The organism is Oceanobacillus sp. NCCP-135 (genome assembly GCF_059698015.1).
The window spans coordinates 57,672-115,342 of record NZ_BAAKSZ010000008.1 but is presented as its reverse complement, the minus strand read 5'-3'; the positions used below and the strand labels follow the sequence as shown (position 1 = coordinate 115,342).

Sequence of the window (57,671 nt, the reverse complement as noted above, 5' to 3'; positions counted from 1 at the left end):
TCATAGGATTCTAATTGGTAAAGTGTAAGCCTTCTTTCTTTCGGATCACATTTTGGAACTGCTATCGTTTTATTTTGCTCCCAGGCTGCTTCTATAATTGCTTTTGTATCCCATTCAAAGCCCCTGGCAATCGTAATTCCAATAATTTCGGCATTTATCCATAATTTAGATGTTAAGAGGTTTCTCGTTAATTGTTGTTCAATATGTTGTTTTTCAGTTTCCGAAAAGTTTTTCAGAATCTTAATTGTAGATTTACGTAATTGCTGTTTATCCAATCCATTTCCCCCTTTAACCAAAAATCCCACTATTATTAAAAGTATAACGCAAATTTTGATAAAACAAAAAATAAAACTCTTATCAAGGATGATAAGAGTTTCGTTAATTTCAATTATTTTGTTTCACGATGTAATGTGTGTTTTTTAAGACGTGGACAATATTTCATAAGCTCAATACGCTCAGGATTTGTACGTTTGTTTTTTGTAGTAATGTAATTACGTTCTCCTGTTTCAGTACAAGCTAAAGTGATGTTAACGCGCATGGTTTTCCCTCCAAACTTTTAAAAACTTACACTATAGAGATCTATCATTTCATTTCAGACTCAATTATAATAGCAGATTTTTAAAGAACTAGCAAGAATCTAATGGAAAAAATTTATCTTTTCTCCTGTCCCATTCTATGTTATAACTAAGAGTGAACATGAATTGGAGGGAATCAGATTGATTTTTGTAATATTTTCCATCATTGCTGTTGCGATTGTCTTATTTGTATTATCCTATTTTATGAATGATAAGTTTGAAGAATTGGAAAGTCAATTAGAACAATTATCCATAACAACAATGCAGGATACCTATCAAATGAAGAAAAAAATTAAAATATTGGAAGAAGAATTACTCCCTCAGGATCTGAATTCAAAAGAGAACTAAGAACCTGACAGGAAACTTATCACGAAAAGGAGAAGAATATGAAAAAACCAGTACGCTCATTCGCAATTGGTCTGCTTACAGCAGGGGTAATCTTGCTGGTCACTTTTTACTTAGTTGATAAACCAGAGGCCGAGGGAAAAACGGTTGAGGACATGATCCCTTTAGTTGAAAAAGAGGGGTATCGGGTTATAACTGAAGAGGAGTATATTTCATTATCAGTTAACAATGATAATAACACAGAAGAGGAAAATACAGCTGCTGATGAAGAAGATGAAGTAGCTAATGAAGATAATACTTCAGAAAAGGATACTTCTACAGATGAAGATGCCTCCAAAGAAGATACTGCTGAAGAAAATGATGTTATCACATACACGTTAACCATCGAATCTGGAATGACTTCTACTGCTATTAGCTCCGTATTGGAAGATAAGCAAATTATTGAGGATTCCAATGAATTCAATAAGTATCTTGACGATCAGGACTACAGTTTAAAAATACAAATTGGCGAATATCAATTATCAAATGAGATGAGTTTCTATGAACTAGCTGAAGCAATAACAAAATAAGCTATATGGCAGCAATGAATCATGCTGCCATATAGCTTTTTAATTTAAATTATAGTTTTCTCCTTTTACTAAAAACAAAATACTTTCTCCAATGTTTGTTATATGATCTGCAAATCGTTCAAGATATCTTGCTGAAAAAGCTATTTGCATAACGTATTGAATTTTATCAGGATTGGTTGCCGTTTCTCCGAGCATTTCACTAATAATAAGCTTATATAGTTTATCCACTTTATCATCCATCTGAGATAGTTTTCTTGCAATCGTGATGTCCTCATATTTAAAAGCATTCGTGGCTGTCTGTAACATCTCCATGCAAAGATCATGCATTGTTTTAAGTCCCTCTGGAATAAGAGATTTATCGTTCTTTCCTAAATGGATCGTTGATTTTGCAATGTTTTTTGCATTGTCAGCCATCCGTTCTATATCTGTAGTAATTCTTACTGCAATAATAAGTCTGCGTAAATCTGTTGCAACAGGCTGCTGTTTTGCTATAAGTAGAATTGTTTTATCATTAATCTCCATTTCTATTCTGTCTATATCTTTGTCTTTTGCGATAATTCGATTTGCTAATTCAATATCCTGGCTGTAGAGTGCTTCAATTGATTCACTTAAAGCTTTACCTGATAAGTTTGCAAGTGCAATAATATCTTCATTAATTTCTTCCATTTCATTTTGAAATTGGTTACGTGTCGTCATTTTCCCACCTCAGTCTTCTTATTATCATAATATAATATGTTTGTTTATATTAATCATAGTGGAATCATGTTAATCACCTATTAACCGATTGTAAAATTCATGTAAATAATTGCCTATAAAAAATCCCCTTATATCCTTCAGGGGATTCATATCATTCCTCGTTATCATCTTTTTCCTCTTCATCTCTGACTTCTTTCATATCGAAATACGTATCCAGAATCCTTTCACCAATCGCATGGTTGATCGGATGCTGCTGTGATTGATTACCCAGCTTGGGAACAATTACAGCAAACGCAATCTCCGGTTCATCAAAGGGAGCATACCCTATGAGCGAAAGATTTTCCGTATCTATTTGAATTCCATCTCTAAAAAATTCATGTTCTGCTGTACCTGTTTTACCTGCCGGGTTATATTCCTTATCTGCAAAGTATCTGTAACCAGTACCACCAGGTGTTTGAAAAGCCCGGCGGAACCCTTCTTGAACTCTTGCTATATTGCTATCACTCATTTGGATTCGATTCAATACTTCTGTATTTATACTTTCACGAACAGGACCTAAAGCCTTCTCAGAATTACTCGGTTCCCTGATTTCCTTTAAAAAATGTGGACGAACACGGTATCCATCATTTGCAATCGTAGCCGTATATTGCGCTACTTGCATTGTTGTAAATGTGTCATACTGACCTATTGCATTGTCGAGAAACTTTCCAGCCCGCAATTCGCCAACGACGCCAGTTGCTTCGTATGGGAAATCTATTCCTGTTTTAATACCAAGTCCAAATTGTCTGAAATAATTACGCATTTCCTGAAAATAGTTATCTTCTGTGAATACTAAAGGATCATTTTGCTGAAAGTTATATTGCCCTCCCATTCGCATAGCAATATAAAACATGTATACGTTTGAGGACATCCTTAAGGCATCCAGATCGTTTACAGTTCCCAGGTTCCTCCAGGATCCTTTTGGGTCTGAACCTTTGATTCTCAATGGTCTATCATAAAAAGTCTGTCCTGGGACGATCACACCTGATTCATATCCTGCAAGTACTGTTGCACCTTTTACAACCGATCCAGCGAGGTGTGCGTCATATAAAGTTCTATATGCTGCATTTTCATATTCGTTTTTTTCCCTATTATAATGCTGTCCTGATACCGCCAATAATTCACCCGTTTGAGGATCAATCACTACGGCAAGTGCATCTTCCAGTTCAGGATTTGAATACTTGGTAAGAGCTGTTTGCAATTCCTCTCTTACAATTTTATCAACTTCCTTTTGGAATTCCATATCAAGTGTCAGAACTAAATCTTTCCCGCGTTGACCTTGTACGACCGTTTTTGCATCGATCACTTTCCCACTTTTATCAGTAGTATATTGAATTTGCTCTTTTCTTCCTCGTAATACTTCTTCATATTGGTCTTCTAAACCGCTTTTCCCAACCCGATCATTCCGACTATATCCCCTTGTTAAGTAATATTCTAGCTTTTCGGCAGGAATCCCCTCTTCTTGTGTCGATATGGAACCGAGCAGGTTTTTGAAAGTATCTCCATATGGATGTTCCCTATCCCAATCTGTAGTTGCATTAATACCAGGCAATTCATCAAGATGTTCAGCAACCCTTGCATACTCTTGTGATGTTACATCTTTATTTTTTACAATCTGTGGTGTTAGTGAGTATGCTTTGTCCAATTCCTTTTTAATTGCTATTATTTCTAATTCCTCTTTTGAAAAATTTTCAATTTCCTCATCCGTTATTAGCTTTAATGTTTCATCATACTCTTTCGCATTATCCAGTTTTTCTTTTGCTTCATCGGATAATCTATCAACTGCTTCCTCTTTATTTTCCAGATACCAGTACTCTCTTCTGTTTCGATCAGTTATACCGTCTAAGTACTCTTCGCTATCCATGGAAATATACTTAGCTAAATCTTTAGCTACATCCAATCTATCTTTTGCCTGAGTTCCTTTTGCTGGTGTATACGTAATCGAATATAATGGTTTATTATCGACAATGACATTATGATTTCGATCATATATTTTTCCTCTTGGAACAGGGATCTTAGTTGTATCCTGAATTGTCCGGTCAATTTCTTTTTGAAAGTCTTCCCCATTTAAAATCTGTACAACCCCCAACTGAAGAATTAGAACAGAAAATAATAAAAATACAACAAAAAATAAAATATTTAAGCGGAAGGGAAGCTGTGCTTTTTTTTGTTTCTTTTTTTTCATCTTTTCTCCCCCATTGAATACATTTTCTTTATATCATTACTATTATAGCATGTATTTAATAAGATTCTAAGGGGTTTACCTATTTTTTTCATCTGGTATCTGTTCTTTGATCAAAACTTCTTTTTTCGGCTGGGTTCCAAGATGAACATTTCTTATACAAAAGTAAATGAATAGATGACCAGAACCAAATACAACTAATAAAACAGGAATTATTTTTTCTGGATTAACGACAGAAACTGCTAATAGAAAAACAAGTATGGAAATTACTCGTCCTATATTAACAAACAACTCCCGCACCACAATATATTCCACACGCATATCCTTTGCCTTCCACGCTTTTCCAATGACATCATAAGTCATAGAAACATAAGGTACACTTATAATTGGATATGCAATCCCAATAACAACTGCATAGATCATCAGCAGCATGTAACTTATATTGAATAAAATGATAAAGATGGAGAAAAAGAGAATTAATCCCCCAAGCAATATAGCCTTTTTTCTTAATGGCGGTTTAATAAATTTTGTAGCTATAAAATAAAAGACGATTGAAAGTCCAGATAAAAATACATTAAACATGCCTAAAGCAAATTCGCTTTTAGTTACGAGAAAGACCCATATAGATATTACAAATAAAAATATTCCTTCTCTCAGACCTTGAAAAACATGTGCATATAATATTCTGCCCCAGTTTTTATTATGCTGTCTTTCCTCAAGTATTCTTTTAAAATAAAAATCCCCTTCTGCCTGCCGTCGTTTTAAAAAGAAACTGAATACAACAGCGCTGATAAACAAGATAAAAGATATCGTAAAAATGGTTGTATAGCCTATATTTGCTTCCATTTTAGCTATTAAGATACCAGCCAATAATGGACCAATCATTCCGCCAAACGACTGCAATACACCTAAAAACCCATTAAAGAAATCTCTTGTTTCCGGTTCAGTAATCTCAAATGTCAATACATTAAATGCAAGCCAGTAAAATCCGTATCCAATACCTAGTAGACTGCCCAACATGAAATTATAAGTAGATGATTTATCTCCAATAATTAACACACTTAAAAAAAATAGAGATAAAAAAATTACCCCTAGTCTTAACACAATTACCCGGTCTATTTTTTTTGCAAGTTTACCTGCTATGATAAAGGTAATTGGCTGAAATAAGCATACTGCCAAATTGTACATCGCAATTGTAATATAGTCACCGGACTGCTTCCATAAATAAATATTTACAAATGTATTAGATAAAAAAATCCCTAATGAATAGAGACCTCCGATTACTAATAAAAATAATAAATCCCGACTAACATCTATCTGTTCATGAAAATACCGCAAACTTTTTCTCATATACAAATACTCCTTTTGTGTCATTTATAGTGTGAACATTTGAGTATCAGATATACAAAAATGCGGCATGAAAAAACACACACTGAATTTTATCAGTGTGTGTTATGATCGATTTTATTTTGCTGCATTATAGTTTTTTGTAACTTCATCCCAGTTTACTACGTTCCAGAATGCTGAAGCGTAATCAGGACGTTTATTTTGATATTTCAGGTAATAAGCATGCTCCCAAACGTCAAGACCAAGAATGGGTGATTTACCTTCCATTAATGGGCTGTCCTGGTTTGGTGTGCTTGTTACCTCAAGCTCGCCATTGTTGGATACAAGCCATGCCCAACCGGATCCAAAACGAGCTGCTGCTGCATTTTGAAATTCTTCTTTAAATTTTTCAAAGCTACCAAATTTCGCATTAATTTTATCAGCTAATTCCCCGGATGGTTCTCCACCACCATTTGGTGACATTACTTTCCAAAAAAGACTGTGGTTAGCATGTCCACCACCATTGTTACGTACTGCTGTACGAGCGCTTTCTGGAACTGCATCTAAATTACTGATTAAATCTTCAATCGATTTTACTTGAAGATCTGCATGTCCTTCCAAAGCACCATTCAATTTAGTAACATACGTGTTATGATGCTTCGTATGGTGAATGTTCATCGTTTCTTTATCGATTGTTGGTTCTAGCGCATCGTATGCATATGGTAATTCTGGTAATTCAAATTTTGCCATAACTAAAATTCCTCCTCTAATAATATTATTATTAAAAGGGACCTGAATATTCACCCTTTAAATATAAGGTTAGCAGAGCTTTACCCCGCTTGCAAATCATATGCACTTATACAAAAGCTAAATAATACGATATACGTATTATTCCATTCTTACTTTTTAAAGAAAGCTACTTTCTAAGCAGAATATAAAAAAAACAAGCTAACCGCTTGTTATTAGTAAATAGTGGTGGCTCGGGACGGAATCGAACCGCCGACACAGGGATTTTCAGTCCCTTGCTCTACCGACTGAGCTACCGAGCCTTAAATTAGTATTAAATTCTGTTCTCGCATCTTAAATAACTTCGATGTTAATTCAAAGATGTTTTGTGCTCGTCGTGTTGCAAGTTTATTCAGTGGTGATACAATCCTCGCAAGCCTGCACATGAATGTTAATCGAGAAAATTTGTGGCTCTTCCAGCTGACTGAGTTTGCCAAACCCAATTTTGATTCTGACTTCTGTATATGTATGGAGGAGGTAGAGGGATTCGAACCCCCGCGCGGTTTGACCCGCCTGTCGGTTTTCAAGACCGATCCCTTCAGCCGGACTTGGGTATACCTCCGAGAAGTTTAATGATTATTTATGGTGGACCCTGCAGGATTCGAACCTGCGACCGATCGGTTATGAGCCGATAGCTCTAACCAACTGAGCTAAGGGTCCTTCATTTTATTTAGCTTTATGGGGCGACCGGTGGGGATCGAACCCACGTATGCCGGAGCCACAATCCGGTGCGTTAACCACTTCGCCACGACCGCCGTAATATTATTTTTTGGTAGCGGCGGAGGGGATCGAACCCCCGACCTCACGGGTATGAACCGTACGCTCTCGCCAGCTGAGCTACACCGCCATATTGGCTCCACAGGTAGGATTCGAACCTACGACCGATCGGTTAACAGCCGATAGCTCTACCACTGAGCTACTGTGGAATAATCTACAAATATCTATTATTTAAATTAGAATGATCTATCATGTTTTATTTTCATTTAAAATAACAGCGACGAAATATAATTTACCATGTTCGACAAGATCTGTCAATATCTTTTTTTCGTTTCAAAACATGTGATATGTAAGGTCTTAAAGCGACAATATATATAATAGCATTTTAAAAATTAGATTTCAATACTTTTATTAAAAATTTGTATAAACATGTAAAATAATAAACAAAGAGAAGGGAGAAGACCCCTTCTCTTTGTTTATTTATTCACCTAAAACTTCTTCAGCAATATTTACAGCATGATCTCCTATCCGTTCAAGGTTACTAATAATATCAACAAATACTATACCTGCAGAACCACTGCAAAGACCTTCGTTCATGCGGATAATATGTTTTTTGCGATAAGTACGTTCCATTTTATCGATTTGATCTTCTTTTTGTACGACGGCAAGCGCTTCTTCCCTATCCGTATTCTCCAGAGCTTTTATAGCTTGCTTAACCGTTAAAATAGTTAATTCAAACATATCATTAAGATCTTGCTGTGCTTGTTCAGTCAAATGAACTTTATTAGAAATTTTATAATCATTAAGTTCAATAATATTTTCAAAATGATCTCCAATACGTTCGATGTCGCGTACAGTATCCATTAATTCTGTATGCTTGGCACTCTCTAATTCCGATAGTGAACCTGCAGATACATTGATAAGGTATTCCGTTATTTCACGATCAAGGTTATTTAAGGCACCTTCAATTTGCATTGCCATTTCAGAATGCTTTTGATTATGTGTGGTTAAATAAAGATTTGTCTCTTCAAGCCCCTGTGTTGCATAATCACCCATTCTAATAACTTCCGCTTTTGCCTGGTCCAAAGCCAAGGTAGAGGATTGCTGAATGAATATTGGATCTAAATGCTGTGGTTTATATTCTACGATAACATCCTTACCAGGAATTAGTTTTGTAACCAACCATGCTAGGGCACCAATGAATGGAAATTGTATAATCGTATTCACAACGTTGAAGCTACCGTGCGCAAAAGCAATAGTCATTTCCGGATTTAAATTTAACTGACTTTGTAGGTATAGAACATAATGTGTAAATGGTATCAGTAATAGTATAATAAAAGTCGTACCTACAATGTTAAATACAACATGAGTAAGAGCTGCTCTTTTAGCTGCTACGCTTGCACCTAGAGATGCTAAAATAGCTGTTATCGTTGTGCCAATATTATCACCAAATAGTACTGGAAGTGCAGCTTTTAATTCTACTGTTCCTTCTGCAAATAATGTCTGCAAGATACCAATTGTAGCACTCGAGCTCTGTACAATTACCGTAAATACTGTACCTATCACCACTCCAAGTAATGGGTTTGAACTCATCTCAATTGTTAAGTCCTGAAAAGCTTCCAAGCTGCGTAGTGGTTTCAATCCTCCACCCATTAATTCCAATCCAAAAAATAATGCACCAAATCCAAATACAGTTTGTCCAATATTATTAACTTTTGGATTTTTAAAGAAAAATAACAAGAAACATCCGAGAGCAACGATAGGTAGTGCATATGCTCCAATATCTATACCTATTATAAATGCTGTAACAGTTGTACCAATATTTGCACCCATAATAACTCCGATAGCTTGTCTGAGTGTCATAAACCCCGCATTAACAAGACCAATTGTCAATACAGTTGTACCAGTACTTGTTTGTAATAAAATCGTAACGATTATCCCAGCCAAAACACCTAAAAAGGGATTACTGGTAAATTTATCAAGAATGTCACGTAAACGGTCACCAGCTGATTTCTGAAGTCCTTCTCCCATATATTTTATTCCTAACAGGAAAATACCCAGACCGCCGATAAACTCAAAAAGAAGTGTCTGTATATCGATATCCAATGCTACTACCATCCCTTCATTCATGTTGAAACGTGTCACATACCTTTACCATTATTAAATGATTATTAATCATTTGTAAAGGATTTTAGAGATAATTTACATAAAATTTACATAGCTAACTATACTCTCTATTATTAACTACCCTATATGTCCAAAACTCATTCTTATAAATAAAAAAAGATAATCCTCTTGAACTTCTTTTTAAGTTCGGCAGAGAATTATCTTTTCAATTTTATTTTGTTATTTTTTCAACAAGAATTTTGGTTCCGTCCACTTCAGTAATTCGAACAGTACTATTTTTAGCAATCCATTGTCCATTGGAGACAGCGCTATAATCTTTATTATTGATTCTAATGGTACCAACAGGCCTTAAATCGTTTAAAGTTACTGCTTCCTGATTAATTAACTTTTCATATTCCTGATTCATTGAATTATAGCCCGCTTCTTTTGTTAGTTGGTCTTTTAATGTTATTTTTGACCACATATCTCTTCTTTTAAATACCTTTAAGAAAAAGAAAGAAGCTGCTCCTCCAAGTAAAACACCAATCACAGCATACATTCCTGCAGTTAAATTCGGGGCTGCCAGTGCAACTGCTGTTAACATTGCTGCTGTTCCCAGTGTAGCAAGGGTGCCATCATTTATTATTTTTCCATCAATGATAATAAGTAATAATCCCACAAAATAGATAATAAGCATAAGAATAAAAGAGCCTGTTCCAACATAAACACCAAAGTATACTGTTATAAATCCAATCCCTAATAATCCAAAGACCCCGCGCGCATTAACCAGGACTTCTCCAATTAAAAATAATGTAGCAAATCCGGTGACCACAAACCCTATCCAGTCGTTATTAAATATATCCATCTCATTTTCTCCTTCCCACTTACTTAATGTACGTATTACTAGTATAAATTGTTTCATTTAAAAAAGGAGTGAATAATATGAATTTCGTAAAAAGAATATTTCTTTATACTTTGATCCTTCTATTTATTCTAAGTATATATCAAGATTTGACATCCGAAAATCATAATGATATAAATAATAATAATAATAATGAAATAAAATTTTCTGTTCTCCAATTAAAAGTCGAACCAGGAGAAACAGTTCTTTCTATTGTTGAAAAAATAAATCAAGATAATGTACATCTACTGGATATGAACCAAATTTTATCTGATTTTAAAACAGCAAATCCGCAAATAAAAGATCCACTTAACCTCAAGCCTGACACCTTCTATTATTTTCCTGTTTATAACTTGAAATAAAAAGAAGAGGCTGAAATGACAGCCTCCCACATTCTAAACAAACGGTAATATAAACAGTGTAATGATAATAGAGATTGCCCCTGCAGCAATAGCGATATTACCTAAGGTATCCGCACCACGACTTCTGGAAACAAAACCAAGGATAATCCCTGCTGCTCCAAGGATGATTGGCATCATGAAAAATGAAACAATCGATAAAGCTAAACCAATCCAGCCAAACGTGCTATTAACATCTCTGTCTTGATGGTTTACTACTTCATCATAATCATCTGCCGTTAACTCGGCAGCAAACTCCTCATTCCTAGAGCTATCTGGCTCAATACCAACAAAATCTTGGTTTTTTTTTCGTTCTCCATGATTTGGTGGTTTCTCTGTTTCATTATTTTTATACTTTTGAAATTCATCCATAAACAAGACCTCCCTTTCTTCTAATTGAGGTGCGGTTATAGTTTATGGATTAATCACTTATATAATTATGTTAATTTCTGGTAAATATTAAATGGTACTGTTCCATATTTAATTTGTCCTGCATATATTAACCAGAGTATCTATTCCAAAGGAGTATGAGATTATGTCTATTTTTATTAAAGAAATGATCAAAAACAAACTAAAACAGCTTTCACCTGAGGAAATAATTTATTATGGGAAGCAATACGATTTTTCAATTTCACAGACGGAGGCAGAAAATATTTCAAATTATATAAAAAGAAATCCAGTTGACCCATTTAATAAAAAGAATCGGGAAAAAATGTTTCATCAACTATCCATACTTACAAATGCTGAAACTGCAAAAAAAGCACAGAAGTTATTTTATCAGTTAATAAAAACTTACGACTTAGAGCATTTATTTAACTAAAAAGAGGAAAGAGGCAATCTCTTAAAGTGCCTCTTCCTAATTTAACCATTAACAATTTTTTCTTTTAAATCTGAAATAAATGAACCATCTTTTATCATTTCTATTTCAAACTTGTATGGAGGTTTCTTATTTTTCTTATCTTCACCAACATAAGGTGTTTCTAATATCTTTGGTAAATGATTTAACTGCGGATGATGAATAACATAATGTAAGGCTTCAAATCCTATATGACCAAAGCCTATATTCTCATGACGATCCTTATGGGCACCACGTTCATTTTTACTATCATTTATATGAATTACTTTCAAGCGATCCAAACCAATTATTTTATCAAAATCATTTAATACATGATCGAAATCATTTACAATATCATATCCACCATCATGAACGTGACATGTATCCATGCAAACAGATAATTTTTCGTTATGTGTTACGCCATCAATAATTTGAGCCAATTCATCAAAGGTTCTTCCTATTTCCGTACCTTTTCCAGCCATTGTTTCCAATGCAATCTGAACATCTTTATCTTGTTCCAGTACCTCATTTAAACCTTCAATAATCTTTTTTATCCCTTCTTCGGTCCCTGCTCCAACATGTGCTCCAGGATGAAGGACAATTTGCTTTGCACCTAATGCCTCGGTTCGATTTATTTCATTACGTAAAAATGTAACACCTAAATCAAACGTTTCCGGCTTAACAGTATTGCCGATATTAATTATATATGGTGCATGTACCACAATATCTGCAATGCCATGTTCATCCATATGTTTCTTTCCTTCAATGATATTTAATTCTTCAATAGCTTTCCTTCTTGTATTCTGTGGTGCTCCTGTATAAATCATGAAAGTGTTTGCTCCATAAGATACTGCTTCTTCACTGGAACCCAAGAGCATTTTCTTTCCACTCATCGAAACATGTGACCCAATTTTTAACATTAAATATATCTCTCCCTCATTATCCCACTATAATATATTTTATTTATATTTATTTTTCTTTGATAACTGCCTTTTAATGGATTCTTGTTGTTTTTTCATTTTCTTCTTATAGCCGGGTTTTACTTTATTTGTTTTTCGAACTCGTTTCCAGGCTTCTTTTTCAATAGTTGTATCTGTTTTTGTTCGTAAGCTTCGTTCATTCCAAGGTTTTGCGTCATGCCATTCACCATTTTTAATATCAGCATAAGTAAAGCTTAATCCTTTTTGTTCAAGTTTTTCAATTAGTTTAATATCATTTTCCTGATAAATACTTATAGCTGTACCTTCCATTCCAGCTCTTGCTGTTCTGCCAACACGATGAATATAGAAATCTTCTTCTTTTGGCAGCTGGGCATTAATGATATGGCTGACACCTTTTATATCAATACCTCTTGCCGCTAAATCAGTTGCAACAATATATTGATAACGGAGATTTTGAATTTCTTTTAAAACACGTTTGCGCTCTCTGGGAGTTAAACCACCATGTATCAAACCAACGTCCATGCCCTTCTCCTGCAAAGAAGCAGCAAGCTTATTTGCTATCTCTTTTCCATTAGTAAATATAATCGCCAAATAAGGCTGAATTGTTTTTGATATTTCTATGATAATGTTTGCTTCATCTCGATATTTTAGATCAATTAATCTGTGTTCCATTGTTTCCGGTGAAAAATGATCATCAACTTTCACATATAATGGATTTTCTAAATATTTTTTAAAAAAATGTTGTAATCGTTGTGGAATAGTAGCTGAAAATACAAGTAATTGGATCTCCTTATTACAACGAAGCAATAGTTGGTCCACATCATTAATAAATCCTAAATCAAGCATAAGGTCAGCTTCATCTATCACGAAGGAAGTAGCCGAATAGATTGATACTGCTTCCGCTTTCACAAGATCCAGAATTCTTCCTGGTGTACCCACAATTATATGTGGAGGTGCTTTAAGCTTTTCCATCATTTTTTGTTTATCAGTGCCACCAACGAGCAATTTTGAAATCCATTGTTGATCTTTACCTGCATAATGAATGATCTTTTTTACTTCATCATGTAATTGCGTAGCCAATTCCCTTGTAGGTGCAGTTATAATAAATTGAACTTGACGTTTGTTTATATTGATTTGGCTAAATAATGGCAATAAAAATGCATGCGTCTTACCGGATCCTGTTCGTGATTGCCCGACCACACTTTTTCCTTGCAAAATTTCTGGAATCACCTGTTTTTGAATTTCTGTAGGTTCCCGAAAGTTCAGCTGAGTTATGACATCCTTGATATCCTGTTTCAAAGAAAAATCATTGAAGCTGTTTATTTTCATATAATAGTACTCCTTTTTCGGATAGATAATAAATAGTAAATACATTTAAATAAATAGAAATGGCTCTGTATTTATTTCTGATAAAATTACTTCAATATTATCTTTCTCAAGACTTTTATCCAAATACTGTTTTGTTGCTCCTTTCATTACTTTTTCGATGTAGTGCCCTGGATCAATTACAGATAATCCCATTTGCCAGGCATCTTGCGCCATATGAAAGGTCATATCCCCGGTTATATAAACGTCTGCCCCCTGTTGCTTTGCAGTGTGAATATATTTTTCGCCACTGCCGCCCAATATTGCAACGTTTTTTACTTTTTTAGTTAAATCACCTGTAAAACGAATAGTTGACACGTCTAAAACCTTTTTTACATGCTGACAAAATTCCTTCATCTGCATCGGCGAACTTAACTTCCCAACTCGACCAATACCGAATTCTTCGCCTTTCATGTGAAGTGGAAATATATCGTAAGCAACTTCTTCATATGGATGGGCTTCTATCATAGTATGAATGACATCTGAAAGTTTTTTCTCTTGTACAATGGTTTCGATTTTTACTTCATCCACAATTGCTAATTCATCCTGAGTTCCAATGTATGGCATTGTCCCTTCAAGAGGTTTAAACGTCCCTTTTCCCTCCGTTTGAAACGTACAGTGACTATAGTTCCCAATATGTCCAGCACCACCTTCACTTAACGCTTCTTGAACATTATTCGTATGTGATTTAGGAACAAAAACAGCAATTTTATAAAGTCTATCTGTTTCTTTATGCACAAGAATCTTTCTGTTTTTTATTCCCAGCAAATCACATAATATATCATTTAAACCACCATTAGCAGCATCTAAATTTGTATGGGATGCATATACAGATATATTATTCTGAATTAATTTGTGGATAATCCGGCCATGAGTGGTGTCAATGTTTACCTGTTTCATTGGTTTAAATAATAGTGGGTGATGGGCAATAATTAGGTCAACCCTTTTTTCAATTGCTTCATCAACAACTGACTCCAAAATATCCAATGTTATCATAATTTTATTGACTTGTTTAGTATATGAACCTATCTGTAATCCAACATTATCCCAGTCATACGCAAGACACCTTGGTGCCCATTCTTCCAAAAGATTAAACACATCCGAATTATTTAGGGTTTTCTTCATCTAATAAAACCTCCTGCATCCAGAGTAATTCTTTTTCGAATCGAATTTTTTTTTCTTCGTTTATCACTTTAGCCCTTTTCATTTCATCAATTACACGCTGTAATTTTTCATATTCATTTTTCCATTTATGATAAAATGCTGCTGGTTTACTCTTTAGCAGCAAAGGACCAAATAATAACTGTTTTTCTATCATTTCTTCCTTATAAGGATTTTGGGTCGCATCTCTATCTGCAACAATGATTTCATAAATATGGTCATTTTCTTCTAAGATAGTTTCGTTCGTAACTGTAAATCTATTTTCATAGAACCACTTTCGAACATCTCTGGCACCAACATTTGGCTGGGCAATGATCCGTTCAACCCTATCCAGCTTTTGACTTCCTTCATCTAAGATAGCACTGATTAAAGTTCCTCCCATTCCTGCAATTATGAGCTGACGAACTTCTCCCTTGTTTAAGACCTGAAGCCCATCCCCCAATCGAACATCAATTGCTTTAGATAGTCCATATAAATTTACCGTGTTAACAGCACTTTTATAAGGCCCCTCATTAATCTCTACTGCAATTGCTCTAACAGTATTATCACGCAAGCATACATAGCTCGGCAAATAGGCATGGTCTGAACCGATATCAGCAAATATTGCTCCTTTAGGGAGGTATGAAGCTACTTTACTTAATCTTTTAGATAATTTTATTGAATTCGTCATAAAAATCTCTACTTTCCTATACATTTAACCTGAAACTTTGTTGGTAAAAAGAAAAGCTTTCTGTTCATAGCAGAAAGCTTAACTTTTTAGTATATTTCATTATACATTACTGTTTTTCAGATAACCAGTTTGCTAGCACTTCTGCCTCAGCATCAGTAGCCATTCCAGCAGGCATTGATCCTTGACCATTTATGATAATAGCCTGAATATCTTCTTTTGAAAGGTCACTACCTATCTGCGTTAAATCAGGACCTGCTCCTCCAGAAAGATCAGCACCGTGACAGCTTGCACAATTGGAAGAGAAAATCGCTTCAGGATCATCTGAAGTTTCTCCTTCTTGTGACTCTTCCGTTTGTTCACCGCCACCTTCTTCAGCTTGCTGAATTTCTTCACGCTGATTTAAACCAACAAATGAAATTACGATTACTGTAAGTATCCCAAGAATGGCTATAATTGCATATGGAATAGCTGCGTTCCTTTTCACCTTAATTTTCCTCCTTATGTAATCTCCATATTCTTATTCGTATAAAAGACTATATTTATTTTACTCGAAAAACACAATAGTTTAAAGTGTTTAGCTGTGAATTCTTATAAAACAATAGAAGAAACTGTAAGTATTATACCTAAAATACTAGTTATCATAAGATATTTCAACTTATTTTTATAGCTTAGAAAAAGCCAAAAGATAAAGTTTATCATGATAACCATAGATATTATAATTTGTAAATCATTAAATAACTTACAAATATAGACAGTTGAAAATAAAATTAAAATTAAACTTGTAATTAAGGCTAATTGATAAAATCCATTTTTAATTCTTTTATAATATACATATATCCAACAGGAATAGCATAAAAAAAGAATTAGGATACTGATTTGCATTATCGGATGAAATTGAGTAAAATAGAGAACAAGAAATGAAAACGGTAACAACAACAGTAATAATGTGACTTGAGCTGTTAGCATTATTTTCCCAACTTTAATATTCGATACAGAAACTTCAACAGCATCTCCTTTAGTGTATAATGCCAAGAGAAAATCACAATATACTTCAGGAAGCAGGTTATGTTGCTTCCAATAGTTTATTTCTTGAATAATTGTAGCGATTCGATTATCTGCCATACGTTTCACCCCAACCGCAGATGGTATGCTACCTCTGACTATTTCGTTTTTAGCAGTAGGTCGATAAAAGGAACAGAAAAGCCATTGTTCACAAACCATGTGTACAATGACTAAAGCTTATCACTCAAGAAAGTCCTTTAATCGTTTACTACGACTTGGATGTCTCAGTTTTCGTAAAGCTTTGGCTTCAATTTGACGAATTCTTTCCCTGGTAACACCAAATACTTTACCAACTTCTTCTAATGTTCTGGTTCGCCCATCATCAAGTCCAAAACGCAGACGTAAAACATTCTCTTCTCTGTCAGTAAGTGTGTCCAATACGTCTTCTAACTGCTCTTTAAGCAGTTCATATGCTGCATGATCGGAAGGAGAGACTGCTTCCTGATCCTCAATAAAATCCCCTAAGTGAGAATCATCTTCTTCCCCGATTGGTGTTTCCAACGAGACAGGTTCTTGTGCTATTTTAAGGATATCGCGCACTTTATCAGGTGATAATTCCATTTCTTCCCCAATTTCCTCTGGAGTTGGTTCCCGTCCGAAATCCTGTAATAATTGACGTTGTACACGGATTAACTTGTTTATAGTTTCCACCATATGGACTGGTATACGAATTGTCCTCGCCTGATCAGCTATAGCACGAGTGATTGCTTGGCGGATCCACCACGTTGCATACGTACTGAATTTAAATCCTTTTCGGTAATCAAATTTTTCAACAGCTTTAATGAGACCCATATTACCCTCTTGGATTAGATCAAGAAATAGCATCCCACGCCCTACATAGCGTTTTGCAATACTTACAACAAGTCGTAAGTTTGCCTCTGCCAAACGGCGTTTCGCTTCTTCATCACCTTTTTCAATACGGGTTGCTAACTCGATTTCTTCCGCAGCAGATAATAAATCTACACGACCTATCTCCTTCAAATACATTCGAACAGGATCGTTTATTTTAATGCCAAGTGGAACACTTAAATCATTTACATTAAATTCCTCTTCTTTAGCAATTTGCTGCATATTTGGATCGTCCTCAGATTCACCAATTACTTCTACACCTTGTTCTCCTAGGTACTCATAAAACTCGTCCATTTGATCAGATTCAATAGCAAAATTAGACAAGCGATCCGCAACTTCTTCATATGCTAATACACCCCGTTTTTTTCCCATTTCAAGCAATTGTTCCTTTGCTTGTTCGAGTGTTAGCTCTGTTTCATTTTCCTTTGTTTGTGAAGGCTTCTTTTCTGCCATGAGTCCCCCTCCTTCCAGGCTACTTATTCATTCAATTTGTATTCTTCATTTGTTTCTGCATTTCAATTATTTGCATTAATATTTGCGCAGCTTTTATGGGATCATTTTGCTGTTCAGCTAATTTGCGTTGTTCCTGCAATGTTTTTATACTATGCTTATCACCATTTTCAGCACGTATAATTTTAATATAATCATCAATTTCTTTATCACTTATATCATTGTGTAATGAAATCATTGCTATTTCTATAACTAATTGTTTTATACTTTCGTCTGTCAGCTTTTCAATAAACAGACTAATATCGGCAGGATATCCCTCTTCATAATATGCATATAAATAGGTTGCTATTATTTTGTGCTCATCCAGATTAAAGTCTGCACCAATTTCAGTTTGAACTTTCTCTGTAATATAAGCATCTTGCAGCATATATGAAATTAGCTTTCTTTCTGCATTATGAAAAGCTGGAAGTAACTTTTTACTTTGCTTAATATTTGCTGCCTTATTAGTATATCTGTTCTTTTCTCCCTTATCCTTATGAAAACCATGATTATTCCTGGTTGTCTGGATTTCATCAGTCAATGCATCCATCGAGATATTAAATTCATTACTCAATTCTTGCACATAATATTCCCGTTCAATCGAACTATCAATCATTGCCAGTTGTTTAAGAATATCTTCTATATAGTTAATGCGATCCCCTTCAAGGCTTAAATTATAATCTTTTCTCATAAATCGCATATAGAAACTAATAAATGTATCACTTGCTCTAATGACCTCATTTTTAAAAGCTTCAGCTCCATTTGTCTTAATAAAGCTGTCTGGGTCCATATTCTCATTTAAATTGGCGATTTTAACACTACAGCCAACATTACGTAATAAAATTGCAGCTTTATAGGTTGCTTCAAGCCCAGCTTGATCTCCGTCATAACAGAGGACTACTGTATCTACATAGCGTTTGAGCAGCTTTGCCTGTGATTCTGTTAATGCAGTTCCCATTGTGGCAACAACATTCTTCACACCTGCCTGATAAGCTGATATAACGTCCATATAGCCTTCAAATAAAACTGCTTCACTTTCTTTTCGAATATGTCTTTTTGCTAAATCGAAGTTATAAAGCAGCTTGCCTTTTTGAAATAATTCTGATTCAGAGCTGTTTAAATATTTCGGACCTTGATCTGTTGTAATAGACCTGGCACCAAAAGCGACTGTTTTTCCTAAGTGATTACGAATAGGGAATATAACTCTTCCGCTAAAGCGGTCTGTTACACTATTGTCATCTTTTAATGATACTAAACCCGCTTTTATAAGCAATTGTTGATGAAATCCCTTTTTAACCAGAAATTCTGCAGTAAAATCTTTAACATTTGGTGCAAAACCCAGTTGAAATTCATCAATAGATTCATCGTTTACCCCTCTATCTTTAAAATAGCTATATCCCTCTTTTCCATCCTTTGTATATCGTAACAAATGATGATAAAGCTTTGTAAGCCACTCATAAGCTGATAAAATATTCTGGTTTTCCTGTGACATTGAAGATTCCTTCGTAACACCTGAGTCAGGTAATGCAATACCACTTCGGTCTGAAAGAAGCTTTAATGCTTCGTAAAATGAAAAATTCTCTAATTCCATCAGGAAGGTCACTACATTTCCGCCTTTTCCACAACCAAAACAGTGGAAAATCTGTTTCTCCTGTGTGACTGAAAAGGATGGAGTTTTCTCACCATGAAATGGACATAGACCAAAAAAATTTCTTCCTTGTTTCTTTAACTGCACATATTCACCAACGACATCTACAATATCATTAGCTTTCCGAATTTCTTCGATTACCTCTTCAGGTATTTGATTGGCCATATACACCACCATACTATAATAATATTCGTTTCCTTTTAAAAAAATCCTTCATTTTTCGACAAGATTTTTTCATAACTCGAAAAAAATTTCCTTCTGCATGTTATAGATACCTTCGAAGGATAATTCTTTTTGGTGATTTTCTTATGTTGTATACGAGTGCTTCTTATTATTGTTCCACTCTTGTATGATACATAAACTCACTGATATCAATAAACATTGACTATTATCCAACTAGCCTTATTTATCTAATTCTACATTATACAACTAAAACCCTTCTTAAATTTGAATGTTTTATTTTTCTGAATATGCCAATAGTGATAGAGGTTTAGTTTGTTACTTATATCTTTACACAAAAAATGATTATAATACAGTTTTAACAAAAATGCTAATAATATAGTTGTTTTTTAATTTATTTAACCCTCGAAAAAACATTCTACAATATTAATTGCAGAATGTTTTTTTAAATTATGAGTTCTATAAGGCAGGATAACCTTTGTTCGGATCCAGCGACCAGCAACGAACGAGACTCCCCCCACAGCAGTTTCATATGCTGCTTAACAGTCGATTTCACCCTTTTCTAATATTAGTTACGAATTATTTGCAAAATAATATTTGCGGTTTCTTCCACCGCTTTATTAGAAACATCAATTACCTGACACCCAATTTTATTGACTACGTTATCAAAATAGTCTAGTTCAGCATGGATCCTACCCATGTTGGCGTATGTAGCCTGATCTCCCAATCCTAAAGCCTTTAGCCGTTCTCGTCTAATATCATTTAATTTTTCCGGACTGATTCTCAAACCAATACATTTAGCAGAAGCAACACCAAATAATTCTTCAGGTGGGTCTACCTCCGGAACGATGGGTACGTTTGCGACCTTTAATCTTCTATGAGCTAAATATTGTGATAAAGGCGTCTTAGAAGTACGAGAAACACCAATTAAAACAATATCTGCACGAGCAATCCCCCTTGAATCACGACCATCATCATATTTTACAGCAAACTCAATCGCTTCAACCCTTTTAAAGTAATCTTCATCCAGTTTATGAACTAAACCCGGCTCAAGCCGCGGAGCATAGGGAAAGACTCGTTCCATTGATTTTAGCATTGGACCCATAATATCAATCGCTTCAATATTCATTTGCTTAGCTTTATCATTTACATAATTTCTAAGAACAGGATCAACTAAAGTGAATCCGATAATTCCATTTTTCTCTTTAGCTAATTGTATAGTTTCATCAATTGTAACTTGATCTTCCACATACGGAATACGATGTATTTTAAAATCCCCATTATTAAACTGACTTAATCCCGCCTTTATTACTAACTCTGCAGTTTCTCCAACTGAATCAGATAAAACATACACAATTGGTTTAACACCCATCTTTTAACTCCTCTCATTCGTTATATCTGTTTAAATATAGTCATCTGTGATTAATTCAACAAACACTTTTGTAATGGTTGTTTTCGTAACTCGACCGATGACTTCAAGACCTTCTTCTTTATTTTTGACAACAGGTAAACCATCGATTTGATTATTGATTAATTTTTTTGCCACATCTATAATTAAATCCTCTTTCCTGCATACCGTTATATTAGGCATCCTTGTCATAATAATATGTACAGGAACTGTGTTTAAATCCTGTTGACCAATACTTGCTCTTAATAGATCCTTACGTGAAAGTACACCAGTTAAACATGAATTAGAATTCACAACAAATAATGTTCCCACGTCCTCTAAAAACATGGCAGAGATAGCATCATACACAGAAGCATCCTCTTTCACTACAATTGGTATATGCTGAAAATCCTGAACTTTATATTGTTTAATTTTTTCTGTTAGTAATTCAGATCCGGTTTTTCCTGTATAAAAATATCCAACCCGTGGTCTTGCATCAAGAAAGCCAGCCATCGTTAAGATTGCCAGATCCGGTCGTAAGGTTGCTCGTGTTAGATTCAATTGATCAGCAATCTTTTCACCGGTAATCGGGCCATTTCCCTTGACAATTTCTATAATTTGTTCTTGTCTATTCGATAATTCCATTTTTTCACCACCCATACGAACAATATGACATACTACTCATCAATATTATAGACTATTTATAGTGAAAACGAAATATCAGTTATACTTAATAATTAAAATGTTTGTTTCCATTCAATTTCAGTTAGGTCAGCATAGTCAATTATTAATTGCCCAATATTATTAACTAATGAAAGTCGATTATTTCTCAACTGCTCATTTTCAGCCATAACCATATTTTTTCCAAAAAACTCATGGATGGAATCTGCTAATTCACCTAATACTGCTAATGCCTGTGAAGCATCTTTGCTTTGATCTGCTTCTTTATATTTAATTGAAACTGTCTGAAACTTTTCATATAAAGCCTTCTCTGAATCCGTTTTAAAAAGGAATGGATCAATTTCTGATTGATTTGTTTTATTTTTAAGGTTTAGAATGCGTACCAATGCTTCTTGGACGAATTTAAATTCATCATCATTGCGCTTTTTAGATAGATATCTGGATTTAGCTGCTGTATAGCCTATAAAACCTATTTCCTTTGACAACACTGCTTGTATAATATCTTGCTCGACAGCCATTTCTTTTAATAAATGAGCAGCACGTAATTTAAAAAATTCCTGAAGCTCATTTGCTACTTGTTCATTATTTTCTTGTTCAATATCAAGTGTTGAATATAAGCTCCCTGCAATAGCTAAAAGTTTTTCAATCGAAATATTCCATTGTCTATCTTTTAGAATTCGTAAAATCCCGGTAGCCTGTCGTCTTAAGCCATAAGGATCCTGTGACCCTGTTGGTATTAATCCTACAGAAATACAACCTACAATTGTATCTAATTTATCAGCAATACTTACAATCGATCCAGCAATAGAATTTGGTAATGAACCATTTGCCTGTTTTGGTAAATAGTGATCGCTGATAGCTTTCGCAACAGCTTTATCCTCACCATAATATAACGCATACTTTTCCCCAATGATACCTTGAAGTTCTGTGAATTCATTTACCATATTTGTCATTAGATCAAACTTGCATATTTCAGCAGCTCGCATTGCATTAGCTACAGTCTCTTTATCCAGCTCTAACTGCTCTGATAACAGATGTGTAATATGGACAACACGTTTCACTTTATCACTTATCGTTCCTAATTTTTCCTGAAAAACAACACGCTTTAGTTTTTCCAAGTAATAATGGATTGTGTTTTTTTGATCTTCTTGATAGAAAAATTGTGCATCTGATAATCGCGCATGCAGCACTTTCTCGTTTCCTCTTATAACTGTATTTATTGCATGAGTATCCCCATTTCTTACACCAACAAAATGTGGCAAAAGTGCTCCTTCAATAGATTTAACAGGAAAATAACGCTGATGTTCTTTCATGGATGTAATTAATACTTCTGATGGCAACTGTAAAAATTGTTTTTCAAAGGAACCAGCAAATACAGTGGGAAACTCAACTAAATTTCGCACTTCATTTAATAGATCTTGTTCAACAGGAATTTTGTAACCCTCTTTTTCTTCCAGTCGTTCTATTCCTTCAAGGATTAATCTTTCCCGCTCTTTAGAATCAGCCACAACGAAATTTTTGCGCAATACTTCCTGGTATTCCATTGGCTTTTTCAAAATAATCTCTTTTCCTAAAAACCGATGACCATATGTTACATTACTCGTTTTCACACTAGCAATTTCAAAAGGAATAACTTCTTCTCCAAATAAACCTACAAGCCACCTGATCGGACGAGCATACCGAAGTGTTTCTTTAGCCCATCGCATATTTTTCTCAAAATGTATAGACGTTACTATTTCTTTAAATCCGGGTAACAAATCCGCAGTTGGCTTTCCTTCTATATGCCTTTTCACAAAAATATATGTTGTACCTTTTACTTCTTTGGTATAGATATCAGCCATTGTTTTACCTTGACCTTTTATAAAGCCTAGTGCTGCCTTGGCCCAGTTACCATCTGAATCCTTTGCTATTTTTTCTGCAGGTCCCTTTGCTTCCTCTTCAATCGTCGTTTGTTCTTCCGCTATGCCATTGATTAAAACGGCTAGTCTTCTCGGTGTCGAAAAAGAAGTAATCGTATCATAAGAAATTCGTAAGTCTTTTAACCAGACTTTTGTCTGTTCAGCTAGCTGTTTTTCAGCGTCATCGACAAAACGTGCTGGCAATTCCTCTAGTCCAATTTCAAAAATAACATCTTTAGCCATTTACTTCTCCTCCTTTTTCAGCATTGGAAAACCTAGTTTTTCTCTTCCGTCAACATATGTCTTCGCAATATTCCTTGCCAGGTTTCTAATTCTTGCAATATAACCTGTTCTTTCTGTCACAGAAATAACTCCTTTTGCATCAAGTAAATTAAAGGTATGAGAGCATTTCAAAACATAATCGTAAGATGGGAAAACCAAGCCTTTTTCCATGGTAGTTTTTGCTTCTTGTTCATACATTGTAAATAATTGAAAAAGCATATCTGTATTGGATTCTTCAAATGTATATGTTGAATGTTCAAATTCAGGCTGAAAGAATATATCATGAATAGTAACTCCATTTGTCCATTCCAAGTCAAATACATTTTCTTTATCCTGAATATATGAAGCAAGTCGCTCAATACCATAAGTTAATTCAACAGACACAGGACTCGCTTCTAGTCCGCCAATTTGTTGAAAATAAGTAAATTGAGTTATTTCCATCCCATCCAACCATACTTCCCAGCCTAACCCAGCAGCGCCTAATGTTGGATTTTCCCAATTATCCTCAACAAAACGGATATCATGCTGAAGCGGATCTATTCCAAGTTTTTTTAATGATTCCAAATACAGTTCCTGAATATTATTAGGAGATGGTTTCATAATTACCTGAAACTGATGATGCTGATATAAACGGTTTGGATTCTCACCATAGCGACCATCATCCGGTCTCCTTGATGGCTCGACATAAGCTACATTCCAAGGTTCCGGCCCTAAACTGCGCAGCAATGTCATTGGTGACATAGTGCCTGCGCCTTTTTCAACATCATATGCCTGCATAATAATGCAATTTTGTTCTGACCAGTGTTTTTGCAGTGTTAAAATCATATCCTGTATATTCATGATTCACATACCCTCCATTAATTATTTAATTAGAAAACTTGGTATTCGATTAAGGGATTCTAAAAAGCTTAATTGTTTTCCCAGATACTTTAAAGTGCAAGCCTTTTGGTGATGTTTAGTTGCACTATATGCAGTAAGAAATATGGATATATTTTTTTATTGGCAAAAAGGATATACTTTCTTTCAAGCAAAAATAAAATCCGTCCCTATGTCTATGAAATATAGACATAGGGACGGATTTTAGCCCGCGGTTCCACCCTATTTGCTCACGTTTCACCGTAGAGCCACTTTATACGAATTGCTCAAGAGTGCCATTCCTTATTGATCCATTGTCCAGCTTACACTATCCTAGACTCGCTATAAATAGAATACAATACATACTATTCTCTTTCTCAGCAATATAATTTATAATAATTATATGTACAAATAATACTGCATAAGATACTACATTGTCAATTAAATTAATTAGTTCAGATTATTTCAGAAGATCCAATTGATTTAAAAATTTACGGGACTTTAAATAAAATCCACCATACTGATCATAATAAGCATCGATAATTTGACGCATTAGATTTTTGTTTTCCGTTTTTACAGAAATAGAACCAACACGTTCCAGTTCAACAGTAGCAAATACATTGAATAATTTAACGACGGCATTTGGAAGAGCAATTGCCTCATTGTCAATGTTCCTGCATCTATTACATAATAGCCCCCCTTCTGCGATGGAGAAGGAAAATAGCTCCGCTTTATTTCCACAATGAACACACTTATCTACAGTTGGCGCAAATCCACCTTTTTGAAATAATTTTAGTTCGTACATCATTATTGGTATTGCAGCATCTTCATTTTCAGAAATCCAGCACATTGTTTGGTATAACTGCTCATATACATAAACATCCGGGCTTTTAAAATCAAGCAATTTATCTGTCAACTCAGTAATGTATGCGGTGTGAGCGGTTTTTATAATATCTTCGCGAATTTTGCGAAATGAATGGATAACTTCCCCTTGTTGTATCGTACTTAATCCACTATTTACATAAACAAAGAACCCACCATAAATAAATGGCTGCGTTACAGCAGCCATTCTGCTTTTAGGTTTTTTAGCACCCCTCGCCAGTGCCGTAAACTTACCAAGGTTCTTACTGAAAATAGTTACTATTTTATTCGTTTCTCCATAATCCTGTGTTTTTAGAACAATACCATCCATTTTTTCAAGCACACAACTTCACCTTTCTTGTCCTATCAGATTGCATGGATAACATCCTAATCCGACCTTTTCTCCATGAAAAAGCGAGAGTGCATTTTTATTATTTTGTATCCAATGATGTCAATTCTTCGTTTGCTTTCTGACCCAGTTCATCTAGATTTGGTTCATTTTCCAACTCTTTCATTAATAAATAGGTTTCAATGTTTCCCGTTTGGCTGAATACTTTCCAGGTAATATCGATCACAAGAAACCCCACCTTTCTTTTAATGTGTTATGAAAATGTAACTATTACTTAGAATGACCATACCTGCTTAAAACAATTAGTATAAAAATTTTCCATGTTTAATATTCATCACTGCGAAATCCATATTCATGCAGCTGACTTTGTTTATTGCGCCAGTCTTTTTTCACTTTTACCCATAGTTCCAGATACACTTTAGTACCAAGTAATGCTTCAATATCTTTACGTGCATTTTTGCCAATATTTTTCAACATGCTTCCTTGTTTTCCGATTAATATTCCTTTTTGGGTTTTTCTCTCGGTTATAACAGTTGCTTGGATAAAAATTGTATTTGAATCTCCTTTTTCAATATTTTCAAGCACAACCGCAATTGAATGTGGTATTTCTTCCCTTGTTAAATGTAAAACTTTTTCTCTTATCAATTCACTAATAATAAATCGTTCAGGATGATCGGTAACTTGATCTGCTGGATAATACTGTGGACCTTTAGGTAAATGACCTTTTAGTACATCAAGTAAATGTGTAACATTGTTACCTTGTAAAGCTGAAATAGGAATTACTTCTTCAAAATCATACTTATCTTTATATTGTTTGATTAAAGGGAATAATTCATCTGGATGAATTAAATCAATTTTATTAATAATTAGAAATACTGGTTGTTTCACCTGTTGTAAACGATCTAGAATATATTGATCTCCTTTTCCATAACCTTCTTTTGCATTAATCATAAAGATTACGGCATCAACTTCGTTCAATGTATTTTCAGCAATTTTTACCATAAAATCCCCCAAACGATGTTTAGGTTTATGAATACCAGGAGTATCTATAAATACCATTTGTCCATCATTTTCCGTTAAAACTCCTTGAATTTTATTTCTTGTCGTTTGTGGCTTGTCACTCATAATGGCAATTTTTTTCCCGATTACTCTATTCATAAACGTAGATTTCCCAACATTGGGTCTGCCAATAATTGCTATAAATCCAGATTTATAATTATTTTCCATGTTGTATCCTCCATGACAGTTTTCTAATCTAATTCTGACATCAAACAGTTGCCCTTACATCTATCTGGATAACTCTTGCAAGTCGCATACGCTTTCATCTCATTCTTATGCTTTTTGTTTCTTGAGCAGATTCGATTTTCTTATATATTACTACAAATAGAGGCAACTTTCACATAATCGACAAAACCTGTTAAAAGTTTCTTTAATTCCTTTATAACTTCTACAATCTTGTTTAATTCTCCAAAACTATACTTTTTGTACCTTTCAAAAATAAAAAGCCTACTAATAAGGCTTTTATAAAAACATATATAGTTTTGGGATAAAAATAATCAAGCCAATTACTAATGCAATAATCACTGAAATCAACACTGCACCCGCAGCAATATCTTTTATAACCTTTGCTGTTGGATGCATATCCGGCTTCAGATAATCAATCATTTTTTCTATTACAGTATTTATTAATTCTGTAACTAAAACCATTCCAATTACTAAGAGAATGACAACCCATTCCATTTTTGACAAATGGAAAAAAAGACCAGCAATGCTAACAAGCATTGCAGCCAGTAAATGAATTTTAAAATTTCTCTCTGTTTTAACTGCTGTTTTTATGCCATTCCAAGCGAAAGAAAATCCTATCCATCTTTTTTTACCTTTCAATTCCAAATTCACCAAGTATCTCATCTTGTCTTCTAAACATCTTTTCTTCGTCTTCTTTCTTCATGTGGTCATATCCTATTAAATGAAGAAAACCATGAACGGCTAAAAACCCTAACTCTCTCTCGAATGAATGATTATATTCTTTCGCTTGTTCCTTCACCTTATCTACAGATATTACAATATCCCCTAAAACCAACGGTATGTCTTCACCAATAATAGCTAGTTCTCCTTCGACAGAATCCTGTAAGGCAAAAGAAATAACATCTGTTGGCACATTCTTTTGACGATAGTTTCGATTTAGCTCCTGAATTTTTTTGTTATCAACAAAGTTGATGGATACTTCCGCCTCCTTTGAGATATCTTCTTTCCCAGCAGCAAAAATAATTAGTCGTTGCAATAAATCGATGTAATCTGTAGGTACTGATCTTGTGTCATCGTGAAAATCAATATACATTTATTTTGCCTCCTTCATTGGATACTGTATTCTTGAATGGAATATCCCCTTTAGCGTATTACAAATCGTACGGTGAACAATTTTGAGTTCTTTTAACGTAAGTGGGCTTTCATCCAATTGTCCATCCATCATGCGATCATTCACAATGGATGAAACGATTTCTTCAATTTTTTCTTCCGTAGGTTCCTTCAAAGACCGCACTGCAGCTTCTACTGAATCAGATATACAAATGATAGCAGCTTCTTTAGTTTGTGGATTCGGCCCTGGATATCTATAGTTTTCTTCATTGGCATGTTTATTTGTTTCTATTTCTTTATAATAAAAATATTTCAGCAAGGATGTCCCATGATGCTGACTGGCAATATCTATAATCTCCTTCGGTAATCGATGTTCTTTTAACATATCAGCTCCGTCATAAGGATGATTAATAATTATTTCCGCACTTTGTCTAGGCGGAAGTTCATCATGCGGATTATTAATCGACAATTGATTTTCAATAAAATAGTGGGGTCTTACTGTTTTGCCTAAATCATGATAATAAGCACCAACCCTGGCAAGTAAACCATTTGCCCCCACTGCCTCACAAGCTGTTTCACTTATGTTCGCAACCATTATAGAATGATGATATGTTCCTGGAGCTTCCGTTAACAGTTTTTTCAGCAATGGTTGATTGGGGCTGGATAATTGCAATAATTTAATATCGGACAGGATCCCTAAGCTCGTCTCAAAAAATGGTAATAATCCTATTGTCAGTACTGCTGAAAGAAAAGCAGCAGCTGCTGCAAAGCCAGCCTGTATAAATAAATCACTTATTGCATATTTTTCAAATGAAAGAAATAAAAATAATAGTACAGTAATAATATTTACCGTGATCATTCCAAATCCCGCTTTTACGATGGCGAAACGATCCTTCACATTCATAAGGAATATTACTCCAGCTAGCTGTGAGAAAAAGAAATAGGTTCCCGCTTCCACATTTAGAGAACCGGGTATTTGACTATTAAATATAATACTTCCTAAAATAGCATATAGACCGGCCAATATAATTGCTGAACGCTCATGAATTAGTAATTTAATCAATAATACTCCTGTGGCAACTGGGACAACATAGAACAATTGATTTCCTGTATTGGAATACAAACTGACAATTTTCATTAATAAAACGACTATAATACTAATAAAAACAATCGATCCTATTTTTCCCCTATCTAATTGACCAATTTTATTTAGTCTAAACATCTCATAGGCAATAACGCTACTAATCAAAATAATTAACAGAGATAGACCAATAATTGGAAAGACATTTCGTTCTTTATTAAGTAAACCAACCAAATTTAATTTTTCATATATTTCATTTGTGATTATTTGTCCTTCTCTAACAATAACTTCACCAGCTCTAATCATTACAGGGTCAACACTGCTGGCAGCTTCTTTGCGTGCAATATTTGTTTTATCGATGTCAAAGAATGAATTCTCAACAACAGCAAATTCACTAAGTTTCGTTAAAGAATCCTTTAAATTACTATCCATTGTAGAATATTTTATATTTTGTTTCATCGTCGATACGGCACTTTGAGTATTTTCTATTCGAACACCATTTTCGAGCGTATCTTCCAATGAAGAAATAAATAAGGTCCTGCCTTTTTCCCGTTCACTGCTGGGTACTGCTATTAATTGTGATAATACTTCCTCGTTTAATTGTTCCGTTATTTCCGGGGAAAGGATTTGTTTTAATTGTTGAATTTTTTCCTGATTCGACAAAGGCACCGCTGCATTTTCTTCACCGGAGTCTTCATCTTTATTAGTATTTTCTTCTTCTAATTTTCTTATAGCTTCAAATATTTCATCTACATATGCCACACGTTCTTCAGTAATTTCATTAGAAATATTGTATCTGTCTTCTACAGATTGCACAGTTTCTCTCATTTTTCGTTCTGTTTCCTGCTCGTTTTCAATCGTTATTGGAGAATGAATCGTTTCTTTCGCACTATTAAACCGTTCTAAATCATAGGTTTCAGTATGTACATTATTTAATGTAACAAAAAAGAAAAAAGCAGCTAAGATCGTTACTGGTAATAAAATAAAAATATATTTATTATTCATACTGAATGGTAATTTTACAGGAAACATTCTTTTCTTTTTCATACGTTTCACCCCGTTATAGAACTTGATATAGAAATAAGACCCATTTTTTAGGGTCTTATTTCTAGAACATCCCTACTAGCTGTTCTTTTCATATGCAGCTATAATCTTCTGTACTAATGGATGTCTGACTACATCTGTCTCATCTAAATGTATAAATGAAATCCCCTTTACCGAATCCAATAGTTGATTTGCAACATGCAATCCTGACTTCATTCCTTTAGGTAAATCTATTTGAGTAATATCACCAGTTATAACCATCTTAGATCCAAAGCCTAACCGAGTTAGAAACATTTTCATCTGTTCTTGTGTCGTATTCTGTGCCTCATCCAAAATGACAAACGCATCATCTAATGTTCTACCACGCATATATGCCAGCGGGGCTATTTCTATTGTCTCTCTTTCAATTAGACGCAATGTGTGTTCTGCACCCAATACATCATGTAAAGCATCGTATAGCGGACGTAAATAAGGATCGACCTTCTCCTTTAAATCACCTGGTAGAAATCCTAAGCTTTCTCCAGCTTCCACTGCAGGTCTAGTCAAAATTATTCGTTTTACATTTCCGCTTTTTAACGCATGTACGGCCATTACTACTGCTAAATATGTTTTACCTGTACCCGCAGGACCGATGCCAAATACAAGATCTTTTGATTTTATTGCAGATATATAACCTTTTTGTCCTAATGTTTTTACACGAATTGATTTTCCTTTTGCATTTTTTGTTATCACATCTTCAAAGAGTGTTTCAAATTGTTCTATTTTGCCATCTTTCGCTAGATCTACAGCATAAACTACATCACGCTCGGAAATCGTTGATCCTTTTCTAATAACTGATAAAAGTGTCAGCAAAATCTTTTGTACAAATAATATATCATTATCTGTTCCCGATACGCTAACCAGTTCACCTCGGGTTACGATGGAAACATGCAACTGTTCTTCAATCTGTTTTAGATATTTATCATTTGTACCAAATAAAGCTAATGCTTCACTTTGACTTGTTAATTGCAGGTCTATTTCTGTTAGGTTTCCTGGCATAATCAATCTCCTTGATTTATAGGTTGTGCTTTAGCAATATCTTCTTCCACATTAATATATAAGTTTAATTTAACTTTACCATTGTCCGTGGTTTCTTGCAAAACTTTTTCAGAGATAATTTGTGCATTTGGACCTAATTGTAGTTTAAGCTCACTTTTCGCCTGACTTATCCCAATTTGTACAGCATCCTCTTTCGATCTATTTATTTCATTGGCCATTTTTTCACTTAATATTGTTTCACCTATTTTAATCGGTAAATTCCAATTGAATAGTTTTATATTTTCCTCATTGATTTCCCGATGAACATGATCATATTCAGGGTTTCTAAACCCCCAAACAGGCAATCGAAAATTACCGAAACGCAAATAGTATTTTTTTTTCTGGTTCCCTGTTAATTGCTCATAATCTCCCCTTAACGGCACTGTTACAGTTACTTCATACCAGGTTGTAGCTATGATTTCACCTTCAGCAGCAACAAGCTCCAATTGCTCCTCTTTTTTATCAGGTTCAGCTTCTTCTTCCAAACCGTTTATTATTCCTGAAACGAGTACATCACCAGGCTCCACATAATCATTAACCTCTACTTTAGGAAGCCCCTTTGAAACATACATTTTTTTAATAATACCTTTCTTAGTAGCAATTAAATTACGGGGTCCTTGAATTTCTTCTTCTTTTACTATGATCTTTTCTACACCTTCCAAGAAGAAGGTTGTCCCTTTTTGTTCTACACCAACCCATAATAACTCCGGAACATCTTCTATTAATTTTTGCTGAATAATATTCGGCGATTCAAGCGAAAAAATCCACGAACCTGGATGTATATCATAACTATCCAATTGTCTACTGATTTTTTCTTCAATATTCTTTGGAACTCCTGTTATCTTAACTTCCCAAATAATATTGGATAAGAGAACAATTAGGACCAAACTTAATATAATCCCCATTAATAATGGCTTTTTTCTAATAAACCGTTTAACTAAAAACGGATACCCCTTCCTATTCGTAAAATTAATTTTATAATTTGTTCCATGTCTTAGTTTTTTTATTTGTTTAATATCATATAATTTTATATTGCCTTCACAAGCATCGTTTGCAAGTTTTCGCACATTCCATATAATAATTCCACTGTCAATGCACTTTTGAAAAAACAGTTCTGGCCTGTCTCCCTTTATCAAAATGGTCACATATCCAGTAAAATAAGAACCTTGTGTATTTTTCATTGCCTCCTCCTTCAGTGATCAGGGGTGAATTTCACTTCCTGAATCGTTCCTTCTAATAAAATTTCTTCTGGCAGCATCATCTTTAAAACAAAAGATTTACCAATAATTTCTATATATCCTTTATTCGTCTTTAGTTTAAGCTCGCTATCTGAATATTTTTCTAACCCCTGATGATTTTCAATATAAACGTGTAATTGTCCAATTATTGTTATTCTCGGTAGTTCTAGTATTACATCAGAAGGAAGTGCAAGATATTTTATTAACCATGGTCTAATTCGTTGCTGAAATTTACTCATTTATGCAGCCCCCTCTCACATACATATTTATGAAAGCAGAGAAAATATAAGAACCAAAAAAAGCCACCAACATGACAAGCATTATCCGCTTACCTGTTGATGACTTTTATTTCACTGATAACGTATACCCTTATATGCAATCAGCATAAGTGTAACTAAGGCTTGCACTTTGGCGTTTAAGTGCTGCTAAAGAAGAGCAATACTCTTTCAAGAATCCCCTTAGCAATAAGCCTGGTTATTAAGTTATTTCCTCCGCTGCCCAATAACACTTCGATATGGTTTCGAAGCTCTGGGTGGTCCTAAGACTTCAGACATGATAATACCATTGATTAAACCTTTTTTATTTAAGTTACTGCCAATTTGCCTTTTTAAACTTTCCTGACTTTGTGACAGCTCTTTTTTTGGTTCACGCAATGTATTTCCTATTATAGCATCATGTGAAAGTTCATTGAGTGCTTGGTTAGCATTTACTTTATAACGATTTGCCAATTGCTCCATTTGTACATTTTGCTGTTCCTCAATAGATGTCGTATAAACCTCTTTATCAGACTGGTATTTGCGAGAACCCTTTTGAGTTGGGTTATTACTACCAGAAGGAGTAGCAGTTGGTCTGGGCCGATTATTTGGCTTTCTTTGCTGTTGCTCTTTTTGTTTCGCTGAATTATCTCTAAAAAAGCCAATAATTCCTGCGATTATTATAATGACGATGAAAAAGTTACTCATAAGCGCTTCAAAAAGTCCAATAAGCCCTTCCATCAAACCCCTCCTTTATGATCAGACATGGTATTAGTTATTATCATTTTTATCATTTTCATCATTACTATCATTAGATAATTTGCCTATTGTATCACGCATATCCGTATCGGCATCAATGTTTTTGTAATTCATATAATCCATAACACCTAAATTACCAGAACGTAATGCTTCTGCTAGTGCAAGTGGTACATCTGCTTCTGCTTCCACAACTTTTGCACGCATTTCTTGTACTCGTGCAAGCATTTCCTGTTCTTGTGCAACAGCCATTGCTCGTCGTTCTTCTGCTTTAGCTTGAGCAATATTTTTATCTGCTTCCGCTTGATCTGTTTGCAGGATGGCACCAATGTTTTTACCGATATCCACATCTGCAATATCAATCGACAAGATTTCGAAAGCAGTTCCAGCATCTAATCCTTTACTTAATACTGTATGTGAGATGGAATCGGGATTTTCTAACACTCTTGCATGTGTTTCCGAACTACCAATTGTACTTACAACACCCTCACCCACACGGGCAATAATTGTTTCTTCCCCTGCACCACCGACAAGGCGATCGATGTTCGCTCTTACAGTTATTCTGGCTTTTGCTTTTACTTCAATTCCATCCATCGCTATACCTGCGATAAAAGGAGTTTCAATAACCTCAGGGTTAACACTCATTTGTACTGCTTCCAGCACATCACGACCTGCTAAATCAATTGCAGCACCACGTTCAAATGGTAATTCGATATTTGCTCTATGTGCAGCAATTAATGCGTTTACTACTCTGTCTACATTACCACCCGCCAAATAATGACTCTCAAGTTGGTTTGTTTTAACATTCAATCCAGCTTTATGGGCTTTGATTAACGGGTTAATTACTCGATTAGGTACTACCCGGCGCAGTCGCATCCCAATCAATGTAAAGATACCAACCTTAACACCAGCCGCCAAAGCGCTAATCCATAATGCTACTGGAATAAAAGTGAATAAAATCGCTAATACGATCAATATTACCGCAACTATTATAAACGGCATAAGTTCTGCTAATTCCATTAAAATTCCTCCTGTATATTTTAAATTTATTATATATTAGATTTCTCTAACAACAATACGAACTCCTTCTACCTTCACAACTTTTATTTGTTTGTTAGCTTCAATAAATCCGCCTTCAGATATAACATCCAGCCGCTCATCATTCAATACTGCTGTTCCAGATGGCCTTAGTGGTGTAACTGTAACACCTTTCAAACCAATTAACTCCAATCGATTCACGGAAGATACATAGCCTAATTCAGTTGTTGTTTGATCTCTTAGAATAATATGGCGAAAAACTCCCTTATCCATTCCTATTCTTCTAAATAAAATAACTGCGGCAACCAACGCAACTATAAAAGCAATTCCAATACTCATTGACATATGACCAAGATCATAACCTGACATAAATAACGACCCAATAACAGCTCCTGCACCGAGTAAACCAATTATTCCACCAGGTACAAAAAACTCGGCTATTATTAGAGCAATTCCGATAATGAGTAGTATTATTGCTTCCATGCCTGCTAATCCTGCAACGATATGTCCATAGAAAAATAAAAGGAGTGAGACCAAGCCCATTATTCCAGGTACCCCAAATCCTGGGGAATATAATTCCACAATTAACCCCAAACTAGCTAAAGACAATAGAATAGGTATAACAACAGGGTTTGTTAAAAATCTGGCAAGCTCTTCAGCAAAAGTCGTTTCCTTTTCAATAACTGTAGCATTAGATAAACCTAACTCATGTAATAACTCCACACGGTCATCAACAGTTCCTTTTGAATATTCAACCTTAAGAGCATCTCCAGGGCCCAGTGTTAGAAATTTCCCTTCAGGAGCTCCATATTCAGGAAGATCAATGTCCATATCTGCCATTGCTGCTGCATATAGTGGGTCTCTTCCTTTTGATTCAGCCGCACTGCGCATAGCTTCCAACCACGCTGATTGTGCTTTTTTATCTGCAGCGGTACCATCCTGATTAATAACACCGCTTGCTCCCATCGTTGCATGTGGTTTCATATATATTGAATCTGTAAACAAAGCAATGTAGGAACCTGCAGACAAGGCCTGATTAACGATAAAAGAAGTTGTAGGTATTTCTAAATCCTGTATAATTCTACCAATTTGACCGGCAGAATCCACTCTCCCACCTGGAGTATCAATTTCAAAAACAATGTGATCAGCTCCTTCTTCAACGGCTTCATTAGTTGTTCGGGACAAAAATGCCTCGAGACCACGTTCAACCTCTTTTTCAATAGGTATAAAGAAAACTGATTTACCACTTCCGTCATTCGCTTGAACAAGGTCTGCAGTGGCAGTATGGAACATAGTGGAAAATAATGAAAGCAATACAATTATGTATATTGTAATTCGTTTACGTTTACCTGGCAAAATTTTCACCCCACTTTCGGCATTTATATTGTATACGAAATATACCAGCTATTGGTTTCAATTATTTCAACCAACAACATAATTACTTAAATAATATCACATCAAAAGGACCCTGTCATTTTGTTGACAAGGTCCTTTTATCTAATTTAATTCAAATGTTTTTGTACGAGTTGGTTTATTTTAGAACCATCTGCTCTGCCCTTTACCTTTGGCATAACAACGCCCATAACTCTACCCATATCCTTCTGGGATGTTGCATTAACTTCTTGAATCGCCTGTTGAATAATTGCCTCGAGTTCATCAACAGTAAGCTGTTTTGGCATATATTTCTGTAAAATATTGAGTTCAATTTCAATTTTTTCAACAAGATCATTGCGTCCAGCTGATTTGAATTCTTGGAGGGAATCTTTTCTTTGTTTTAACTCTCTGGACAAAATGGTTAATTCTTCGTCTTTAGAAAGTGTATCTTTACCAAGCTTGATTGACTCATTTTGTATTGAAGCTTTAACCATGCGAACTACATTTAAGGTTTCTTTATCCTTATTCTTCATCGCCTGCTTCATATCCTGATTCAGCTGTTCAAGTAATGCCATGCTTTTTTCGCATCCTTTTTAGAATTTACGTTTTCTAGCAGCTTCAGATTTCTTTTTACGTCTTACGCTAGGTTTTTCATAGTGTTCACGCTTACGATATTCCTGTAATGTACCACTTTTTGATACACTACGCTTGAAGCGACGAAGAGCATCCTCAAGAGACTCGTTTTTACGAACGCGAGTTGTATTTGACATGCTAATTTCCCTCCCTCCGAAGCACAAAAAAGATTGTACAGACATATGTATATGGATATCATATGCCTTAAAATAGTATAATATATTCCAACTTACAGGTCAACATATTATTTTTTATCTATCTAAATTTTATTAAATAAATAGACTTCACCGAGATAAGAATGATCTATTATTATGAAATGAACATTTGATCTATATTTAATAATTAATAATCAGAAGAACTCTCATTTCCTTTTATAATATCAATTCCTGCACTAGCGCCGATTCTGGTTGCACCTGCTTCGATCATTGCTTTCGTTGCTTTTAGATCACGAACGCCTCCCGACGCTTTAACACCCATTTCACTTCCAACAGCTTGGCGCATTAATTTTATATCTTCCATCGTTGCACCTCCACCGGAGAACCCAGTGGAGGTTTTAACAAAGTCGGCACCTGCTTCTTTTGCTAATTTACATGCTCGAACTTTTTCATCGGTAGATAGTAGGGACGTTTCGATAATAACCTTTGTTAAAGCATCGCCTTTTGCAGCATTTACTACTGCTACTATATCAGCCTTAACAACTTGATCATTTCCAGACTTAAGTTCTCCTACGTTTATTACCATATCCACTTCCGTAGCTCCATCATTAATTGCTTGTTTTGTTTCAAAGACCTTTGTCTCGGTAGATGTAGCACCAAGAGGAAATCCTATAACAGTACAAACCTTTACAGATGTATCCTTAAGGTTTTCATAGCAAAAAGATACCCAATATGGGTTAACACAAACAGAAGCAAATTCATATTCCCTCGCTTCCGCAACGATCTGCTGGATTTTTTCTTTTGTTGTATCAGGTTTTAATTGTGTATGATCAATGTACTTCGCTAAGTTTATAGTCACTTCAATCTTCCTTTCATATTTCGTTGTACGTACCTCTAAAGTCATCATAGCATGACGGAAAGGAAAAATCTAATTATAATCTAGTTAATTTCTCTTTCTCCTTTTTTAGTATTTAACTGATATAAACTGAACAGTATTAACACGACAAAAATTATTGCTGCACAAATTATATAAATCGAACGAAAGCTCACATACGTTACAATAATACCTAAAATATAGGTTCCTAAAGCAATTCCGATATCATACATGGTAAAGAAGGTTGCTGTTGCATGGCCGCTGCGATGCTCAGCTGTTGATTGTACTGCCATTGTTTGGAAGCTTGGTAATAATGAACCATACCCCAAACCAATTATAGCAGCTGCTATAAGCAGAACAAGCGCAGTTTGTGTGAAACTAAGTATTACTAGTCCTATTGCAAAGACAAAGAGACTCGGAATAATTATAAAACTGGGACCTCTGCTATCAAATGCTCTTCCAAATGAAGGTCTTGTAATAATCATGACAAATGCAAATACAACAAAGAAATAACTCGCAACAGCGTCAAGATCCAATGCATTAGCATAAACCGAAATAAATGAAAGTATACCAGCATAAGCAAATGAAATAAGTGCGGCAATACTAGCTATCGGCAATGCCTTTAATTCAAAGATATCATGAATGGTCATCTTTCTTTTCATATCACTTTTATTTACTTTTGGCAACTTTGGTACTTTAACAATCCATGCACAAACAACTGCCAATAGGATTAATATACTTAAAAGAATGAAAAGCATCTTAAACGAGGTGATTTGCAGCATAGATAATCCGATAAAAGGGCCAATTACCATAGCTATATTAGTCGCCATAGCAAAATATCCAAGTCCCTCACCTTTACGCTCTCCCGGAATTGTGTCTGCTGCAATCGCCCCTGTCGCTGTAGTTGCAATTCCAAAAGACAGTCCATGAATAAAACGTAAAATTAATAATGAATGATATTGATCAAAGACCAAATAAAAAAATGTAGTAATTGCAAAAGCTACTACAGTAATCATCAATGTATTTTTCTTGCCTAATACTTCCAATATTCTGCCGGATATAGGTCTCACCAATATTGCTGCAAGCAGCATAACTGTAACTAATAAGCCACCCTGTGCTTCGTTTCCTCCCAATGACTGGATAACATAGATTGGCAATGTGGTTAATAGCGTATAAAAAATAAGAAAGATGATAAGGTGAGTTATGGAAATACCTATAAAATCTTTCGTCCAAACAGGCCGTCTTGCATTATTTTTCATCTAGATCAATTCTCTCCTCAGGGCCGATTTTTTGAAGTAATCCTTTCAAAGTCTCTTGTTCACAAATGGATAAACCTTTTAATATTTCATTTTCAAATAATTCTATTCGGTATTTAATCGAGTGAATTTTCATGTGAGATTGTTTAGTCAGATTGATGATGTTTTCCCTTTTATCCTCTCCTTTTATTCTTGCAACCCAGCCATTTTCCTCTAATTTTTTTACGGTTCTGGTAATCGTAGGTGCTTCAACGTTTAAATACCGCCAAATAGCTGTCTGAGTCATTGCTCCTTTGGTGTATAAACAATAAAGAATCGTCCATTGAGAATGGTACAACCCAAATTCATTTAATACCAGATTAAGCTCTTTCGTTAAAAAACGGTATTTTTGGTTGATAAGATGTACAAGGTTTTCATTATAAAATATCATATTTTAAGTTACTCCTTAAATTATTTACCTAAGTAAGTAATTTGCCCATTAATATATATTAATTGATTAAGCAAGTATTGTAAAGAGCAAAAAAATATATCCAGTCACCTGACTGGATATATTTTTAATTTACTTTCGCTTGTGCATGTGTTGCTGTATCCATAATTCTTACAAAAATACCTTTATTAATTGGATAGCCAGCGTTTGTTATTTTTACCCGTACAATTTTCCCAATCATATCCGGAGTTCCTTCAAACTGTACTTTCATATAGTTATCCGTATAGCCGATTAATAATTCAGGGTGATTTTCATCATGAACCCGTTCTTCGGGAATCACTTCTAAAACTTCATTTTCATAAGCAGAAGCATATTCTTTAGCCAATTGATCTGACAATTCGATTAATTGATGTACCCGTTCATTTTTAAGATCTTCATCCACTTGATCACTCATCCGGGCTGCCGGTGTTCCAGTACGTCTGGAAAATGGAAATACATGGAGTTCTGAGTAACCAACTTCTTTGATAAAATCATAGGTTTGCCTGAATTCTTCATCCGTTTCACCTGGAAAACCAACAATTACATCCGAAGTAATTGCCAATCCAGGTAATGCCCCCCGAATCTTTTGTACTTTTTCTTTATAAAATTCGCTTGAGTACTTTCTGCGCATTCTTGCGAGTACGGTATCAGATCCAGATTGCAGAGGAATATGCAGATGGCGTACTATTTTTTCGGATTTGTCAAGAACATCAATAACTTCATCTGTTATTTGACTTGCTTCAATTGAGGAAATACGAATTCGTTTAAGTCCATCCACTTTGGTTTCCAAGTCTCTTAAAAGCATTGCAAAATTGTAATCATTCATATCTTCACCATATCCAGCAGTATGGATCCCTGTAAGCACAATTTCCTTATAGCCTGCATCTGCCAGTTTTTGTGCCTGCATCACAACATTTTCCGGATCCCTTGAGCGTAGTAGCCCCCTGGACCAGGGAATGATACAAAATGTGCAAAAGTTGTTACAGCCTTCTTGGATTTTTAATGAAGCTCGTGTACGATCAGTAAATTCAGGAACATCCATTTCTTCAAACACACGATTTTTCATTATATTTGTCACACCATTAATTGGCTCTCTTGTTTTTTGATGTTCATCAATATATTTCAGCATATTTTTCCGATCCTGGGTTCCAACTACAATATCTACTCCAGGGATTTCCATTATTTCACCTGGAGATGTCTGAGCATAACAACCTGTTACACAGACAATTGCTTCCGGGTTTTTTCTAATTGCACGACGAATCGTTTGTCTGCTTTTTTTATCGCCGGTATTCGTTACCGTACATGTATTGATGACATAAACGTCAGAATCATGGTCAAAATCTACACGTTCATAGCCATTGTCCATAAACATCCGCCAAATACCTTCTGTTTCATAATGATTTACCTTACAACCTAATGTATGAAATGCTACTGTTGGCATTATTTACACCTCAATTCTTCAAAATGATAGGAAATACTTGCTAACGCATATAAAGCTGCTGTTTCTGTTCGCAATATTCTCGGACCCAGACGAACAGGATAAAAGTCATTATTCTTTAAAATCTCTGCTTCTTTAGATGAAAATCCACCTTCGGGACCAATACATACAAATAGACTTTGACCTATTTCAAGTTTATTTAATAGTGTACCATATGATTGATAATTAACTGTTTTAGCCTCTTCTTCATATGCAAAAATCTTTACATCATATTTCTTGCTTTCTTTTAATAGATCTGAAATTGACATCAGGGATTTTATTTCAGGTATCCTATTTCGATGACTTTGTTCACTTGCCTCTTTCAAAATTTTTAAAAAGCGTTTCGTCTTTTTTTCTATTTTTTTATTATCCCATACAGCAACAGACCTGTCAGCCTGAAAAGGAATAAAGGAATATGCACCAAGTTCTGTTCCCTTTTGCAATATTAAATCAAATTTATCGCCTTTAGGCAATCCTTGTGCAATGGTGACTTTAATTGGGAGTTCTACAGTTTCATTCAGCCATTCTTGAATTCTTAAATGTACTTCATCTGATTCAATTGCTATTATTATACAAATTGCAGCATGTCCATCTGGATGATTACAGATTACTTGATCACCCTCTTTTGATCGCATTACTCTTTGTATGTGATGAACATCATTATCTTTAATAATCACTTTATCCTCATTCCACTCTGATTCAGGAACAAAATATCGTTGCACATCACACCTGCTTTCGGATATTCATACAGTTAACCTTTTTTTGCTACTATTGAAATCCAATCTTCCATCTCATTAACTTCTAAAATTTCAAATCCTTTTTCCTGCAGTTTACCCTTAACTAATTGTTTCTTATTTTGAATAATACCAGATGTAATAAATAAACCGTCACGTTCAAGATTCTCCCAGGCATCATCAATAAACCGAACAATGATTTCGGCTAAAATATTAGATACGATGATATTTGCCTTTCTATTTACATGATCAAGTAAGTTATTTTGTTTTGTTGTGATCTGTTTACTTAATTTATTTAACTCAGCATTCAGTTTCGTACTCTTAACCGCAATATCATCTAAATCATATGCATATACTTCCCCTGCACCCAGCTTGGCTGATGCAATACTCAGTACTCCTGACCCACAACCTACATCCAGTACGACATCATCTTTTTCTAGATATTGTTCCAATGCTTGTATACTTAGGACAGTTGTCGGATGTGTACCGGTTCCAAACGCCATTCCTGGATCAAGCTCGATAATAATTTCATCACTGGAAACTGGTGTATAGTCTTCCCATGTAGGTGTTATGGTTATTTTCTTAGAAATTTTTACGGGCTTATAATACTTTTTCCATGCAGTTGCCCATTCTTCTTCATGAACTTCACTCAAGGATACATTATTTTTTCCGAGATCAATATCGTACAGCATTAAATTATTTATTGCTTGTTTAATCTCTTCAACCGTTTCTCCTAAAAAACTATTAACCGGGAGATATGCTTTAATATATACACCCTCTTCCGGATAATCGTCCAAATTCAACTCATAGATTTCTCCAAAAGCATTCTCTCTCTGTTTGACTAAATCTAATGGGTCTTCAATAACGAGACCACTTGCACCTGTTTCATGTAAGATGTTAGAAATTGGTTCAATTGCTTCATTTGTCGTATGAATACAAACCTCTGACCATTTCATTTAGATCCACCCATTTCCTGAATAAGAAATACCTGCATATGTATATGATGCTGCATAGCAGCATCATTAATCATTTTTAAAAGCTTTCTTAAACCGTTGAAATAAAGAACTATCCTGCTCATTTGTTGATTCATTACCACCAATTTCGTTAAATTCACGCAATAATTCTTTTTGCCGATCTGTTAATTTCGTTGGTGTGACTAATTTAACGATAATATGTTGATCTCCATGTCCATAACCCCGAACATTTGGAGCACCTTTCCCTTTCAAACGGAAGGTTCTGCCAGATTGAGTTCCTGCAGGGATTTTTAGCATAACTTTTCCATTTACTGTTGGTACTTCTACTTCATCACCCAATGCTGCCTGTGCATAATTCAGTGGGAGTTCACAGTATATATGATCGCCATCTCGTTCAAAGAAATCATGATCTCTCACTTGAACCACAACATATAAATCCCCTGGAGGACCACCGTTTACCCCTGGTTCACCTTTACCAGTAACACGAATTTGCTGACCTTCATCTATACCTGCTGGAATCGTAATATGAGTTTTTTTATGCTTTTTAACTTTTCCTTTTCCAGCACAAGTAGTACATTTCTCCGGAATTATTTTACCAGATCCATTACAGTGGTGGCATACTCTTCGATTAACAACTCTACCAAAAGGTGTATTCTGTTCCTGATTTAGCTGTCCAGTACCATTACAATGTGAACATGTTTTTGGTTTGGTTCCCGGTTTTGCACCTGAACCTCGGCAGGTATTACATTCTTCATCTTTCGGGATGGTAATATCTGCTTCTTTTCCAAAAATAGCTTCCTCAAAATCTAAGACCATTGTATATTGGAGATCCGCTCCTTGCTGTGGGGCGTTTGGATCAGATCGGCGGCCACCACCACCAAAGAACATATCAAATATATCACCAAATCCACCAAAGTCCTGCGCGCCTCCGCCAAAGCCACCAAAGCCTTGACCTCCGGCACCTGCATGCCCAAATTGATCATATTGCGAGCGTTTTTGTTCATTACTTAAAACTTCATACGCTTCTTTGGCTTCTTTAAATTTATCTGGAGCATCATCCTCTTTATTAACATCCGGATGATATTTCCTAGCTAATTTACGATACGCCTTTTTTATATCTTCTTTTGATGCATCCTTGCCAACGCCAAGGACATCATAATAATCACGCTTGCTCACTTGTAAATCACTCTCCCGATACACTACTTGAATACGTTTTATCTTATCATCATAATAGCTATAGTGGCAAATGTTCGCCTGAGGTTTCTATCAGTAAAAAAGTCAAAGTCAAGAGAATCCTGACTTTGACTTTAGAGTTTTTAGCTATTATTTTTTATCTTCTTCATCATCTACTTCTTTATAATCTGCATCAACAACGTCATCTTTGCTTTGTCCATCTTCACTACCTTGAGCTGCCTCTGCATCTTTTTGCATTTGTTCATACATCTTCACAGACAGCTGTTGTACCTGTTCTTCCAATGCTTCTTTCTTTTCTTTAATTTGATCCAGATCATCTGACTCGATTGCTGTTTTTAATTCTTCTTTAGCAGCTTCTGCTTTTTCTTTTTCTTCATCTGAGATTTTTTCACCCAGATCTTTAATTGTTTTATCTGTAGTGAAAATTAATTGATCCGCTTCGTTACGAAGATCAACTTCTTCACGGCGTTTTTTATCATCTTCTGCATTTTCCTCGGCTTCTTTTACCATACGATCGACTTCTTCATCAGAAAGACCTGAAGATGATTTAATTGTAATGGATTGTTCCTTGTTTGTTCCCATGTCTTTTGCCCGAACATTTACAATACCATTTGAATCGATATCAAATGATACTTCAATTTGTGGTACTCCTCTTGGTGCTGGTGGAATATCCGTTAATTGAAAACGACCCAATGTTTTATTATCGGCTGCCATTTCACGTTCGCCTTGAAGCACATGGATATCTACAGCTGTTTGATTATCTGCAGCTGTTGAGAATACTTGTGAATGACTAGTAGGAATAGTTGTGTTACGCTCAATTAATTTTGTTGAAACAGACCCCATTGTTTCAATCCCTAATGAAAGTGGTGTAACATCCAATAATACTACATCTTTTACATCACCTTGAAGGACTCCACCTTGAATTGCTGCACCTAATGCCACTACTTCATCAGGGTTAACTCCTTTAGAAGGTTCTTGACCAATTTCACGTTTGATTGCTTCCTGTACAGCCGGAATACGTGTTGAGCCTCCAACCAGAATAACTTTATCAATTTCATTTGTTGATAAATCAGCATCTGATAGTGCTTTACGTGTTGGAACCATTGTCCGTTCAACTAATTCTGAAGTTAATTCATCAAATTTAGCACGGGTTAAACTCATTTCCATATGCAGTGGTCCTGCTTCACCCGCTGTAATAAATGGTAAGGAAATTTGTGTTTGGGACACACCAGAAAGGTCCTTCTTCGCTTTTTCTGCAGCATCCTTTAATCGTTGAGTCGCCATTTTATCTTTGGATAGGTCAATACCATTTTCTTTTTTGAATTCCTGTACCATATGGTCAATAACAACTTCATCAAAGTCGTCACCACCAAGGCGATTATCACCTGCAGTTGAAACAACTTCAAATGTTCCATCACCAATATCCAGTATGGAAACATCAAAGGTTCCGCCACCAAGGTCAAAGACAAGAATCGTTTGATCTTGATCCTCTTTATCGATACCATATGCTAATGCCGCAGCAGTAGGTTCGTTAATGATACGTTCAACTTCCAGTCCAGCTATTTTCCCTGCATCTTTTGTAGCCTGACGCTCTGAATCGTTAAAATAAGCTGGGACTGTAATAACAGCTTTTTCTACTTTTTCACCAATATAATCTTCCGCATAAGATTTTATGTGCTGCAGAATTATTGCTGAAACTTCTTGTGGAGTATATTCTTTATCCTCAATTTTTACTTTGTAATCTGTTCCCATATGACGTTTAACGGATTGAATTGTATTTGGGTTCGTAATTGCTTGACGCTTTGCTACTTCCCCTACTTGTCTTTCACCGTTTTTAAATGCTACAACAGATGGTGTGGTGCGGTTACCTTCAGGGTTAGGGATAACAACTGCTTCTCCACCTTCCATAACTGATACACAAGAGTTTGTTGTTCCTAAGTCAATTCCAATAATTTTACTCATTAATCCATTTCCTCCTTAACTACTTATACATTTATTTATTTACTTTAACCATTGCTGGTCTAATTACACGATCTTTCAGCATATACCCTTTTTGTAATTCTTCTACTACAATGTTTGAGTCCATTTCCCCATCTTCTATTTGCATTACAGCATGATGCAGATTGGGATCAAACTCTTTTCCTTCTGATTCAATTATTTCAACACCTTGTGATTTAAGTGCGTCCAGAAGCTGTCGATAGACCATCGAAATACCTTCAATCAAACTTGAGGTAGCCTCTGTCACTTCAACTTGCAATGCTCTTTCAAAATTATCAATTGCCGGCAATAATTCGTTGACGATATCTTGGGATTTATATTTACGATCCGCATCTTTTTCCTTTTGCGATCGTTTTTTGAAATTATCAAACTCTGCCTGTAAGCGAAGCATTCGTTGATATAATTCATCTTTTTCCTGTTGCAAAGATTGAAAATCACTTTGAAGGGCTTCCAGTTCACTGTCAGCAGAAACAACATTTTCATTTTCCTCTGAATCAATTACTTCAATAACTTCAGCTTCATCATTGGATTTAGACACTTCTTCAGTAATCGCTTCTTTATCTTGTTTTTCCATTTATAACACCTCCGTTTTAATAGCCCATTAAACTATATCATGAATAGTAATCATAATAAACTGCATTCCAAAGGTGTGGTAAGAGATGCTCCTACCACACTCACACCCACTATGAATCGCTTATTTCTACTCGTTATTTTTATACCATATATATAATGCATCTGTCATTTCATTAGACAAACCTTTTAATAACGAGATAACCTTTCTATACTCCATTCTTGTTGGACCAAGTAGTGCAATTGTGCCCATTTGACCCTCACCTAAGTGATAAGACGCAGTAATTAAACTAAAATCCTTAATCGCATCCACTTCATTTTCATGTCCAATTGTTACTTTTATACCACTTTCGGAGCCTTTTAACAAATTAGCTATTTCATCTTCTTTTTCCATCATGGAATAAAATGAACGTATCTTATCAACATCATTAAATTCTGGCTGCATCAGTATATTTGATTTTCCGCCAATATATAGTTTCACAGGACTCGCATTAAAAAATACTGCTTTTAAGTAATCATAGGATTTTTCAAAATCACTTAAATATCTATTCATCAATGCAGCAATTTCTGTTTTAAACATTTCAGGCAACCGTACAATTGGAACGCCATACAAGCGGTCATTTAAAATGTTAACCATTTTCTCCAGATCAGCCGGTTTAACATCAGGAGGAATAGAGAACGAGCGATGTTCGACATGACCGGTATTCGTGACTAATATAGCAACTGCCGTATGATCTGATAATGTTATAAGTTGTATTTGTTTCAATTTGGTTTCGTACAACTCGGGTTCCAGAATGATTGAAGTATAATTTGTCAGTTCTGATAATACTTCAGCTGACATTTGAACAACCTGTTCAAACTCAAAAAAGCCATCTTGGATAATGTTCTTAATAATATTTAGATCTTTTTTCAATGTGAATGGTGCGATTAAATGATCTACATAATATCGATAACCTTTTTCAGAAGGAATACGTCCTGAAGAAGAATGTGTTTTTTCTAAAAACCCCATATCTTCAAGGTCTGCCATTTCGTTTCTAATTGTAGCAGCACTATATGAAACATTGCCTTTTTTTGAAATAGCACGAGAGCCAACAGGATGCGCTGTCTCGATGAAATCATCAATAATGACTTGCAAAATTAATAATTGCCTTTCTGTTAACATGATGTTCACCTCTGTTAGCACTCAATAACTCCGAGTGCTAATGCTATTAATAAATTATCAAATCCTATTTTTTTTGTCAATAAACTTGTACTAAACTGGAATACTTTTCTTGAAAATCCTCATCCAATAAGAATTTTTCAAATACTCTATTTGCGAGTAACATACCTTGATCTGTTAAACGAAGATTTTTATGAGTATTAATAAGCAGACCTGTTCTTACAAAGTCTTCTATAGGTTGTTTATACAGTTCACCCATTGAAAGTCCAAATTTCTTCTTAAAGTCAGATTTGTTAATCCCCTTTACCATACGCAAACCTAAGAACATTTCTTCCTCAATCTGTTCCTTCACCCCGATCTTTTCTACTTGAAGAATTGGTTTACCATCGTTCATAGCCTGTTTCACATAGGCAGGTAATGCACGAATATTAGCGATACGTTTTCCTGGTAGATAGGCATGCGCACCCGCTCCAAACCCGTAATAATATTGATTGCTCCAATACGTCTGATTATGTTTGCTCTCATACCCTGGTTTTGCAAAATTGCTGATTTCATATTGATCAACTTTGGCTTTTTTCATCGTATCTTTTAAAATTTTGTACATTTGCACTTCATCCTCCTCAGCAGGACGAGGCAAAAGTCCCTTTTTATATCGGTGATAGAAAACAGTTTTAGGCTCTATTTGTAATCCGTAGGTTGAATAATGCGGAAGATTAAAAGCCATCGATTCATTTAATGATTTTTGAAATTGCTCTACTGTCTGATTAGGCAATGCATAGATTAAATCAAGGCTTATATTTATAAATCCTTGTTGCTGCAATTGATCAACGGTTTTATATACATCACTAACTCTATGTAATCTTCCTAAATCTTCGAGCATCTGGTCATTCATAACCTGTACACCAAATGATATTCTGCTTACCCCAAATGCTTTTAGCAAGTTGATTTTATCTTTCCCTAAATCACCCGGGTTTACTTCTATCGTAAATTCCTCACATTTTGTAATGTCAAACTTCTTCGTAATTATTTCCAATAAAGACCTGAGTTGCTTAGTGTTTAATGAAGATGGTGTACCTCCACCAATATAGATCGTTTTCACTTGACTTTTGGATCCTGAAATATTCATATTCAGTTCATTTGCTAATGCTTCAATATATTCCGTTGCTAATTTTTCATTATAAAAAAACTTCACAAAAGCACAGTAATGACAGATTTGCTGACAAAACGGTATGTGAATATATACGGACTGTATCAAGCTCAATCACCTCTAAAAAGTTAAAATGAAAAGGGGAGAACTCTTCAGCATTATTGCATTTAAGTTCCCCCTAAGTGGATGGTCAAAAAGTCTGTCCTTATTTAGTCATCATCCATTTGTAATATAGCCATAAACGCTTCTTGCGGTACTTCTACAGAGCCGACCATCTTCATGCGTTTTTTACCTTCTTTTTGTTTTTCTAGAAGTTTACGTTTACGTGTAATATCTCCACCATATAATTTTGCAGTAACATCTTTGCGTACTGCTTTAATCGTTGATCTTGAAACAATTTTATTACCGACAGCAGCTTGTACTGGTACTTCAAATTGCTGTTTTGGAATTAATTTCTTCAGTTTTTCAACAATTTGCTTTCCACGTTCATACGCAAAATCCCGATGAACAATAAAAGATAGTGCATCGATCGTTTCTGTATTTAGTAAAATATCCATTTTCACAAGATTTGATGGCCTATAGCCAATTATTTCATAATCAAATGAAGCATAACCTTTTGTATGTGACTTCAACTGATCAAAAAAATCGTAAACAATTTCTGATAGTGGAATATTATAAATAACATTTACACGAATGTCATCCAAGTATTCCATATCAATAAATTGACCGCGTTTTTTTTGTGAAATTTCCATAACTGCACCAACGTAATCATTTGGCACCATGATGGTTGCTTTAACATAAGGTTCTTTTATTTCACTGATTTTTTGTGGATCAGGCATTGTTGAAGGGTTATCAATTGTTAATAATTCTCCATCTGTTTGTTCTATTTCATAAATTACACTCGGCGCAGTAGTAATCAAATCAATGTTAAATTCACGTTCAATTCGTTCCTGGATAATTTCCATATGCAATAGTCCCAGAAATCCACAGCGAAATCCGAAACCTAGTGCTTGAGAAGTTTCTGGTTCATATTGCAAGGAAGAATCATTTAATTCCAATCGTTCCAGCGCTTCTCTTAAATCATTATAATTATTGGAATCTATTGGATACAATCCACAGAATACCATTGGATTTAAACGTCGATAACCAGGGAGAGCTTCTGCTGCCGGCTTTCCTGCATGTGTGATTGTATCCCCAACCTCTGTATCCCCTACATTTTTAATGGAAGCGGTCAAATAGCCAACATCTCCAACAGTGAGTTCTTCTTTTCCAATCGGTTTTGGTGTAAAAACACCCACTTCATTCACTTCAAATTCTTTCCCTGTTGCCATCATTTTAATTTTATCTCCAACCTTAAGAGATCCTTCTTTAATACAAACATAAGCAATAACACCACGATAAGAATCATACAAGGAATCAAAAATAAGCGCTTTTAATGGTCCCTCTATATTCCCTTCAGGTGCAGGAACTACTTCAGTTATACGTTCCAGGATTTCTTCAATCCCAATATTAGATTTAGCAGATGCTAATATGACATCATCCCCGTCAATGCCAATAACATCTTCCAATTCTTTCTTAACACGTTCAGGATCAGCACTTGGCAGGTCAATTTTATTAATAACAGGGATAATTTCTAATTCATTATCCATTGCCAGATAAACATTTGCTAAGGTCTGTGCTTCAATTCCCTGCGCTGCATCGACTACTAATATAGCCCCCTCGCAAGCTGCAAGACTTCGTGATACTTCGTATGTAAAATCAACATGGCCCGGTGTATCGATTAAATGAAAAATAAACTCTTCACCGCTATTACTAGTATATTTGAGCTGAACCGCATTCAGTTTAATTGTAATACCACGTTCACGTTCCAAATCCATTGCATCAAGAAATTGTTCTTTCATCTCGCGCTTTGTTAGTGCTTTCGTATTTTCCAAAATCCGATCAGCTAATGTTGACTTTCCATGATCGATATGTGCAATAATAGAAAAATTACGTACATTCCTCTGTTTTTTCACCATAAGTGATGTTCACTCCTACATGTCTTTTATCCCATATGGACAAAAGCTCAAATTTCACCTTTAATAACTAGGAATGATTATAGCAATAGTGCGGGTTATATTCAATGAATACACAAAAAAAGATCCTAATTTTATTATTAATCAGGATCGCCGGATTTCCTATTTTTCAGAAAAATAATTGTGAAATCTGATGGAGAATTTGTACAACCACTTCATAAAATCCTTTTACTCCTGCCTCTAGAAACGAAGCAGTTTTCTCAGTGATATGGATCGGTTGTTCCTCCACCATTGCTTCATTCGAATCGTTAATAACCTTCTCTACCTGGACTAGCTCTCCCTCTACTTCAACTATTTCTATTTGTTCGTTTTCCTTATTCAAATTATCGACAGACTCTATTTTTTCATTTGAATCATCTGTTGCTATATTTTTTTCTCTGTCCATGCCATACAGCGTTCCTGTTAGAAAAAAGAGGGCAAATAATAATAAAATTATAAAAGAGCGAACCATGTTACATACCTCCTATGGATTAGCATCGACTTTTTCTGCATCCCAATAAAATTCGCTAAACACATCGGCGAAAGCATCGGCTGAACGATATAGCTCTTCTAAGTTGTTTTCTATCCCGCCAAATTCAAGTACGAGGGAGCTTTCTGACAAGTCCTGGTTATAGACACCATCCATTCCTGGCCCTTGTTTAGGAAAGACACCTCTGCTTAAACCGGGGTATTTTTCTTGCATCAAGTAATGGAGCTCTGATGCTAACTTCAAATTCTTTTCATGGTCTTTGTGTTCAAGACCTACTACGATCATAATTCTGGCATAGGATTCACCATTAATTTCTTTTGTAGTACTTTTTCTAGATACAGAATCACGGTGTAAATCAAATACAAATTGAATGTTTTGATTGGAGGAAAACGCCTCTTTCACTATTTCCCTCGAAGCATCGTATGCCTGGCCAAAAACCCAACCTTTTTCGTTCAACACACTCATAACATCAGTATTATCAACATGAGTACCAATTCCATTTGCTTCTAATGAATTCGCAAGTCGATCACTTACATTGGTTATGTTAACTTCTTTATGTTGTGCTGAGTTAGCATCTGTAACGCCCGGTAAATGTGGCAGAAATGACTCTCGATTATGGGTATTATAAATAAAAACAACATCCCGTTCTCCAGTCGTTTGTGCAATTTCCTGTTTTTCTTGCTCAGCAGCCTTCTCTTCAGTAGGTTCTTCCTCTACAACAGCTTCTCTGTCCTTCAAAACCTCTTCCAAGGGAGGAGCTGACTCAAATGGTAAGTTCGTGTAGTTGGTTCCTTCACCAGCAATCAAAATACGACTGTCAAAGATAGAAAAACCAGGTAATTCATTCCCTAACAAACTTCTGGGATCATTTGGTTTTAAACTTGTCGCTAGTTGAAAAAAAGTATTGGATAAATTCGGTAATGCTTTATCTTCTGGATATGCGTATTTAAATGCTTTGTTTTCCATACCTATTAAATACAAAAATAAAGAACTGTCTATATCGGTTGTCCACTCTGTAATCGCATCCGAAGAAAAACGATATGCCGGCTTTATAGTTGTCAGAAATCCAATCAGTAAAAACAAGATAATCATACTAATTATATAAATCACACTTCTTTTATAGAGCAGTCCTATCCGTTTTCTTTTATGAACCTGCGTATTTCTTAACAGCATTATTCCACCCTTCCTGAAGTCATGTCCTATTAGTTGATGTTCAAAAAGATCCGATTTTATTCTCCTTTTGAACACGCTCTATTAGTTAAAATCTATGACATAGCTTCAGGAACTAGAACAAAATTCTATGGTTTAAATAAATGGTAGAGATATACAAGTTTCTATCTTGTATAGGAGGCCAGATTATCCACATCAACATTTTCATGCAGTGCAGCATTCAATCCATTTGCGATGACGTTCGCCATATCTATCATGAATCCATCCACCTCTTTTGGTGTCACCATTAAATTATGACCAATTGGTGTTAATACTTCGGTTATTAGCTGTCTTTTTTCATCCTCAGATAGAGTTCCGACTATTCCAAGAAATGTATTTCGTTTTTCTTCATCTGGTAAATCCGCTTCCGAGAAACGTTTATTACCAAAGGACAAACTGGCTGGAGCTAATGATTTGGAAGGAGCATCCTTCTCTTTTAATTCACGGCCAAAATGCTTTAAGAGGAAATCTATTGTATCACTGGTAATGGTTACAGCATCGACAACTGTTGGAACCCCTATAGCCAACACCGGAATCCCTAACGTATCCATACTTAATTCCTTTCGTTTATTTCCTACCCCTGAACCTGGATGAATACCAGAGTCCGATAATTGAATAGTTTCGTTTATGCGTTCAATTGATCTTGATGCAAGTGCATCAATTGCTATTACGAAATCAGGTTGGAATTTTTCTACGATACCGAAAATAATATCACTTGTTTCCATTCCCGTTACTCCCATTACACCAGGAGTTACAGCAGCTACCGGGCGATAACCTTCAGAAACTGATTCATGTTCCAACTTAAATAAATGACTTGTAACTAGAACCTTTTCAGCAGTCATTGGTCCAAGCGCATCAGGGGTAACATTCCAATTACCAAGCCCGACAATTAATCCTGTTCCATCTGCTGGGATGTTATTTTTAGCAATCAGCTGCTCTAACTCCTTAGCTAATATCTTGGCTGCCGCTTCCTGTCTGGCAGTATCCTGTTTTTTTACACCATCGGCATAGATCGTAACGTAGGAACCAGCTTTTTTTCCTAATAACTTTGCACCTTCTTCATCTATTTCCACATAAGAAATTTTAATTTTACCTTCATTACGTTCTTTAATAGTTACACCTTTTAATTCTTTTTTCGTTTCTTTTTGTGTTTCTTTTTTTCCTTCTGTTTCTACATACATATCCCGAGCCTCTATTGCTAAATCCGTTCTAACTTGATACACTTTTTCCATAGCATCCATTATGATCATCCTTTCAGGCTATCCTTAATAATAGAATTCACAAATTAACTAAAAACATACAAATTCGTCTATTTAAGAATAAAGTTATTGAAAACAAGCCATTCCTTTGGTAAAATATCTTTTGTCCACTATGAAGTATAAATGAACAAAAAAACTGCTTTAAATGAGGATAACAATTACCATTTTTGTAATTAATAGGAGGTGAAAAAATGGCTAATATCAAATCTGCAATTAAACGTATAGAAATAAATAATAAAAAACGTGCAAACAACCAAGCACAAAAATCTAATATGCGTACACAAATTAAACGTGTAGAAAAACTAGTTGAAGCAAATGACGTCGAAAATGCAAAAGCTGCTTTGCAAACTACTACAAAACATATTGACAAAGCTGTTCAAAAGGGAATCATTCATAAGAACAACGGTGATCGTCAAAAATCTCGTCTTGCTCTGAAAGTAAATAATCTTGGCGCATAAGAAAAAACGATCCTTCCTTTGAGGATCGTTTTTTTATGAAGTTAAGTTAAATAATAATAATTCAAATGCCAATCCTTTCTCCATGTCTCCTTTTTTCATAGCGGCATCAGCATTTGCTAACTCATCGACAATGCTAAACAATTTTTCAATTGTAAATTGTTTTTCCCTATTAAGAGCTATTTTAATAACATAGGGATGTGCTCCAAGCTGTTTCTGCATTTGTGATTGCGTATAGCCTTTTAATTTTAAAAGCTTTACACGCAGTATTGTTCGAAACTGAAATGCCAGCAGACCAATTAATGCTATCGGCTCTTCCTTCATTTTCTCAAGATCCTTGTAAATAGCAATTGCTTTATGTAAATTACGATCAATCACTGCATCTACTAGTAACAATGATGAGCTATCTGTAGTACGTGCTATTAAGTCTTCAGCAATCTCTTTTGTAATTACCCCACTTTCACCTGCAAACATGGCCATCTTTGTCAGCTCGTTTTCCAAAAGCTTCAGATTTGTGGAAAGCTCCGTTTCGAAAATCTCATAAGCATCAACTTCTATCGTAAAGTTTAACTGATCTGCCAAATTTTTTATCCACTTTGATAATTCGTATTCTTTAATGGGCTGACATAGTGCAACTTCAGCATTCTTTTTTAAAGCCTTACTTATTTTTTTTCGTTCATCCATTTTTTCATAAGGCGCAATTATTACAAGAACGGAGTAATCCACTGGCGATTCTAAATAACGTTTTAGTGAATCTAGATCATGCTCAAATGGTAATTTTTCCGGTTTTGCTTTTAGAAAACCCGGATTATCAGCTATGATTAATTTTTTTTCGCCAAAAAAGGGGTATGTTTCCACATCAGTAATAACTTCCTGAATAGGAGTCTCATTTAGATCGTAAACAGATAAATTATCCATATCATCCAGTAATACTGCTGTTGTTATTTCTCTTTTTAAATTTTGTATAAAATAATTTTCAGTTCCATAAAGAAAATAGACTGGTTTAATTTTCCTTTTTTTAACTTTTTGTAAAACTTCCAAGTAACTCACATATAGTCCCCCACCATCAATATATACTATCAATAGTAAAACGTTAGTATGGGAATAGCAAGAAAAATTGGAGGGAAATTATTGTAGCATATTTCCCTCCTGCATCTATATAAACGTCTAAAGTATAGCTCTAGAAACTATACTTCAAACGATGTTTGTGTTAATTTTAGATTGTCCTGTCAAAGGGAAAGTATAGATGTTAAGTCTTGTTAAAAATGGAGAAGAATATTATCTGTGACAAAATTTAAACATAAGTAGATTTTTTTTAGTTTTTAATTTATACTAATGGTGATATAGGAGGGGTAGATGTGAACGAATTTGAAAAAGATCCGCAAGCAAAAAATAATGATGTAGTTGACTCAATTAAAGGCTTTGGTTTCTCACTCGTTTTCTTTGTCTTAATTTTTGCTATAGGTGCAGCAATTAGCGTAATTGGTCAATAACAGCATTCAAATTATAATGAAAAGTATAAGAAAGAGACTGTATAGATGCAGTCTCTTTTTAATTTCATGCAGAGGGAAGATAAAGTGAAACTTCATTCAGTGGGGGATTCCCTTTAGTCGTAAGTATGCTGCACGTTTGGGGATGTGTAATGTAAATCGTTAGCTGAATCAATCAGGTAAAGAATTGCTCCTATGGATAGACTATGCAGCCTATCTAAGGATGTGTATTTATAATTTTTCAATAACTAACAATAGGATTGAGTAAGTATTACCATTTATGTCACAATTTTCCTTTCATTCTAATAACTTTACCTTCTACTTCGTGGCCAACTTTCTCCATTCCTATTTTTTGGTAAAACTTAATTGCTGACGTATTCGTGGGTGATACTCTTAAATGGTACTCATCCACATTGTTGTTTGTAAAAAACTCTTTCGCATAGTTATGTAATTCTTTTCCTTTACCATTTCCACGGCTTTCAGGGATTAAATAATATAAATGTACATACCCAATATTTTCACCTTCATATTCACGAATTGATAATTCCAGTTGTCCTATGTATTTTCCTGCTTCTTTGACCATAACAAAACCTTTTGGAAAATCCGATGTTTTCATTTCCAACCACTGGAGATAATCCTCTTCTTCACCAAAGTTTGAAATATCTCCAAAGCTAACTTTAAATGAATCTGTTCGAAATTTTACTACTTCGTTCCGATGTTTTTCGATATCAATTCCTTCAAATCGCAAACCTTATTCCCCCTTTGACCATATTGTTACTTAAACATTGCACCTTGTTCGTCCATTAACTAAATTTCAAGCATATATTTTCCGCTTCAATCTATTTTCATTATTATTTTATCATAAATTTTCTGAATACAAAGTGGAAATAAAAAAACATACTACCCCAAGAAGAAGTGAAATTCCAAGCATTAATATACTAAAAAATTCTGTTGAGATAATCTCCAAACAACTTCTTCCTTACAATTAAAGGAAATTACAAATACATAGCGAAATATAAATTAAGGCAAGAAAATTATTCTCTTTTTAAAGGTGTGTAACTATTGGCAGATAAACTTCATTTTTATTCGAATCATTCATTCAGAGATGCTCAAGTTGATATTCAAATTAAAAATTTATCTTCATATGTGGAAGTAACTCTAGTTGCAGAAATGCGGGATAACTTTGGGACAGATTGGAAATCCGATACGAAATTTAAAGCTGACAGTAAAGGAGAAATTGATCTAGCATCAGCAAGACCATTAGCCGGAACTTATTCTGATCCAGATAGAACAGGTTTATTTTGGTCAATGCTTCCCGTTTTGAATACAGGTCCAAAAGTAAGAACCCCTTTGCAACCGTTACAAACAAAATTTACATTAAAGCAAAATGGTAAAGTAATAGATGAGGCATGCCTTGTTCGTCATTTAATAGAACCTGATGTCGAACGACTTCCTATACGAGACAATGGCTTAGTTGGAACAATGTTTCGTCAAAAGGAAGCAAATAAATATCCGACAATTATTGTATTAGGGGGTTCTGAAGGCGGATTGCGTGAGGGAGATGCAACTTTGTTGGCATCTCATGGGTTTAATACCTTTTCATTAGCCTATTTCGGAATAGAAAATTTGCCAAGTGAGTTAGTTCATATTCCGATTGACTATATTGAAAAAGCACTAAACTGGCTGGTAAATCAAGCAGATATTGAC

At 35.0% G+C, this 57,671-nt stretch carries 59 protein-coding genes and 6 tRNA genes (2 of these 65 cut by a window edge); 7 read left to right on the top strand and 58 right to left on the bottom strand.

Annotated features, from left to right (window positions below; translation table 11 throughout):
* Both AC6HVZ_RS08050 and rpmG read right to left on the bottom strand, forming a co-directional pair.
* On the bottom strand, window positions 1-275 hold the start of the coding sequence (locus tag AC6HVZ_RS08050) for a 5-formyltetrahydrofolate cyclo-ligase (protein ID WP_497557634.1). Its footprint begins 292 nt before the window's first position; the window shows 275 of its 567 coding nt (coding positions 1-275); the start codon lies at window positions 273-275; its stop codon lies beyond the left edge, outside the window.
* A 113-nt stretch (window positions 276-388) separates the two neighbouring features.
* The gene (rpmG, locus tag AC6HVZ_RS08045) at window positions 389-538 is read right to left on the bottom strand and encodes a 50S ribosomal protein L33 (RefSeq protein WP_042145937.1); all 150 of its coding nucleotides are present in this window, start codon (window positions 536-538) and stop codon (window positions 389-391) included.
* Between the two features lie 178 nt (window positions 539-716).
* Between rpmG and AC6HVZ_RS08040 the strand changes: the two genes are divergently transcribed.
* Complete coding sequence (locus AC6HVZ_RS08040; protein ID WP_497557633.1) at window positions 717-923, top strand: hypothetical protein; 207 nt, start codon at window positions 717-719, stop codon at window positions 921-923.
* Between the two features lie 38 nt (window positions 924-961).
* Window positions 962-1,489: a hypothetical protein gene (locus AC6HVZ_RS08035; RefSeq protein ID WP_497557632.1), complete on the top strand. Its 528-nt coding sequence runs from the start codon at window positions 962-964 to the stop codon at window positions 1,487-1,489.
* Between the two features lie 39 nt (window positions 1,490-1,528).
* On the opposite strand, the gene phoU is transcribed toward AC6HVZ_RS08035, so the two are convergent.
* From phoU to AC6HVZ_RS07975, 12 genes are all read right to left on the bottom strand, one after another.
* A complete protein-coding gene (gene phoU / locus AC6HVZ_RS08030; protein WP_497557631.1) occupies window positions 1,529-2,185 on the bottom strand; it encodes a phosphate signaling complex protein PhoU in 657 nt (218 codons plus the stop codon).
* Between the two features lie 151 nt (window positions 2,186-2,336).
* Window positions 2,337-4,409 (bottom strand): peptidoglycan D,D-transpeptidase FtsI family protein, encoded by a 2,073-nt coding sequence (locus tag AC6HVZ_RS08025; protein ID WP_497557630.1) that lies wholly within the window; start codon window positions 4,407-4,409, stop codon window positions 2,337-2,339.
* 75 nt (window positions 4,410-4,484) lie between these two features.
* Window positions 4,485-5,756 (bottom strand): MFS transporter, encoded by a 1,272-nt coding sequence (locus tag AC6HVZ_RS08020; protein WP_497557629.1) that lies wholly within the window; start codon window positions 5,754-5,756, stop codon window positions 4,485-4,487.
* A 114-nt stretch (window positions 5,757-5,870) separates the two neighbouring features.
* Entirely contained in the window at window positions 5,871-6,482 is a 612-nt protein-coding gene (locus AC6HVZ_RS08015) for a superoxide dismutase (protein ID WP_497557628.1), read from the bottom strand.
* Window positions 6,483-6,705: 223 nt separating this feature from the next.
* Window positions 6,706-6,781, bottom strand: a tRNA-Phe gene (locus tag AC6HVZ_RS08010).
* Window positions 6,782-6,987: 206 nt separating this feature from the next.
* Window positions 6,988-7,080 (bottom strand) — tRNA-Ser (locus AC6HVZ_RS08005).
* 21 nt (window positions 7,081-7,101) lie between these two features.
* Window positions 7,102-7,178, bottom strand: a tRNA-Ile gene (locus AC6HVZ_RS08000).
* Between the two features lie 19 nt (window positions 7,179-7,197).
* Window positions 7,198-7,273: transfer RNA gene (locus AC6HVZ_RS07995), tRNA-His, on the bottom strand.
* Between the two features lie 15 nt (window positions 7,274-7,288).
* Window positions 7,289-7,365 (bottom strand) — tRNA-Met (locus tag AC6HVZ_RS07990).
* 4 nt (window positions 7,366-7,369) lie between these two features.
* Window positions 7,370-7,444 (bottom strand) — tRNA-Asn (locus AC6HVZ_RS07985).
* A 271-nt stretch (window positions 7,445-7,715) separates the two neighbouring features.
* Window positions 7,716-9,365: a Na/Pi cotransporter family protein gene (locus AC6HVZ_RS07980; RefSeq protein ID WP_497557627.1), complete on the bottom strand. Its 1,650-nt coding sequence runs from the start codon at window positions 9,363-9,365 to the stop codon at window positions 7,716-7,718.
* Between the two features lie 208 nt (window positions 9,366-9,573).
* Window positions 9,574-10,206, bottom strand: coding sequence for an NfeD family protein (locus AC6HVZ_RS07975; RefSeq protein WP_497557626.1), 633 nt, complete (start codon window positions 10,204-10,206; stop codon window positions 9,574-9,576).
* A 77-nt stretch (window positions 10,207-10,283) separates the two neighbouring features.
* Between AC6HVZ_RS07975 and yqfZ the strand changes: the two genes are divergently transcribed.
* A complete protein-coding gene (gene yqfZ, locus AC6HVZ_RS07970; RefSeq protein ID WP_497557625.1) occupies window positions 10,284-10,604 on the top strand; it encodes a protein YqfZ in 321 nt (106 codons plus the stop codon).
* 33 nt (window positions 10,605-10,637) lie between these two features.
* Here the strand turns inward: yqfZ and AC6HVZ_RS07965 are convergent, their stop codons facing one another.
* Complete coding sequence (locus AC6HVZ_RS07965) at window positions 10,638-11,012, bottom strand: hypothetical protein (RefSeq protein ID WP_497557624.1); 375 nt, start codon at window positions 11,010-11,012, stop codon at window positions 10,638-10,640.
* 163 nt (window positions 11,013-11,175) lie between these two features.
* On the opposite strand from AC6HVZ_RS07965, the gene AC6HVZ_RS07960 reads away from it, so the two are divergent.
* Complete coding sequence (locus tag AC6HVZ_RS07960) at window positions 11,176-11,460, top strand: DUF2624 family protein (RefSeq protein WP_497557623.1); 285 nt, start codon at window positions 11,176-11,178, stop codon at window positions 11,458-11,460.
* Window positions 11,461-11,501: 41 nt separating this feature from the next.
* Here AC6HVZ_RS07960 and AC6HVZ_RS07955 read toward each other — a convergent pair whose 3' ends face one another.
* From AC6HVZ_RS07955 to gpr, 41 genes are all read right to left on the bottom strand, one after another.
* Window positions 11,502-12,395, bottom strand: a complete 894-nt coding sequence (locus AC6HVZ_RS07955) for a deoxyribonuclease IV (RefSeq protein WP_497557622.1) — start codon at window positions 12,393-12,395, stop codon at window positions 11,502-11,504.
* A gap of 39 nt (window positions 12,396-12,434) precedes the next feature.
* A complete protein-coding gene (locus tag AC6HVZ_RS07950) occupies window positions 12,435-13,745 on the bottom strand; it encodes a DEAD/DEAH box helicase (protein ID WP_497557621.1) in 1,311 nt (436 codons plus the stop codon).
* A 45-nt stretch (window positions 13,746-13,790) separates the two neighbouring features.
* Complete coding sequence (locus AC6HVZ_RS07945; protein WP_497557620.1) at window positions 13,791-14,906, bottom strand: Nif3-like dinuclear metal center hexameric protein; 1,116 nt, start codon at window positions 14,904-14,906, stop codon at window positions 13,791-13,793.
* Window positions 14,887-15,612, bottom strand: coding sequence for a tRNA (adenine(22)-N(1))-methyltransferase (locus AC6HVZ_RS07940; protein ID WP_497557619.1), 726 nt, complete (start codon window positions 15,610-15,612; stop codon window positions 14,887-14,889). The genes AC6HVZ_RS07945 and AC6HVZ_RS07940 overlap by 20 nt, the downstream gene beginning before the upstream one ends.
* A gap of 106 nt (window positions 15,613-15,718) precedes the next feature.
* Window positions 15,719-16,096, bottom strand: coding sequence for a cytochrome c550 (gene cccA, locus AC6HVZ_RS07935; protein ID WP_497557618.1), 378 nt, complete (start codon window positions 16,094-16,096; stop codon window positions 15,719-15,721).
* 104 nt (window positions 16,097-16,200) lie between these two features.
* The gene (locus AC6HVZ_RS07930) at window positions 16,201-16,734 is read right to left on the bottom strand and encodes a hypothetical protein (protein WP_497557617.1); all 534 of its coding nucleotides are present in this window, start codon (window positions 16,732-16,734) and stop codon (window positions 16,201-16,203) included.
* Between the two features lie 120 nt (window positions 16,735-16,854).
* On the bottom strand, window positions 16,855-17,976 hold the full coding sequence (rpoD, locus tag AC6HVZ_RS07925; protein ID WP_497557616.1) for an RNA polymerase sigma factor RpoD: 1,122 nt from the start codon (window positions 17,974-17,976) through the stop codon (window positions 16,855-16,857).
* Between the two features lie 31 nt (window positions 17,977-18,007).
* Window positions 18,008-19,825 carry a DNA primase gene (gene dnaG / locus AC6HVZ_RS07920; RefSeq protein ID WP_497557615.1) on the bottom strand — a complete coding sequence of 606 codons (1,818 nt, stop codon included), beginning with the start codon at window positions 19,823-19,825 and terminating at the stop codon, window positions 18,008-18,010.
* A gap of 583 nt (window positions 19,826-20,408) precedes the next feature.
* A complete protein-coding gene (locus AC6HVZ_RS07915; RefSeq protein WP_497557614.1) occupies window positions 20,409-21,212 on the bottom strand; it encodes a pyruvate, water dikinase regulatory protein in 804 nt (267 codons plus the stop codon).
* Window positions 21,213-21,242: 30 nt separating this feature from the next.
* Window positions 21,243-21,872, bottom strand: a complete 630-nt coding sequence (gene ccpN, locus AC6HVZ_RS07910; protein ID WP_497557613.1) for a transcriptional regulator CcpN — start codon at window positions 21,870-21,872, stop codon at window positions 21,243-21,245.
* A gap of 92 nt (window positions 21,873-21,964) precedes the next feature.
* Window positions 21,965-24,049 (bottom strand): glycine--tRNA ligase subunit beta, encoded by a 2,085-nt coding sequence (gene glyS, locus AC6HVZ_RS07905; RefSeq protein WP_497557612.1) that lies wholly within the window; start codon window positions 24,047-24,049, stop codon window positions 21,965-21,967.
* A complete protein-coding gene (gene glyQ / locus AC6HVZ_RS07900; protein WP_497557611.1) occupies window positions 24,050-24,928 on the bottom strand; it encodes a glycine--tRNA ligase subunit alpha in 879 nt (292 codons plus the stop codon).
* Between the two features lie 475 nt (window positions 24,929-25,403).
* On the bottom strand, window positions 25,404-26,147 hold the full coding sequence (recO, locus tag AC6HVZ_RS07895) for a DNA repair protein RecO (protein WP_497557610.1): 744 nt from the start codon (window positions 26,145-26,147) through the stop codon (window positions 25,404-25,406).
* Window positions 26,148-26,235: 88 nt separating this feature from the next.
* Window positions 26,236-26,379 (bottom strand): YqzL family protein, encoded by a 144-nt coding sequence (locus tag AC6HVZ_RS07890; protein ID WP_497557609.1) that lies wholly within the window; start codon window positions 26,377-26,379, stop codon window positions 26,236-26,238.
* A gap of 98 nt (window positions 26,380-26,477) precedes the next feature.
* Window positions 26,478-27,380 carry a GTPase Era gene (era, locus tag AC6HVZ_RS07885; RefSeq protein ID WP_497557608.1) on the bottom strand — a complete coding sequence of 301 codons (903 nt, stop codon included), beginning with the start codon at window positions 27,378-27,380 and terminating at the stop codon, window positions 26,478-26,480.
* Window positions 27,381-27,674: 294 nt separating this feature from the next.
* On the bottom strand, window positions 27,675-28,037 hold the full coding sequence (locus AC6HVZ_RS07880; protein ID WP_497557607.1) for a diacylglycerol kinase family protein: 363 nt from the start codon (window positions 28,035-28,037) through the stop codon (window positions 27,675-27,677).
* Window positions 28,027-28,491, bottom strand: coding sequence for an rRNA maturation RNase YbeY (ybeY, locus tag AC6HVZ_RS07875; protein WP_497557606.1), 465 nt, complete (start codon window positions 28,489-28,491; stop codon window positions 28,027-28,029). The genes AC6HVZ_RS07880 and ybeY overlap by 11 nt, the downstream gene beginning before the upstream one ends.
* Window positions 28,492-30,636 (bottom strand): HD family phosphohydrolase, encoded by a 2,145-nt coding sequence (locus AC6HVZ_RS07870; protein WP_497557605.1) that lies wholly within the window; start codon window positions 30,634-30,636, stop codon window positions 28,492-28,494.
* A 75-nt stretch (window positions 30,637-30,711) separates the two neighbouring features.
* Window positions 30,712-31,671 (bottom strand): PhoH family protein, encoded by a 960-nt coding sequence (locus AC6HVZ_RS07865; protein ID WP_497557604.1) that lies wholly within the window; start codon window positions 31,669-31,671, stop codon window positions 30,712-30,714.
* Window positions 31,672-31,673: 2 nt separating this feature from the next.
* The gene (yqfD, locus tag AC6HVZ_RS07860) at window positions 31,674-32,891 is read right to left on the bottom strand and encodes a sporulation protein YqfD (RefSeq protein ID WP_497557603.1); all 1,218 of its coding nucleotides are present in this window, start codon (window positions 32,889-32,891) and stop codon (window positions 31,674-31,676) included.
* A gap of 11 nt (window positions 32,892-32,902) precedes the next feature.
* Entirely contained in the window at window positions 32,903-33,187 is a 285-nt protein-coding gene (gene yqfC, locus AC6HVZ_RS07855) for a sporulation protein YqfC (RefSeq protein ID WP_497557602.1), read from the bottom strand.
* 243 nt (window positions 33,188-33,430) lie between these two features.
* Window positions 33,431-33,943 (bottom strand): YqfB family membrane protein, encoded by a 513-nt coding sequence (locus AC6HVZ_RS07850; RefSeq protein ID WP_497557601.1) that lies wholly within the window; start codon window positions 33,941-33,943, stop codon window positions 33,431-33,433.
* Window positions 33,944-33,973: 30 nt separating this feature from the next.
* Window positions 33,974-34,978, bottom strand: a complete 1,005-nt coding sequence (floA, locus tag AC6HVZ_RS07845) for a flotillin-like protein FloA (RefSeq protein WP_497557600.1) — start codon at window positions 34,976-34,978, stop codon at window positions 33,974-33,976.
* 36 nt (window positions 34,979-35,014) lie between these two features.
* Window positions 35,015-36,352, bottom strand: coding sequence for an NfeD family protein (locus tag AC6HVZ_RS07840; protein WP_497557599.1), 1,338 nt, complete (start codon window positions 36,350-36,352; stop codon window positions 35,015-35,017).
* A gap of 146 nt (window positions 36,353-36,498) precedes the next feature.
* The gene (locus AC6HVZ_RS07835) at window positions 36,499-36,945 is read right to left on the bottom strand and encodes a GatB/YqeY domain-containing protein (RefSeq protein ID WP_497557598.1); all 447 of its coding nucleotides are present in this window, start codon (window positions 36,943-36,945) and stop codon (window positions 36,499-36,501) included.
* Window positions 36,946-36,963: 18 nt separating this feature from the next.
* Complete coding sequence (rpsU, locus tag AC6HVZ_RS07830) at window positions 36,964-37,140, bottom strand: 30S ribosomal protein S21 (protein WP_019377991.1); 177 nt, start codon at window positions 37,138-37,140, stop codon at window positions 36,964-36,966.
* Between the two features lie 205 nt (window positions 37,141-37,345).
* Window positions 37,346-38,011 (bottom strand): deoxyribose-phosphate aldolase, encoded by a 666-nt coding sequence (gene deoC, locus AC6HVZ_RS07825; protein ID WP_497557681.1) that lies wholly within the window; start codon window positions 38,009-38,011, stop codon window positions 37,346-37,348.
* Window positions 38,012-38,097: 86 nt separating this feature from the next.
* On the bottom strand, window positions 38,098-39,291 hold the full coding sequence (locus tag AC6HVZ_RS07820) for an MFS transporter (protein WP_497557597.1): 1,194 nt from the start codon (window positions 39,289-39,291) through the stop codon (window positions 38,098-38,100).
* Window positions 39,281-39,718, bottom strand: a complete 438-nt coding sequence (locus tag AC6HVZ_RS07815) for a MarR family winged helix-turn-helix transcriptional regulator (RefSeq protein ID WP_497557596.1) — start codon at window positions 39,716-39,718, stop codon at window positions 39,281-39,283. The genes AC6HVZ_RS07820 and AC6HVZ_RS07815 overlap by 11 nt, the downstream gene beginning before the upstream one ends.
* 124 nt (window positions 39,719-39,842) lie before the next feature.
* A complete protein-coding gene (gene mtaB / locus AC6HVZ_RS07810; protein ID WP_497557595.1) occupies window positions 39,843-41,195 on the bottom strand; it encodes a tRNA (N(6)-L-threonylcarbamoyladenosine(37)-C(2))-methylthiotransferase MtaB in 1,353 nt (450 codons plus the stop codon).
* The gene (locus tag AC6HVZ_RS07805; protein ID WP_497557594.1) at window positions 41,195-41,953 is read right to left on the bottom strand and encodes a 16S rRNA (uracil(1498)-N(3))-methyltransferase; all 759 of its coding nucleotides are present in this window, start codon (window positions 41,951-41,953) and stop codon (window positions 41,195-41,197) included. Before AC6HVZ_RS07805 ends, mtaB begins: the two co-directional genes overlap by 1 nt.
* 29 nt (window positions 41,954-41,982) lie before the next feature.
* Window positions 41,983-42,921, bottom strand: a complete 939-nt coding sequence (gene prmA, locus AC6HVZ_RS07800) for a 50S ribosomal protein L11 methyltransferase (RefSeq protein WP_497557593.1) — start codon at window positions 42,919-42,921, stop codon at window positions 41,983-41,985.
* 66 nt (window positions 42,922-42,987) lie between these two features.
* Complete coding sequence (gene dnaJ, locus AC6HVZ_RS07795) at window positions 42,988-44,115, bottom strand: molecular chaperone DnaJ (RefSeq protein ID WP_497557592.1); 1,128 nt, start codon at window positions 44,113-44,115, stop codon at window positions 42,988-42,990.
* Between the two features lie 147 nt (window positions 44,116-44,262).
* Window positions 44,263-46,095: a molecular chaperone DnaK gene (gene dnaK, locus AC6HVZ_RS07790; protein WP_497557591.1), complete on the bottom strand. Its 1,833-nt coding sequence runs from the start codon at window positions 46,093-46,095 to the stop codon at window positions 44,263-44,265.
* Window positions 46,096-46,126: 31 nt separating this feature from the next.
* Window positions 46,127-46,705: a nucleotide exchange factor GrpE gene (gene grpE, locus AC6HVZ_RS07785; protein WP_497557590.1), complete on the bottom strand. Its 579-nt coding sequence runs from the start codon at window positions 46,703-46,705 to the stop codon at window positions 46,127-46,129.
* A 126-nt stretch (window positions 46,706-46,831) separates the two neighbouring features.
* The gene (hrcA, locus tag AC6HVZ_RS07780; RefSeq protein WP_497557589.1) at window positions 46,832-47,863 is read right to left on the bottom strand and encodes a heat-inducible transcriptional repressor HrcA; all 1,032 of its coding nucleotides are present in this window, start codon (window positions 47,861-47,863) and stop codon (window positions 46,832-46,834) included.
* A 76-nt stretch (window positions 47,864-47,939) separates the two neighbouring features.
* Window positions 47,940-49,121: a radical SAM family heme chaperone HemW gene (hemW, locus tag AC6HVZ_RS07775; RefSeq protein WP_497557588.1), complete on the bottom strand. Its 1,182-nt coding sequence runs from the start codon at window positions 49,119-49,121 to the stop codon at window positions 47,940-47,942.
* Between the two features lie 95 nt (window positions 49,122-49,216).
* Window positions 49,217-51,025: a translation elongation factor 4 gene (gene lepA / locus AC6HVZ_RS07770; RefSeq protein WP_497557587.1), complete on the bottom strand. Its 1,809-nt coding sequence runs from the start codon at window positions 51,023-51,025 to the stop codon at window positions 49,217-49,219.
* 166 nt (window positions 51,026-51,191) lie between these two features.
* On the bottom strand, window positions 51,192-51,533 hold the full coding sequence (locus AC6HVZ_RS07765) for a hypothetical protein (protein WP_497557586.1): 342 nt from the start codon (window positions 51,531-51,533) through the stop codon (window positions 51,192-51,194).
* A 12-nt stretch (window positions 51,534-51,545) separates the two neighbouring features.
* Entirely contained in the window at window positions 51,546-52,724 is a 1,179-nt protein-coding gene (gene spoIIP, locus AC6HVZ_RS07760; protein WP_497557585.1) for a stage II sporulation protein P, read from the bottom strand.
* Window positions 52,725-52,885: 161 nt separating this feature from the next.
* Window positions 52,886-54,001 (bottom strand): GPR endopeptidase, encoded by a 1,116-nt coding sequence (gene gpr, locus AC6HVZ_RS07755; RefSeq protein ID WP_497557584.1) that lies wholly within the window; start codon window positions 53,999-54,001, stop codon window positions 52,886-52,888.
* A 209-nt stretch (window positions 54,002-54,210) separates the two neighbouring features.
* Between gpr and rpsT the strand changes: the two genes are divergently transcribed.
* Complete coding sequence (rpsT, locus tag AC6HVZ_RS07750; protein WP_497557583.1) at window positions 54,211-54,477, top strand: 30S ribosomal protein S20; 267 nt, start codon at window positions 54,211-54,213, stop codon at window positions 54,475-54,477.
* Between the two features lie 33 nt (window positions 54,478-54,510).
* Here rpsT and holA read toward each other — a convergent pair whose 3' ends face one another.
* A complete protein-coding gene (gene holA / locus AC6HVZ_RS07745; protein WP_497557582.1) occupies window positions 54,511-55,524 on the bottom strand; it encodes a DNA polymerase III subunit delta in 1,014 nt (337 codons plus the stop codon).
* Window positions 55,525-55,832: 308 nt separating this feature from the next.
* Here holA and AC6HVZ_RS07740 point away from each other — a divergent pair, with 308 nt between their 5' ends.
* Window positions 55,833-55,967 (top strand): YqzM family protein, encoded by a 135-nt coding sequence (locus AC6HVZ_RS07740; RefSeq protein ID WP_497557581.1) that lies wholly within the window; start codon window positions 55,833-55,835, stop codon window positions 55,965-55,967.
* A gap of 280 nt (window positions 55,968-56,247) precedes the next feature.
* Here the strand turns inward: AC6HVZ_RS07740 and AC6HVZ_RS07735 are convergent, their stop codons facing one another.
* Window positions 56,248-56,712, bottom strand: a complete 465-nt coding sequence (locus AC6HVZ_RS07735; protein WP_497557580.1) for a GNAT family N-acetyltransferase — start codon at window positions 56,710-56,712, stop codon at window positions 56,248-56,250.
* 314 nt (window positions 56,713-57,026) lie between these two features.
* Here AC6HVZ_RS07735 and AC6HVZ_RS07730 point away from each other — a divergent pair, with 314 nt between their 5' ends.
* Window positions 57,027-57,671, top strand: the 5' portion of a protein-coding gene (locus AC6HVZ_RS07730) for an acyl-CoA thioester hydrolase/BAAT C-terminal domain-containing protein (protein WP_497557579.1). The gene runs 618 nt beyond the window's last position; only the first 645 of its 1,263 coding nucleotides appear in the window; its start codon is at window positions 57,027-57,029; the stop codon falls past the right edge of the window.

Coding starts and splice junctions, on each gene's coding strand:
- rpmG (WP_042145937.1), bottom strand. CDS start 538: ATGCGCGTTAACATCACTTTAGCTTGTACTGAAACAGGAGAACGTAAT.
- AC6HVZ_RS08035 (WP_497557632.1), top strand. CDS start 962: ATGAAAAAACCAGTACGCTCATTCGCAATTGGTCTGCTTACAGCAGGG.
- phoU (WP_497557631.1), bottom strand. CDS start 2,185: ATGACGACACGTAACCAATTTCAAAATGAAATGGAAGAAATTAATGAA.
- AC6HVZ_RS08025 (WP_497557630.1), bottom strand. CDS start 4,409: ATGAAAAAAAAGAAACAAAAAAAAGCACAGCTTCCCTTCCGCTTAAAT.
- AC6HVZ_RS08020 (WP_497557629.1), bottom strand. CDS start 5,756: ATGAGAAAAAGTTTGCGGTATTTTCATGAACAGATAGATGTTAGTCGG.
- AC6HVZ_RS08015 (WP_497557628.1), bottom strand. CDS start 6,482: ATGGCAAAATTTGAATTACCAGAATTACCATATGCATACGATGCGCTA.
- AC6HVZ_RS07980 (WP_497557627.1), bottom strand. CDS start 9,365: ATGAATGAAGGGATGGTAGTAGCATTGGATATCGATATACAGACACTT.
- AC6HVZ_RS07975 (WP_497557626.1), bottom strand. CDS start 10,206: ATGGATATATTTAATAACGACTGGATAGGGTTTGTGGTCACCGGATTT.
- yqfZ (WP_497557625.1), top strand. CDS start 10,284: ATGAATTTCGTAAAAAGAATATTTCTTTATACTTTGATCCTTCTATTT.
- AC6HVZ_RS07965 (WP_497557624.1), bottom strand. CDS start 11,012: ATGGATGAATTTCAAAAGTATAAAAATAATGAAACAGAGAAACCACCA.
- AC6HVZ_RS07960 (WP_497557623.1), top strand. CDS start 11,176: ATGTCTATTTTTATTAAAGAAATGATCAAAAACAAACTAAAACAGCTT.
- AC6HVZ_RS07955 (WP_497557622.1), bottom strand. CDS start 12,395: ATGTTAAAAATTGGGTCACATGTTTCGATGAGTGGAAAGAAAATGCTC.
- AC6HVZ_RS07950 (WP_497557621.1), bottom strand. CDS start 13,745: ATGAAAATAAACAGCTTCAATGATTTTTCTTTGAAACAGGATATCAAG.
- AC6HVZ_RS07945 (WP_497557620.1), bottom strand. CDS start 14,906: ATGAAGAAAACCCTAAATAATTCGGATGTGTTTAATCTTTTGGAAGAA.
- AC6HVZ_RS07940 (WP_497557619.1), bottom strand. CDS start 15,612: ATGACGAATTCAATAAAATTATCTAAAAGATTAAGTAAAGTAGCTTCA.
- AC6HVZ_RS07930 (WP_497557617.1), bottom strand. CDS start 16,734: ATGGCAGATAATCGAATCGCTACAATTATTCAAGAAATAAACTATTGG.
- rpoD (WP_497557616.1), bottom strand. CDS start 17,976: ATGGCAGAAAAGAAGCCTTCACAAACAAAGGAAAATGAAACAGAGCTA.
- dnaG (WP_497557615.1), bottom strand. CDS start 19,825: ATGGCCAATCAAATACCTGAAGAGGTAATCGAAGAAATTCGGAAAGCT.
- AC6HVZ_RS07915 (WP_497557614.1), bottom strand. CDS start 21,212: ATGGGTGTTAAACCAATTGTGTATGTTTTATCTGATTCAGTTGGAGAA.
- ccpN (WP_497557613.1), bottom strand. CDS start 21,872: ATGGAATTATCGAATAGACAAGAACAAATTATAGAAATTGTCAAGGGA.
- glyS (WP_497557612.1), bottom strand. CDS start 24,049: ATGGCTAAAGATGTTATTTTTGAAATTGGACTAGAGGAATTGCCAGCA.
- glyQ (WP_497557611.1), bottom strand. CDS start 24,928: ATGAATATACAGGATATGATTTTAACACTGCAAAAACACTGGTCAGAA.
- era (WP_497557608.1), bottom strand. CDS start 27,380: ATGGAAAATAATTATAAATCTGGATTTATAGCAATTATTGGCAGACCC.
- ybeY (WP_497557606.1), bottom strand. CDS start 28,491: ATGTATATTGATTTTCACGATGACACAAGATCAGTACCTACAGATTAC.
- AC6HVZ_RS07870 (WP_497557605.1), bottom strand. CDS start 30,636: ATGAAAAAGAAAAGAATGTTTCCTGTAAAATTACCATTCAGTATGAAT.
- AC6HVZ_RS07865 (WP_497557604.1), bottom strand. CDS start 31,671: ATGCCAGGAAACCTAACAGAAATAGACCTGCAATTAACAAGTCAAAGT.
- yqfD (WP_497557603.1), bottom strand. CDS start 32,891: ATGAAAAATACACAAGGTTCTTATTTTACTGGATATGTGACCATTTTG.
- yqfC (WP_497557602.1), bottom strand. CDS start 33,187: ATGAGTAAATTTCAGCAACGAATTAGACCATGGTTAATAAAATATCTT.
- AC6HVZ_RS07850 (WP_497557601.1), bottom strand. CDS start 33,943: ATGGAAGGGCTTATTGGACTTTTTGAAGCGCTTATGAGTAACTTTTTC.
- floA (WP_497557600.1), bottom strand. CDS start 34,978: ATGGAATTAGCAGAACTTATGCCGTTTATAATAGTTGCGGTAATATTG.
- AC6HVZ_RS07835 (WP_497557598.1), bottom strand. CDS start 36,945: ATGGCATTACTTGAACAGCTGAATCAGGATATGAAGCAGGCGATGAAG.
- rpsU (WP_019377991.1), bottom strand. CDS start 37,140: ATGTCAAATACAACTCGCGTTCGTAAAAACGAGTCTCTTGAGGATGCT.
- AC6HVZ_RS07820 (WP_497557597.1), bottom strand. CDS start 39,291: ATGAAAAATAATGCAAGACGGCCTGTTTGGACGAAAGATTTTATAGGT.
- AC6HVZ_RS07815 (WP_497557596.1), bottom strand. CDS start 39,718: ATGATATTTTATAATGAAAACCTTGTACATCTTATCAACCAAAAATAC.
- mtaB (WP_497557595.1), bottom strand. CDS start 41,195: ATGCCAACAGTAGCATTTCATACATTAGGTTGTAAGGTAAATCATTAT.
- prmA (WP_497557593.1), bottom strand. CDS start 42,921: ATGAAATGGTCAGAGGTTTGTATTCATACGACAAATGAAGCAATTGAA.
- dnaK (WP_497557591.1), bottom strand. CDS start 46,095: ATGAGTAAAATTATTGGAATTGACTTAGGAACAACAAACTCTTGTGTA.
- grpE (WP_497557590.1), bottom strand. CDS start 46,705: ATGGAAAAACAAGATAAAGAAGCGATTACTGAAGAAGTGTCTAAATCC.
- hrcA (WP_497557589.1), bottom strand. CDS start 47,863: ATGTTAACAGAAAGGCAATTATTAATTTTGCAAGTCATTATTGATGAT.
- lepA (WP_497557587.1), bottom strand. CDS start 51,025: ATGGTGAAAAAACAGAGGAATGTACGTAATTTTTCTATTATTGCACAT.
- AC6HVZ_RS07765 (WP_497557586.1), bottom strand. CDS start 51,533: ATGGTTCGCTCTTTTATAATTTTATTATTATTTGCCCTCTTTTTTCTA.
- spoIIP (WP_497557585.1), bottom strand. CDS start 52,724: ATGCTGTTAAGAAATACGCAGGTTCATAAAAGAAAACGGATAGGACTG.
- gpr (WP_497557584.1), bottom strand. CDS start 54,001: ATGGATGCTATGGAAAAAGTGTATCAAGTTAGAACGGATTTAGCAATA.
- rpsT (WP_497557583.1), top strand. CDS start 54,211: ATGGCTAATATCAAATCTGCAATTAAACGTATAGAAATAAATAATAAA.